The organism is Streptomyces sp. NPDC088915, from assembly GCF_044749825.1.
Taxonomy (GTDB): domain Bacteria; phylum Actinomycetota; class Actinomycetes; order Streptomycetales; family Streptomycetaceae; genus Streptomyces.
The window spans coordinates 166,527-223,548 of sequence record NZ_JBIVIR010000016.1 but is presented as its reverse complement, the minus strand read 5'-3'; the positions used below and the strand labels follow the sequence as shown (position 1 = coordinate 223,548).

49 protein-coding genes and 1 pseudogene (2 of these 50 only partly in view) are annotated in these 57,022 nt (G+C 74.4%); 20 read left to right on the top strand and 30 right to left on the bottom strand.

Annotation, left to right across the window (positions count from 1 at the left end):
- Positions 1-135, bottom strand: the 5' end (the start) of a protein-coding gene (locus tag ACIP5O_RS27650; RefSeq protein ID WP_401297737.1) for an NAD(P)/FAD-dependent oxidoreductase. The gene continues 819 nt to the left of window position 1, outside the view; 135 of the gene's 954 nt are visible here — the first part of the coding sequence; it begins with the start codon at positions 133-135; its stop codon lies beyond the left edge, outside the window.
- 68 nt (positions 136-203) lie between these two features.
- Between ACIP5O_RS27650 and ACIP5O_RS27645 the strand changes: the two genes are divergently transcribed.
- The 10 genes from ACIP5O_RS27645 (at position 204) to ACIP5O_RS27600 (ending at position 9,723) form a co-directional block, all read left to right on the top strand.
- Positions 204-791, top strand: coding sequence for a helix-turn-helix domain-containing protein (locus ACIP5O_RS27645; RefSeq protein ID WP_401297734.1), 588 nt, complete (start codon positions 204-206; stop codon positions 789-791).
- Positions 792-858: 67 nt separating this feature from the next.
- Positions 859-1,827, top strand: a complete 969-nt coding sequence (locus ACIP5O_RS27640) for an NADPH:quinone oxidoreductase family protein (protein ID WP_401297731.1) — start codon at positions 859-861, stop codon at positions 1,825-1,827.
- Positions 1,824-3,026 carry an acyl-CoA dehydrogenase family protein gene (locus tag ACIP5O_RS27635; protein ID WP_401297728.1) on the top strand — a complete coding sequence of 401 codons (1,203 nt, stop codon included), beginning with the start codon at positions 1,824-1,826 and terminating at the stop codon, positions 3,024-3,026. Before ACIP5O_RS27640 ends, ACIP5O_RS27635 begins: the two co-directional genes overlap by 4 nt.
- A complete protein-coding gene (locus tag ACIP5O_RS27630; protein WP_401297725.1) occupies positions 3,023-4,108 on the top strand; it encodes an acyl-CoA dehydrogenase family protein in 1,086 nt (361 codons plus the stop codon). The genes ACIP5O_RS27635 and ACIP5O_RS27630 overlap by 4 nt, the downstream gene beginning before the upstream one ends.
- 134 nt (positions 4,109-4,242) lie before the next feature.
- A complete protein-coding gene (locus ACIP5O_RS27625) occupies positions 4,243-5,859 on the top strand; it encodes an ABC transporter substrate-binding protein (protein ID WP_401297722.1) in 1,617 nt (538 codons plus the stop codon).
- Positions 5,856-6,848, top strand: a complete 993-nt coding sequence (locus tag ACIP5O_RS27620; RefSeq protein WP_401297719.1) for an ABC transporter permease — start codon at positions 5,856-5,858, stop codon at positions 6,846-6,848. The genes ACIP5O_RS27625 and ACIP5O_RS27620 overlap by 4 nt, the downstream gene beginning before the upstream one ends.
- Positions 6,841-7,677 carry an ABC transporter permease gene (locus tag ACIP5O_RS27615; protein WP_388660950.1) on the top strand — a complete coding sequence of 279 codons (837 nt, stop codon included), beginning with the start codon at positions 6,841-6,843 and terminating at the stop codon, positions 7,675-7,677. The genes ACIP5O_RS27620 and ACIP5O_RS27615 overlap by 8 nt, the downstream gene beginning before the upstream one ends.
- Complete coding sequence (locus tag ACIP5O_RS27610) at positions 7,674-8,738, top strand: ABC transporter ATP-binding protein (RefSeq protein WP_401297717.1); 1,065 nt, start codon at positions 7,674-7,676, stop codon at positions 8,736-8,738. Before ACIP5O_RS27615 ends, ACIP5O_RS27610 begins: the two co-directional genes overlap by 4 nt.
- Complete coding sequence (locus ACIP5O_RS27605) at positions 8,731-9,396, top strand: ABC transporter ATP-binding protein (RefSeq protein ID WP_401297714.1); 666 nt, start codon at positions 8,731-8,733, stop codon at positions 9,394-9,396. The genes ACIP5O_RS27610 and ACIP5O_RS27605 overlap by 8 nt, the downstream gene beginning before the upstream one ends.
- Positions 9,397-9,528: 132 nt before the next feature.
- A complete protein-coding gene (locus tag ACIP5O_RS27600; protein WP_356545558.1) occupies positions 9,529-9,723 on the top strand; it encodes a hypothetical protein in 195 nt (64 codons plus the stop codon).
- 19 nt (positions 9,724-9,742) lie between these two features.
- On the opposite strand, the gene ACIP5O_RS27595 is transcribed toward ACIP5O_RS27600, so the two are convergent.
- The 4 genes from ACIP5O_RS27595 to ACIP5O_RS27580 form a co-directional block, all read right to left on the bottom strand.
- On the bottom strand, positions 9,743-10,540 hold the full coding sequence (locus ACIP5O_RS27595; protein WP_401297710.1) for a VOC family protein: 798 nt from the start codon (positions 10,538-10,540) through the stop codon (positions 9,743-9,745).
- 110 nt (positions 10,541-10,650) lie between these two features.
- Complete coding sequence (locus ACIP5O_RS27590; RefSeq protein WP_401297707.1) at positions 10,651-11,151, bottom strand: NUDIX hydrolase; 501 nt, start codon at positions 11,149-11,151, stop codon at positions 10,651-10,653.
- A 24-nt stretch (positions 11,152-11,175) separates the two neighbouring features.
- Positions 11,176-12,135, bottom strand: coding sequence for a universal stress protein (locus ACIP5O_RS27585; RefSeq protein WP_401297704.1), 960 nt, complete (start codon positions 12,133-12,135; stop codon positions 11,176-11,178).
- A gap of 104 nt (positions 12,136-12,239) precedes the next feature.
- Positions 12,240-12,638, bottom strand: a complete 399-nt coding sequence (locus ACIP5O_RS27580) for a DUF5997 family protein (protein ID WP_401297701.1) — start codon at positions 12,636-12,638, stop codon at positions 12,240-12,242.
- Between the two features lie 62 nt (positions 12,639-12,700).
- On the opposite strand from ACIP5O_RS27580, the gene ACIP5O_RS27575 reads away from it, so the two are divergent.
- Together ACIP5O_RS27575 and ACIP5O_RS27570 are read left to right on the top strand one after the other, a co-directional pair.
- Positions 12,701-13,552 carry a LysR family substrate-binding domain-containing protein gene (locus ACIP5O_RS27575; RefSeq protein WP_401297698.1) on the top strand — a complete coding sequence of 284 codons (852 nt, stop codon included), beginning with the start codon at positions 12,701-12,703 and terminating at the stop codon, positions 13,550-13,552.
- A gap of 124 nt (positions 13,553-13,676) precedes the next feature.
- Positions 13,677-14,255 carry a Type-2Aa cytolytic delta-endotoxin gene (locus tag ACIP5O_RS27570; RefSeq protein ID WP_401297695.1) on the top strand — a complete coding sequence of 193 codons (579 nt, stop codon included), beginning with the start codon at positions 13,677-13,679 and terminating at the stop codon, positions 14,253-14,255.
- Positions 14,256-14,344: 89 nt separating this feature from the next.
- Here ACIP5O_RS27570 and ACIP5O_RS27565 read toward each other — a convergent pair whose 3' ends face one another.
- The 5 genes and pseudogenes from ACIP5O_RS27565 to ACIP5O_RS27545 form a co-directional block, all read right to left on the bottom strand.
- Positions 14,345-16,003: an FAD-dependent oxidoreductase gene (locus tag ACIP5O_RS27565; protein WP_401297693.1), complete on the bottom strand. Its 1,659-nt coding sequence runs from the start codon at positions 16,001-16,003 to the stop codon at positions 14,345-14,347.
- A 58-nt stretch (positions 16,004-16,061) separates the two neighbouring features.
- Positions 16,062-16,991, bottom strand: a complete 930-nt coding sequence (locus ACIP5O_RS27560; protein WP_401297691.1) for a diiron oxygenase — start codon at positions 16,989-16,991, stop codon at positions 16,062-16,064.
- Between the two features lie 222 nt (positions 16,992-17,213).
- The gene (locus ACIP5O_RS27555; RefSeq protein ID WP_401297688.1) at positions 17,214-19,055 is read right to left on the bottom strand and encodes a S8 family peptidase; all 1,842 of its coding nucleotides are present in this window, start codon (positions 19,053-19,055) and stop codon (positions 17,214-17,216) included.
- A gap of 294 nt (positions 19,056-19,349) precedes the next feature.
- Positions 19,350-19,830, bottom strand: a pseudogene (locus tag ACIP5O_RS27550) (Type 1 glutamine amidotransferase-like domain-containing protein); the annotation flags it as partial.
- 79 nt (positions 19,831-19,909) lie between these two features.
- Positions 19,910-20,401 carry a MarR family transcriptional regulator gene (locus ACIP5O_RS27545; protein ID WP_356545540.1) on the bottom strand — a complete coding sequence of 164 codons (492 nt, stop codon included), beginning with the start codon at positions 20,399-20,401 and terminating at the stop codon, positions 19,910-19,912.
- A gap of 109 nt (positions 20,402-20,510) precedes the next feature.
- On the opposite strand from ACIP5O_RS27545, the gene ACIP5O_RS27540 reads away from it, so the two are divergent.
- Positions 20,511-21,995: an MFS transporter gene (locus ACIP5O_RS27540; RefSeq protein ID WP_401297684.1), complete on the top strand. Its 1,485-nt coding sequence runs from the start codon at positions 20,511-20,513 to the stop codon at positions 21,993-21,995.
- A 185-nt stretch (positions 21,996-22,180) separates the two neighbouring features.
- On the opposite strand, the gene ACIP5O_RS27535 is transcribed toward ACIP5O_RS27540, so the two are convergent.
- The 8 genes from ACIP5O_RS27535 to ACIP5O_RS27500 all read right to left on the bottom strand — a co-directional run bounded on the left by ACIP5O_RS27535 (position 22,181) and on the right by ACIP5O_RS27500 (position 31,129).
- Positions 22,181-22,993: a VOC family protein gene (locus tag ACIP5O_RS27535; RefSeq protein ID WP_401297802.1), complete on the bottom strand. Its 813-nt coding sequence runs from the start codon at positions 22,991-22,993 to the stop codon at positions 22,181-22,183.
- Positions 22,994-23,144: 151 nt separating this feature from the next.
- On the bottom strand, positions 23,145-25,883 hold the full coding sequence (locus tag ACIP5O_RS27530; RefSeq protein WP_401297681.1) for a fumarate reductase/succinate dehydrogenase flavoprotein subunit: 2,739 nt from the start codon (positions 25,881-25,883) through the stop codon (positions 23,145-23,147).
- Positions 25,884-25,953: 70 nt separating this feature from the next.
- On the bottom strand, positions 25,954-26,709 hold the full coding sequence (locus ACIP5O_RS27525) for an ABC transporter ATP-binding protein (RefSeq protein WP_401297678.1): 756 nt from the start codon (positions 26,707-26,709) through the stop codon (positions 25,954-25,956).
- Entirely contained in the window at positions 26,706-27,563 is an 858-nt protein-coding gene (locus ACIP5O_RS27520; protein WP_401297799.1) for an ABC transporter permease, read from the bottom strand. The genes ACIP5O_RS27525 and ACIP5O_RS27520 overlap by 4 nt, the downstream gene beginning before the upstream one ends.
- Before the next feature lie 56 nt (positions 27,564-27,619).
- Positions 27,620-28,966 carry an ABC transporter substrate-binding protein gene (locus ACIP5O_RS27515; RefSeq protein WP_401297675.1) on the bottom strand — a complete coding sequence of 449 codons (1,347 nt, stop codon included), beginning with the start codon at positions 28,964-28,966 and terminating at the stop codon, positions 27,620-27,622.
- A gap of 14 nt (positions 28,967-28,980) precedes the next feature.
- Positions 28,981-29,208 (bottom strand): ferredoxin family protein, encoded by a 228-nt coding sequence (locus ACIP5O_RS27510; RefSeq protein WP_030313017.1) that lies wholly within the window; start codon positions 29,206-29,208, stop codon positions 28,981-28,983.
- 37 nt (positions 29,209-29,245) lie between these two features.
- Positions 29,246-30,013, bottom strand: a complete 768-nt coding sequence (locus tag ACIP5O_RS27505) for a GntR family transcriptional regulator (RefSeq protein WP_401297672.1) — start codon at positions 30,011-30,013, stop codon at positions 29,246-29,248.
- Positions 30,014-30,217: 204 nt separating this feature from the next.
- Complete coding sequence (locus ACIP5O_RS27500) at positions 30,218-31,129, bottom strand: MerR family transcriptional regulator (protein WP_401297669.1); 912 nt, start codon at positions 31,127-31,129, stop codon at positions 30,218-30,220.
- 218 nt (positions 31,130-31,347) lie between these two features.
- Here ACIP5O_RS27500 and ACIP5O_RS27495 point away from each other — a divergent pair, with 218 nt between their 5' ends.
- Entirely contained in the window at positions 31,348-32,832 is a 1,485-nt protein-coding gene (locus ACIP5O_RS27495) for an alpha/beta hydrolase (protein WP_401297666.1), read from the top strand.
- A gap of 55 nt (positions 32,833-32,887) precedes the next feature.
- On the opposite strand, the gene ACIP5O_RS27490 is transcribed toward ACIP5O_RS27495, so the two are convergent.
- Positions 32,888-33,325, bottom strand: a complete 438-nt coding sequence (locus tag ACIP5O_RS27490; RefSeq protein ID WP_401297663.1) for a hypothetical protein — start codon at positions 33,323-33,325, stop codon at positions 32,888-32,890.
- A gap of 124 nt (positions 33,326-33,449) precedes the next feature.
- On the opposite strand from ACIP5O_RS27490, the gene ACIP5O_RS27485 reads away from it, so the two are divergent.
- Positions 33,450-33,995, top strand: coding sequence for a hypothetical protein (locus ACIP5O_RS27485; RefSeq protein WP_401297661.1), 546 nt, complete (start codon positions 33,450-33,452; stop codon positions 33,993-33,995).
- Positions 33,996-34,049: 54 nt separating this feature from the next.
- Here ACIP5O_RS27485 and ACIP5O_RS27480 read toward each other — a convergent pair whose 3' ends face one another.
- The 3 genes from ACIP5O_RS27480 to ACIP5O_RS27470 form a co-directional block, all read right to left on the bottom strand.
- The gene (locus ACIP5O_RS27480; protein ID WP_401297659.1) at positions 34,050-35,144 is read right to left on the bottom strand and encodes a glutamate--cysteine ligase; all 1,095 of its coding nucleotides are present in this window, start codon (positions 35,142-35,144) and stop codon (positions 34,050-34,052) included.
- 113 nt (positions 35,145-35,257) lie between these two features.
- Positions 35,258-37,516: a S9 family peptidase gene (locus ACIP5O_RS27475; RefSeq protein WP_401297656.1), complete on the bottom strand. Its 2,259-nt coding sequence runs from the start codon at positions 37,514-37,516 to the stop codon at positions 35,258-35,260.
- Complete coding sequence (locus ACIP5O_RS27470; protein WP_401297653.1) at positions 37,489-39,273, bottom strand: N-acetylglutaminylglutamine amidotransferase; 1,785 nt, start codon at positions 39,271-39,273, stop codon at positions 37,489-37,491. Before ACIP5O_RS27470 ends, ACIP5O_RS27475 begins: the two co-directional genes overlap by 28 nt.
- A 271-nt stretch (positions 39,274-39,544) precedes the next feature.
- Between ACIP5O_RS27470 and ACIP5O_RS27465 the strand changes: the two genes are divergently transcribed.
- Positions 39,545-41,011 carry an aminotransferase class I/II-fold pyridoxal phosphate-dependent enzyme gene (locus tag ACIP5O_RS27465; protein ID WP_401297651.1) on the top strand — a complete coding sequence of 489 codons (1,467 nt, stop codon included), beginning with the start codon at positions 39,545-39,547 and terminating at the stop codon, positions 41,009-41,011.
- A 40-nt stretch (positions 41,012-41,051) separates the two neighbouring features.
- Here the strand turns inward: ACIP5O_RS27465 and ACIP5O_RS27460 are convergent, their stop codons facing one another.
- Positions 41,052-42,371 carry a peptidase dimerization domain-containing protein gene (locus ACIP5O_RS27460; RefSeq protein ID WP_401297648.1) on the bottom strand — a complete coding sequence of 440 codons (1,320 nt, stop codon included), beginning with the start codon at positions 42,369-42,371 and terminating at the stop codon, positions 41,052-41,054.
- Positions 42,372-42,542: 171 nt separating this feature from the next.
- Here ACIP5O_RS27460 and ACIP5O_RS27455 point away from each other — a divergent pair, with 171 nt between their 5' ends.
- Positions 42,543-43,733, top strand: a complete 1,191-nt coding sequence (locus tag ACIP5O_RS27455; RefSeq protein WP_401297645.1) for an aromatic acid exporter family protein — start codon at positions 42,543-42,545, stop codon at positions 43,731-43,733.
- Between the two features lie 449 nt (positions 43,734-44,182).
- Here ACIP5O_RS27455 and ACIP5O_RS27450 read toward each other — a convergent pair whose 3' ends face one another.
- A complete protein-coding gene (locus ACIP5O_RS27450; RefSeq protein ID WP_401297642.1) occupies positions 44,183-44,848 on the bottom strand; it encodes a GPP34 family phosphoprotein in 666 nt (221 codons plus the stop codon).
- Between the two features lie 153 nt (positions 44,849-45,001).
- Here ACIP5O_RS27450 and ACIP5O_RS27445 point away from each other — a divergent pair, with 153 nt between their 5' ends.
- The gene (locus tag ACIP5O_RS27445; protein ID WP_401297639.1) at positions 45,002-45,949 is read left to right on the top strand and encodes a LysR family transcriptional regulator; all 948 of its coding nucleotides are present in this window, start codon (positions 45,002-45,004) and stop codon (positions 45,947-45,949) included.
- Positions 45,950-46,107: 158 nt separating this feature from the next.
- Positions 46,108-47,484, top strand: a complete 1,377-nt coding sequence (locus ACIP5O_RS27440) for a carbohydrate-binding protein (protein ID WP_401297636.1) — start codon at positions 46,108-46,110, stop codon at positions 47,482-47,484.
- 84 nt (positions 47,485-47,568) lie between these two features.
- On the opposite strand, the gene ACIP5O_RS27435 is transcribed toward ACIP5O_RS27440, so the two are convergent.
- From ACIP5O_RS27435 to ACIP5O_RS27420, 4 genes are all read right to left on the bottom strand, one after another.
- Positions 47,569-48,972, bottom strand: coding sequence for a GH1 family beta-glucosidase (locus tag ACIP5O_RS27435; RefSeq protein WP_125667931.1), 1,404 nt, complete (start codon positions 48,970-48,972; stop codon positions 47,569-47,571).
- A gap of 68 nt (positions 48,973-49,040) precedes the next feature.
- Positions 49,041-49,961 (bottom strand): carbohydrate ABC transporter permease, encoded by a 921-nt coding sequence (locus ACIP5O_RS27430; RefSeq protein ID WP_401297633.1) that lies wholly within the window; start codon positions 49,959-49,961, stop codon positions 49,041-49,043.
- Entirely contained in the window at positions 49,958-50,938 is a 981-nt protein-coding gene (locus tag ACIP5O_RS27425) for a carbohydrate ABC transporter permease (protein ID WP_401297630.1), read from the bottom strand. The genes ACIP5O_RS27430 and ACIP5O_RS27425 overlap by 4 nt, the downstream gene beginning before the upstream one ends.
- A gap of 91 nt (positions 50,939-51,029) precedes the next feature.
- A complete protein-coding gene (locus tag ACIP5O_RS27420; protein WP_365543328.1) occupies positions 51,030-52,334 on the bottom strand; it encodes an extracellular solute-binding protein in 1,305 nt (434 codons plus the stop codon).
- A 440-nt stretch (positions 52,335-52,774) separates the two neighbouring features.
- Here ACIP5O_RS27420 and ACIP5O_RS27415 point away from each other — a divergent pair, with 440 nt between their 5' ends.
- Positions 52,775-55,552 (top strand): glycosyl hydrolase, encoded by a 2,778-nt coding sequence (locus ACIP5O_RS27415; protein ID WP_401297627.1) that lies wholly within the window; start codon positions 52,775-52,777, stop codon positions 55,550-55,552.
- An 82-nt stretch (positions 55,553-55,634) separates the two neighbouring features.
- Here the strand turns inward: ACIP5O_RS27415 and ACIP5O_RS27410 are convergent, their stop codons facing one another.
- Together ACIP5O_RS27410 and ACIP5O_RS27405 are read right to left on the bottom strand one after the other, a co-directional pair.
- A complete protein-coding gene (locus ACIP5O_RS27410) occupies positions 55,635-56,660 on the bottom strand; it encodes a LacI family DNA-binding transcriptional regulator (RefSeq protein ID WP_401297624.1) in 1,026 nt (341 codons plus the stop codon).
- Positions 56,661-56,987: 327 nt separating this feature from the next.
- Positions 56,988-57,022, bottom strand: partial view of a CbtA family protein gene (locus ACIP5O_RS27405; RefSeq protein ID WP_401297622.1) — the final stretch only. It continues 781 nt past the right edge of the window; 35 of the gene's 816 nt are visible here — the last part of the coding sequence; its start codon lies beyond the right edge, outside the window; the stop codon is at positions 56,988-56,990.

Sequence of the window (57,022 nt, the reverse complement as noted above, 5' to 3'; positions counted from 1 at the left end):
GGGGGCGTTGCGGGGCTCGCCCGCGTCGACGACCAGGGTCCGCCGCCGGGACCTGCCCAGGACCAGGGCCGCGCTGAGCCCGGCCGCGCCGCCGCCGACGACCACCACCTCGTACTGCTCCGTGTGTGCGTTCATGGGGACGAGACTCGCTCCGGATCTGCCGAAGCCGCAAACGGACTTGCCGTTTCGGCAATACTGAACCTATGACCGAAGACGACCGCATCGACGCCGTCCTGAACGAGGTCGGCCCCCGCCTCCGCCGCGTCCGCCGGGACCGCGGGGTGACCCTGGCCGACCTCTCCGCCGCCACCGGCATCTCCGTGAGCACCCTCTCCCGGCTCGAATCCGGGCAGCGCAGACCCAGCCTCGAACTGCTCCTGCCGCTCGCCCGCGCCCATCGGGTCCCGCTCGACGAACTGGTCGGCGCGCCGCCCGTGGGCGACCCCCGGGTCAAGGCCAGGCCGATCGTGCGGCACGGGCGCACGATGTACCCGCTGACCCGGCAGCCCGGCGGCCTCCAGGCGTACAAGGTGATTCAGGAGAAGCCGTACGAGGCGCCGGAGCCCCGGGTGCACGAGGGGTACGAGTGGCTGTACGTGCTCGCGGGCCGCCTCCGGCTCCACCTCGGCGGGCGCGAGGTCGTCCTGACGGCGGGGGAGGCGGCCGAGTTCGACACGCGCGTCCCGCACTGGTTCGGGCCGACCGCCGACGGCCCGGTGGAGTTCCTGAGCCTGTTCGGACCGCAGGGGGAGCGCATGCACGTCAGGGCCCGGCCCGGGAAGTCCGGCTGACCGGTTCCCTCGCTGCAAGCGACCGCTTAGTATGCAACCGACCGCTCGGTACGGAGGAGGCTTCCGGATGCAGGCATGGCGTGTGTACGAGAACGGCGAACCGGACGCGGTGATGCGCCGCGAAGAGGTGGAGCCGCCCGTCCCCGGCGACGGCCAGGTCCTCCTGAGGGTCCGCGCCGCGAACGTCAACTTCCCCGACGCGCTGCTCTGCCGCGGCCACTACCAGGTGCGCCCCCCGCTGCCCTTCACCCCCGGCGTGGAGGTCTGCGCCGAGACCGAGGACGGCCGCAGGGTCATCACCACCACCGCCCTCCCGCACGGCGGCTTCGCCGACCACGCCCTCGCCGACGCCGCCGGGCTGCTCCCGGCCCCCGAGGCCCTCGACGACGCCGAGGCCGCCGCGCTCCACATCGGCTACCAGACCGGCTGGTTCGGCCTGCACCGCCGCGCCGCCCTGAAGGAGGGCGAGACCCTCCTCGTCCACGCGGCGGCCGGCGGCGTCGGCAGCGCGGCCGTCCAGCTCGGCAAGGCGGCCGGCGCCACCGTCATCGGCGTCGTCGGCGGCCCCGAGAAGGCCGCCGTCGCCCGCGCCCTCGGCTGCGACCTGGTGATCGACCGGCTCTCCGAGGACGTCGTCGCCGCCGTCAAGGCCGCGACCGGCGGCCGGGGCGCCGACGTGATCTACGACCCGGTCGGCGGCGAGGCCTACCGGCAGTCCGCGAAGTGCGTCGCCTTCGAGGGCCGGATCGTGGTCGTCGGCTTCGCGAGCGGCACCGTCCCCGCCCCTGCCCTCAACCACGCCCTGGTGAAGAACTACTCGGTCCTCGGCCTCCACTGGGGCCTGTACGCGGCGAAGGACCCCGCTTCCGTCGTCCGCTGCCACGAGACCCTCACCGCCTACGCCGCCAAGGGCCTGATCAAGCCGCTCGTCGCGGAACGCGTCCCCTTCGCGGGCGCGGCCGACGCCGTCCGGCGCGTCGCCGACGGCGCCACCACCGGCCGCCTGGTCGTCCTCCCGGAAGGAGCCGAGGCGTGACCCGCACGGCCCCGCACGCGATCGACGCCGAGGACCTCCGGGCCCGCACCCGCGCCCTCCTCGACGCGCACCCGCCCGCCACCACGGAGCGCACCGACTTCCTGCGCGCCCGCTTCGACGCCGGACTCGCCTGGGTGCACTACCCCGTCGGCCTCGGCGGCCTCGACGCGCCCCCCTCCCTCCAGACGGTCGTCGACGCCGAACTCGCCGCCGCCGGCGCCCCCGACAACGACCCGCGCCGGATCGGCATCGGCCTCGGCATGGCCGCCCCCACCCTCCTCGCGTACGGCTCCGACGAGGTCAAGCGCCGCTTCCTGAAGCCGCTGTGGGTCGGCGAGGAGGTGTGGTGCCAGCTCTTCAGCGAGCCCGGCGCCGGCTCCGACCTCGCCGCCCTCGGCACCCGGGCCGTCCGGGACGGCGAGGAGTGGGTGGTCGACGGACAGAAGGTGTGGACCTCCAGCGCCCACCTCGCCCGCTGGGCCATCCTCATCGCCCGCACCGACCCGGACGCCCCCAAGCACCGGGGCATCACCTACTTCGTCTGCGACATGACCGACCCCGGCGTGGAGGTCAGGCCGCTGCGCCAGCTCACCGGCGAGGCCGAGTTCAACGAGGTCTTCCTCACCGGCGTCCGCATCCCCGACGCCCACCGACTCGGCGAGGCCGGCGACGGCTGGCGGGTCGCCCAGACCACCCTGATGAACGAGCGGGTCTCCATCGGCGGGGCCCGCATCCCCCGCGAGGGCGGCATGATCGGGAAGGCCGCCGCCACCTGGCGCGAGCGCCCCGAGCTGCGCACCCACGAGCTGCACCGGCGCCTCCTCGACCTCTGGGTCGACGCCGAGGTGGCCCGGCTCACCGGCGAACGCCTCCGCCAGCAGCTCGTCGCCGGCCGGCCCGGCCCCGAGGGCAGCGCCATGAAGCTCGGCTTCGCCCGGCTCAACCAGGCCATCAGCGGCCTGGAGGTCGAACTCCTCGGCGACGAGGGCCTGCTGTACGGGGAGTGGGCCATGACCCGCCCCGAACTGGTCGACTTCACCGGCCGCGACGCCGGCTACCGCTACCTGCGCTCCAAGGGCAACTCGATCGAGGGCGGCACCAGCGAGGTGCTCCTCAACATCGTCGCCGAGCGGGTCCTCGGCCTGCCCTCCGAGCCCCGCAACGACAAGGACGTCCCCTGGAAGGACCTCGCGCGATGACGGACCAGCCCGATCTGCTCTACTCCGAGACCGAGGACGACCTGCGGGCGGCGGTCCGCGCCCTGCTCGCCGACCGGGCCGGCCACGCGGTCCTCCTCGACCGGATCGAGACGGACACCCCGTACGTCCCCGGCCTCTGGAAGTCCCTCGCGGCCGACATCGGCGCCGCCGGACTCCTCGTCCCCGAGAAGCTCGGCGGCCAGGGCGCGAGCCACCGCGAGGCCGCCGTCGTCCTGGAGGAGCTGGGCCGCGCGGTCACCCCGCTGCCCTACCTCACCAGCGCGGTGGTGGCCACCGAAGTCCTGCTCGCCCTCGCGGCGGAGAGCGCCCCGGCGGCCGAACTCCTCGCCGCCGTCGCGGGCGGCGGCACGGTCGCGGTCCTCGCCGTCCCCCTGTCGACGGCGCCGTCCGAGGACTCGCCGTCCGCGCCCTCCGCGGCGGCCGTCGCCGACGCCCCCGCCGCCGACGTCCTCCTCGTCCCGCGCGCCGACGGCCTCCACGCCGTACCGGCCGGTGAGGCGACGGTCGAGCCGCAGACCCCGCTCGACCTCACCCGCCCGCTGGCCCGGGTCACCACGGAACCCGGCACCGGCGCCCGGCTCGCCGGACCCGGCGCGGCCCGCGCGGCCGTCCGGCGCGGCCTGCTCACGGGCGCCGGACTGCTCGCCTCCGAGCAGCTCGGCCTCGCCGAACGGTGCCTGGAGGACACCGTCCGGTACACCCGCGAACGCCACCAGTTCAACCGGCCCGTCGGCTCCTTCCAGGCCCTGAAGCACCGCATGGCCCGGCTCTGGCTGGAGGTCGTCGGGGCCAGGGCGGCCGCCCGCGCCGCCGCCGACGCCCTCGCCAAGGGCGCCCCGGACGCCCCGCTCACCGTGTCCGTCGCCCAGGCGTACTGCTCCGGGGTCGCGGTCCGCGCCGCCGAGGAGTGCGTGCAACTGCACGCCGGGATCGGCATGACCTGGGAGCACCCCGCGCACCTGGCCCTCAAGCGGGCGAAGGCCGACCAGATCGCGTTCGGTTCGGCGGGCCGCCACCAGGACGTGATCGCCGCCCTGGTGGACCTCCCGGCGCCCCGGTGAGCGGACCTTCCGGTCCCCGGTGAGCGGATCCCCCGGCCCCCTGTAAGGGGCCCTGTGTCCGTGCCCCTTATACATACTGTTTAATTGCGAGCCGTTGGCAAAAACAGTTGATCTTCAAAAGGGGTACGGACACGATGACCGCCCGATCCATCCGCAACGCGGCGGCCACGGTGCTGGCGGGCTCCCTCGCCCTGACCGCCGCGGCCTGCACGAACCCCGGCTCCACCGCCGACGGCACCGGCGGGCCCAAGGATTCCGCGGTCGTCGGCATCGCCTACGAGCCCGAGAGCCTCAGCCCCCTCCTCGGCTACGGCAAGGACGGCAACTCGAAGATATTCGACGGCCTCCTCGCCTTCGACGCCGACATGAAGCTGAAGCCGGCCCTCGCCCGCGCACTGCCCCACGTCAGCGACGGCGGCCTCACCTACACCTACGACCTGCGCGACGGCGTGACCTTCAGCGACGGCGTCCCCTTCACCGCGAAGGACGTCGTCTTCACGTACCGCACGATCCTCGACCCGAAGACGAACAACCCCTCCCGCACCGAACTCGACGCCCTCAAGAGCGTCGAGGCGGTCGGCGACGACACCGTCGTCTTCCGGCTCAAGTACCCCTACGCGCCCTTCGCCGAGCGCACCGTCCACGCCATCGCCCCCGAGCACGTCGCCGCGAAGCAGGACGTCAACACCGGCGCCTTCACCACCAGGCCCATCGGCACCGGACCGTACGTCCTCACCGGCTGGTCCAAGGGCGAGAAGCTCAGCTTCAAGGCCAACCCCACCTACTGGAACGGCGCGCCGCAGGTGAAGAAGTTCACCATGGCGATCATCAAGGACGACGACGTCCGCGCCACCCGGCTGCGCGCCGGCGACCTCGACGGCGCCATCCTGCCGCCCAACCTCGCCGCCGGCTTCAAGGCCGACAAGACCAGGAAGACCTGGGCGGCGAAGACCTACGACTACCGCACGGTCACCCTCCCCACCCACAACGGGGTGACCGGCGACACCGCCGTCCGCCGCGCCCTCGACCTCGCCGTCGACCGCGAGGCCATGGTCGACAAGATCCTCGAAGGGGCCGGAAAGCCCGCCTACGGGCCTGTCCCCACCGACAGCCCCTGGTTCACCGAGGGCACCGAGCGCCGCCACGACCTCGCCGGGGCGCGGAAGATCCTCGACGAGGCGGGCTGGAAGCCCGGCCCCGACGGCGTCCGCGTCAAGAACGGCGTCCGCGCCGCCTTCCCGCTCTGGTACCTCTCCGGCGACAAGCTCCGCCAGGACCACGCCCTCGCCTACGCCTCCGACGCCAAGAAGGCCGGCATCGACATCACCACCCAGGCCGGCACCTGGGAGGTCATCGAGCCCCGGATGAAGACCGACGCCGTCCTCGCCGGCGGCGGCTCGCCCGGCGACCCCGACTTCGACCAGTACCTCCTCTTGAAGTCCTCCCTCGGCGGCGACGGCTTCAACAACATGGCCCGGTACGACAACAAGACCGTCGACCAGGCCCTGGAGGACGGCCGCCGCACGAACGACCCCGCCAAGCGGCACGCCGCGTACGACACCGTCCAGCGCGAACTGGTGAAGAACCCCGGCTACACCTTCCTCACCCACATCGACCACCTCTACGTCGTGAACGACTCCTGGGACGGCCCGTCCACCCAGACCGAGCCGCACGACCACGGCCTCGCCGCCGGCCCCTGGTGGAACGTCGAGACCTGGAAGCCCAAGGGCGCCGGAGCGGCGCGGAAGTGAAGCGCCGCCTCCCCTGGGGGGCCATGGCGCGGATGACGGGACGGCGCGCCCTGGCCGCCGTCCCCGTCCTCCTCGGCGTCACCCTCGCGGTCTTCGCCGTCGCCGAAGCCTCCCCCTTCGACCCCGTCAAGGCCTACGCCGGCACCGCCGGACTCACCGCCTCGCAGGAGAACCTCGACCAGCTCCGCGCCAACCTCGGCGTCGACCGCCCCCTCCTCACCCGCTGGTGGGACTGGCTCACCGCCGCCCTCACCGGCGACCTCGGCGACTCCGCCGTCATGCGCCGGCCCGTCGCCGAGGTCATCACCGAGCGCGTCGGCTGGTCCGTCCTGCTCGCCGCCACCGCCTTCGCCGTGGCCATCGCGCTCGGCACCCTCCTCGGCGTCCTCGCCGGGCGCCGCCGCGGCGGCCTCCTCGACCGGGCCGTCAGCTCCGTCGCGTACACCCTGGAAGCCGCCCCCGCCTTCTGGCTCGGCCTCCTCGCCATCTGGTTCTTCGCCCTGCGCCTGGGCGCCCTGCCCGCCGGCGGACTCACCGACACCGCGAGCGACACCGTCACCTTCGACCAGGTCGCCCGCCACCTCGTGCTGCCCGCCCTCGTCCTCGGGATCTCCCAGCTCCCGTGGTTCTTCCTGTACGTCCGCCAGGGCGTCGGCGACGCCCTCGACGAGGACCCCGTGCGCGGCGCCCGCGCCCGCGGCCTGAGCGAGCGGACCGTCCTCACCGGCCACGCCCTCCGCTCCGGAATGCTCCCCATGCTCACCCTCGTCGGCTCCCGCGTCCCCGAGCTGATCACCGGCGCCCTCCTCGTGGAGACCGTCTTCAGCTGGCCCGGCATCGCCGCCGCCACCGTCACGGCCGCCACCTCCGTGGACTTCCCGCTGCTCGCCGCGCTCACCGTCCTGGCCACCGCCGCCGTCCTCCTCGGCAACCTCCTCTCCGACCTGCTGTACGGACTGGCCGACCCGAGGGTGGGCTTCGATGGCTGACCCGCGCACCCACCGCCTGCGCCTGTGGACCTCCGCCGCCACCGTCGCGGTCGTCCTCCTCGCCGTGCTGCTCGTGCCGCCGCTCGTCCAGCTCGACGAACAGGCCGTCGACCTCTCCCGCAAGCTCCTGCCGCCGTCCTGGGACCACCCCTTCGGCACCGACGACCTCGGCCGCGACCTCCTCCTGCGCTGCGTCTACGGCCTGCGGGTCTCCCTCCTCGTCGGACTCGTCGCCGCGCTCGTCGCCACCGTCATCGGCACCGCCGTCGGAGCCGCCGCCGGCGCGCTCGGCGGCTGGGCCGACCGCACCCTCATGCGGCTCGTCGACGCCTTCTCCTCCGTGCCGCACCTGCTCCTCGGCATCTTCGTCGTCGCCCTCTTCCGGCCCGGCGTCTGGCCCGTCATCGTCTCCGTCGCCGTCACCCACTGGCTCTCCACGGCCCGGATCGTGCGCTCCGAGGTCCTCTCCCTGCGCACCCGCCCCTTCGTGGACGCCGCCGTCTCCGGCGGCGCGGGCCGGTGGCGCGTCGCCGTCCGGCACCTGCTGCCCGCCGTCCTGCCGCAGGCCGGGCTCGCCGCCGTCCTGATGGTCCCGCACGCCATGTGGCACGAGTCCGCGCTCTCCTTCCTCGGCCTCGGCCTCCCCAGCCACCGGGCCAGCCTGGGCAACCTGGTGCAGAACGCGCGCTCCTCGCTCCTCGCGGGGTACTGGTGGCCCACCCTCTTCCCCGGCCTCCTCCTCATCGTGCCGACCCTCGCCATCGCCGGACTCGCGGGCGTGTGGCGCGACCGGCTCAACCCGCGCCGCCGATCGGAGCTGATGCTGTGAACGCCCCGAAAGCACCGGACGCCCCGAACGCCTCGAACGCCTCGAACGCCTCGGAGAGCAAGCTCCTGCGCGCGCTGGACGCCGTCACCGCCGAACGGGCCGAGGACGCCGTCCTCGGCGTCCGCGGCCTCACCGTCCGCTTCCGGCTGCGCGGCGGCCGTACCGTCGACGCCGTCAGCGACGCCGACTTCGACCTCGCGGCGGGGGAGTGCCTCGCCCTCGTCGGCGAGAGCGGCTGCGGCAAGTCCGTCCTCGCCTCAGCCCTCCTCGGCCTGCTCCCGGGCAACGCCGAGACCTCCGGCACGGCCCTGCTCGCGGGCCCCGACGGCCAGGACGGCACCGACCTGCTCGCCGCCGACGAGAAGACCCTCGCCCGCACCGTACGGGGCCGCCGCGCCGGCCTCGTACCGCAGAGCCCCGCCGCCCACCTCACCCCCGTCCGCACCGTGCGGTCCCAGCTCGAAGAGACCGTACGGGCCCTCACCGGCGCCTCCCGCCGCGCCCGGCGCGGGACCGCCGAGGCCGCCGCCGAGCGGACCGCCTTCCCCGCCGACCACCTCGACCGGTACCCGCACGAGCTCTCCGGCGGCCTCGCCCAGCGCGCCGCCACCGCCCTCGCCCTCATCGGCGACGCCCGGCTCCTGCTCGCCGACGAGCCCACCACCGGCCTCGACCGCGACCTCGTCGACCGCACCGTCGACGAACTGCGCCGCCACGCCGACGACGGCCGCGCCCTGCTCCTCATCACCCACGACCTGGCCGCCGCCGAGCGCATCGCGGACCGCGTCGCCGTCATGTACGCGGGCCGGATCGTCGAGATCGCCCCCGCCCACCGCTTCTTCGGACCCACCGGCCCCCGCCACCCCTACGCCCGGGGCCTGCTCGACGCCCTTCCCGACCGGGCCTTCACCCCGATCCCCGGCATGCCCCCGGAACTCACCGACCTGCCCGGCGGCTGCGCCTTCGCGCCGCGCTGCCCCCGCGCCACCGACCTCTGCGCCACCCGCCCCGAGCCCACGGCCGGGGTGGCCTGCCACCACCCGGAGCACCCCCGTGCTTGAACTCGACGCCGTCACCGCCGGCTACGACCGCCGCGCCCCCGTCTTCCGGGGCGCCTCCCTCACCGTGGCCCCCGGCGAGTCCGTCGGCCTCCTCGGCCCCAGCGGCTGCGGCAAGTCCACCCTCGCCCGGGTCGCCGCCCTCCTCCACCGCCCCGACGCGGGCCGGCTCGTCCTGGACGGCACCGAGGTGCGGGCCTGGCGCCACCGCGCCCCGCGCGAACTGCGCACCGCCGTCGGCGTCGTCTTCCAGCAGCCCCGCACCGCCGCCGACCCCCGGCTCACCCTCGCCGACCTGGTCGTGGAACCGCTGCGCGCCACCGGCCGCCGCGCCGAGGCCCCCGAACGCCTCGCCGAACTGGCCCCGGCCGTCGGCCTCACCCCCGACCTGCTCGTCCGCCGCCCCCACGAGGTCAGCGACGGACAGCTCCAGCGCGCCTGCCTCGCCCGCGCCCTGACCCTGCGCCCCCGCTGGCTGATCTGCGACGAGATGACCGCCATGCTCGACGCCTCCACCACGGCCGCCCTGGTCGCCGCCGTCGAGGCCTACCGCGCGGAGACCGGCGCGGGCCTCCTCGCCGTCGGCCACGACCGCCTCCTCCTGGACCGCTGGTGCGACCGCACGGCGGAGTGGAGCGACTGCCTGCCCGCCGGGAAGTGACGGTCCGGGGCGCCCCCGACCGGATCTCACCCGTATGGCCGCCCTGCCGTACGCCCGGACGGAGCGCTCATTCCGTCACACTGTCCGCCGAAAGCCGCAATTCCGGTGCGGCGTCGGAGGGACGTGAAGGCGATGGCCGTTTCCATTTCTGTGGTGCTGCTCCTGCTGATCCTGGCCGTGATCTTCCTGCGGAACGGCGGTCTGAAGCTCTCGCACGCGATCGTCTGCGCCCTGCTCGGCTTCTTCCTCGCCGGCACCAGCATGGCGCCCACCATCCACGAGGGCGTCGCCGCCACGGCCGACGTGGTCTCCGGCCTCAGGCCGTGACCGGCCGGCGCGGGGCGGGTCACTCCATCTCGGGCATCTCGCCCACCGTGGTCCTCATGTCGATCACGGCGAAGGCGGCCCCCTGCGGGTCCAGGATCGCCGCGAACCGGCCGAACGGGCTGTCCATCGGCCCGAAGACCTTCCGCCCGGAGAGCCGCTCCGCCGCCTCCACGGCCTTGTCGCAGTTGTCGACGGCGAAGTAGATCTGGATGTACGAGGGGACCTCCGGCGGGAAGTCCTCGGACGACATCACCATCCGCCCCAGGACCGGATCGCTCCCCAGGTCGAAGACCCGGTAGTCGACGTTCTCGCCCTTCATCCTCTTCGAGCCGTAGCCGAAGACGGAGGTGAAGAAGGCGTCGGACTTCTCCGGCTCCCGGGTGAACACCTCCGCCCAGGCGTACGAGCCGGTCTCGCCCTCCAGCTCGAAGCCCCGGTGCTCCCCCGGCTGCCAGACGCCGAACACGACGCCCGCCGGGTCCCGCGCGAGGCACATCGTCCCGGAGTCCCCGATCCGCATCGGCTCCATCAGGACGGTGCCGCCCGCGGTCCGGATCCGCTCGGCCGTGGCGGCGGCGTCCGGCGAGGAGAAGTAGAGACACCAGGCCGACTGCGGCGGGGTGTCCTGCCCCGGCATCGGCGGGACGACGGCCGCGACCGCCTTCCCGTTCCGGTAGGCCTGGGTGTAGTCGCCGAACTCCGTGGAGGCCTCGGCGAAGGTCCAGCCGAGCACGTCCTCGTAGAACGTCTTGGCGCCCTCGGCGTCGGTGAACATCGCGTCGGTCCAGACCGGCGTGCCTTCGGGTCGTGCGGCCATGGCGGGGACTCTCCTCCGGTCGGTGGGATGCTTCCTCCCAGCCACGCTAGCCAGGGCCGCCGCACCCCGCGCGGCGACGCGGGAACGGCACCGGGCCGCCGGTCCGGACGTCAGCCGGGCAGCCGTCCCATCGCGTACCGGTGGAACGGGCCGTCGGGGATCGGCAGGTCCGGCCGCCACGTCCGCAGCACCTGGGCCGAGGGCAGGAACAGCGCCTCCGGCAGCCGGTCCGGGGCCGTCCACTCCCAGCGCTCGATCTTGTCGGGCTCGGTCACGGCCGGCGTCCCCCGGAAGGCGCCCACCGCCGTGGCCACGGTCATCCGGGTCATGCGGTCGGAGGTGACCGAGTCCAGGAGCAGCCCGAGGACCTCCACGTCGGCCGCGTCCGCGACCAGCGCCGTCTCCTCGGCCAGCTCGCGCACCGCCGCCGCCTCCACGGACTCGCCCGGCTCGACCCTGCCGCCCGGCAGCTCCCACACCCCGGAGCGGTGGAGCCCGAGGAGGACCCGGCCGGAGCCGTCGGTCACGACGACGCCCGCCCCGAGGGAGGCGTGGGCGGTCGGCGGCTGGACGTTGCGCAGGGCTGCGGCGGCGTGCTCGGAGGCGGTCATGGCCCCTCTTCTACCAGCCCCGCCTCATCCGGCGGGTGCCGGGGGGACCACCGCCACCGGGCAGTGGGCCCCGTGCAGCACCGCGTGGGCGACGGAGCCGATGAGCAGCGAGCCCAGGTGGTGCCGGTGGTGGCGCCCCACGACCACCAGGCCCGCGTCCCGCGAACCCTCCACGAGCCGTCCCGCCGCGTCCCCGGGCACCACCACCGGACGCAGCTCCACGTCCGGCCACCGCGCGGCGAAGGGCCGCAGGCGCTCCTCCTGCTCCCGCTCCGCTCCCCGTACGAGCTCCTCGGCGTCGTCCGCCAGGGGCAGTGGCGGCGGCACCTGGAGCGCCGGGGACGGCGCGGCGAGCAGGGCCCCCTGCGGCGGGGGCAGCCGGAACGCGGTCACGGCCTCCAGGGGCACGCCCCGGTGGTGCGCCTCCTCGAAGGCGAAGGCCGGCACCTCGTCCGGGGACTCCTCCGGGTGCAGGCCCATGAGCACCCGGCCCGCCCCCGACCCGTCCCCGGGGGCGGCCGCGCGGGCCTCGTGGGGGACGACGACGAGCGGACAGGGCGCGCTCGCGGCCAGGGCGCGGCTCGTCGAGCCGAGCAGCAGGCTCGCGAGGCCGCCGCGGCCCCGGGAGCCGGTCACCAGGAGACGGGCGCCCCGGGCGGCCGCCGCCAGGGCGTCGGTCACGGACCCGTCGAGGGACTCGTACCGCACGGGGACGCGGGGCCCGCGCCGCTCCATCCCGGCCGCCACGCCGTTCAGCACCGTGTCGGGAAGCTCCGGCGTCCCGCCCAGGGACTCGATACGGGCGGCGCCGAGCTGGAGGCCCTCGGGGCGGACGTGGGCCACGACCAGCGGGGAACCGGAGCCCTCCGCGGTGCTCAGGGCCCATTCCAGGACCCGGAGGCCGTGCTCGGACCCGTCCACGCCGACGACGACCGGCGGCCGGTGCGCGGCGCCGGCGTCCCTCGTGAGGGGGTGATCACTCATGAGGGGATGACTCCCTCACCGGCCCCCGCGCCACACCGCTCCGGCCCGGTCGTGACCGGGCCGGAGGAAGGAAGTGGGGGAGACGGCCAAGCCTCCCGTACCGGTCAGGCCTCCTGCGCGCGGCGCGCCCGCTCCTCGTCGCGCTCCTTGATGCGGGCGGTCTCCTTGCGGACCTCCGCCTGGGTGGCCCGCTCCTTCTGGAGCCACTCGGGGGACTCCTGCTTGAGCGCGTCGATCTGCTCCGTGGTGAGGGGCTCGGTGATGCCGCCGCGCGCGAGACCGGCGATGGACACGCCCAGCTTCGACGCGACCACCGGGCGGGGGTGCGGGCCGTTCTTCCGGAGCTCCTGGAGCCAGGCGGGCGGGTCGGCCTGGAGCTCGTTCAGCTCGGTGCGCGAGACGACACCCTCCTGGAACTCCGCGGGGGTGGCCTCGAGGTACACACCCAGCTTCTTCGCCGCGGTCGCGGGCTTCATCGTCTGGGTGTTCTGGTGCGACGTCATGCGACCAGGGTATCGAGCATGTGGACGGACTCCGACCACGGAGGCTGCCGTAACCTGGCGGGGTGACAGGCTCGGACGCTTCCCCCTCGGCCCCCTCCACGGATCCCTCCGCGGACTCCCCCTCCTTCCGGCTCGCCTACGTGCCGGGCGTGACCCCCTCGAAGTGGGTGCGGATCTGGAACGAGCGCCTGCCCGACGTACCGCTGACCCTCCGTGCCGTGACCCCGGCCGAGGCGTTCGGCGCGCTCCGGGAGGGCGCGGCCGACGCGGGCCTCGTCCGGCTCCCCGTCGACGGGGACGACCTCAGCGCGATCCCGCTCTACACGGAGACGACGGTCGTCGTCGTCCCCAAGGACCACCTGTTCGCGGCGGTCGAGGAGGTGGCGGCGGAGGACCTCGCCGACGAGCTCGTCCTGCACCCCCTCGACGACACCCTCGGCTGGGAGCGCCCGCCGGGCCGCCCGGCGTTCGAGCGCCCCGGGACCACCGCCGACGCGGTCGAACTCGTCGCGGCCGGGGTCGGCCTGCTCGTCGTCCCCCAGTCCCTCGCCCGGCTGCACCACCGCAAGGACCTCACCTACCGGACGCTCACCGGCGTCCCGCAGTCCCGCGTCGCCCTGTCGTGGCCGGCCGCCGACGAGGCCCCCGACCTGGTGGAGGAGTTCATCGGCATCGTGCGCGGCCGGACGGTGAACAGCACCCGGGGCCGCCGCGCCGAGGAGCAGAAGGGCCGGAAGGAGCAGAAGCCCGCCACGACCGGGAAGCCGGCCAAGTCCGGCAGGCCGGGGGCCGGTTCCCGCACCTCCGGGCGGCCCGCGGCCCGCAAGGGCGGCGGCACCTCCGGCCGGGGCGCCGGAGGCTCGGGCTCCGCGCGCGGCGGCCGGAGCGGGGGGAAGCCCCGCCGCAAGTCCTGAACCCCGGCCGGGGCGGGGTGTCCGCACGCCGGACACGTCCCGCCCGCCCCCGGGCCCCTCGGCATACTGACCCCTCCTGATCACCGAGATCGCAGAGATCGCAGAGATCACCCCAGGAGGAGCTTTGGCCGCCAGTTTCAGGACCGTCGTCGAGGTGGGCCCGGACCACCTCGACCAGGCCCGGTCCATCGACCGGGTGTTCCAGGAGGCGATCGCCCCGGCGACCGTCAACTTCGACTTCGAGGCGATACGGGCGGCGGCCGCCGCCGTCCCGGACAGCACCGTGGTGCGGATGGTCAGGGGCTGGGGGCTCCAGGAGCACGCCCCCGTCCTCGTCATGGTCCTCTCCCTCAAGGAGGCCGTCCGGCAGGCGCTCCCGCCCGAGTGCGCGGAGGCCGGCTTCTGGGCCACCGTCGAGCGGGAGCTCGTCGCGGCCTTCACGGGGCTCGCGGCCCAGGAGGGGCAGCCCGGACTCTCCTTCTACGAGGAGTCCGGGGAGCGCACCCGCTTCTACCGGGACCTGTTCTTCGCCCTCCAGGACGAGGAGACCGGGCAGCACATGTACGCCCTGGCCTTCTGCGTGGACGTGACCGTCGAGCTGCCGAAGGCGGAGGCCGTCGCGCTCGACCTGACGGACGTCGTGCCCTTCGCGGTGCGGCTGAACGCGATCGTGATCCGCCAGACCCTGGACCTCGTGGCCTGACGGCCCGTCCGGTCACGCACCGCAGCACACCGCACCGCACCGCCGGCCCGCCGTCCCGGGCCGGACCCCCTGGAGAGGCGCCCCGCCGCTCAGACCGGCCGGCGCCAGCGGCCGCCCCGTGCCGCCGCGACCAGCTCCGGCACCGTCGCCAGCTTGACCCGGGGACGGCCCGCGTCCCGGCCCCGCGCCCGCTCGGTCCGGTCGATGGCCGCGAGGCCGCGCGCGTCCACGAGCCCCTTGCTGCGGCTCCTGGCCAGCCTGCGGAACTCCGCCGACGTGCCCGTCGGCTTCGGCAGCGCCCCCGCGACCGCGTCCGCGAGCAGCGTCCCGACCGTCTCCTCCGCGCACGCCCGGTTGGCCCCGATCCCGCCGGACGGCCCGCGCTTGATCCAGCCGACGACGTAGCCGCCCGCCACGCCCCTGATCCGGCCCGCCTCGTGCGGCACGGTGCCGGTGGCCTCGTCGAACGGAAGGCCCGGCAGCGGCACGCCCCGGTAGCCGATCGCCCGGACGAGCAGCCCCGCCCCGATCTCCGTACCGGACTCCGCCCCGTCCTCGGTCACCCGGACCGCCCGCACCGCGTCGGTCCCGAGCGCCTCGACCGGCGCGGAGTGGAAGCGCAGGACGATCCGGCGCCGGTCCGGCGCGGGCGGCCGGGTCCAGTCCACCGCCTCCCGGGCCGTGTCCCTCAGGAGCGCCGCCTTCTCCCCGGCCGCCGCCGCGTCGATCGCGGCGCCGGTGCGCGGGTCCCGGTCGTCGACGACCAGGTCCACGCCCGGGAGGTGCTTGAGGGCGAGCAGTTCGGAGGCCGTGTACGCGGCGTGCTCGGGGCCCCGGCGGCCGAGCAGCACCACCTCGCGGACCCGGGTGCCGCCCAGGGCGGCGAGGGCGTGGTCGGCGATGTCGGTGCCGGCGAGGGCGGCCGGGTCCATGACGAGGACGCGGGCCACGTCGAGCGCCACGTTGCCGTTGCCCACCACGACGACCCGCTCGGCGGAGAGCGGGACGGCGTCCGCGCCGGTCTCCGGGTGCGCGTTGTACCAGGAGACGACGGAGGTCGCCGAGACGCTGCCCGGCAGGTCCTCGCCGGGGATGCCGAGCCGCCGGTCGGAGGGCGCGCCCACCGCGTAGACGACCGCGTCGTGGTGGGCGGCCAGCTCCTCGGCGGTGACGTCCCCGCCGATCTCCACGCCGAGCCGCATCCGGACGCGGGGGTGGGAGTGGAAGCGGGCGAAGGTCTCCCCGGCGCCCTTGGTCGCCGGGTGGTCGGGCGCCACGCCGTACCGGACGAGTCCGCCGGCCACCGGCAGCCGGTCGATCAGCGTCACCTCGGCGTTGGTGTGCAGGAGCAGGTCCTCGGCGGCGTACATGCCGGCCGGCCCCGTGCCGACGACCGCGACCCGCAGCGGGGCGAAGTCGGACGGGAGCGAGCGCGGGAAGGCGGGCTCGCCCCAGGTGTGGAAGTTGGGCGAGGCCACGGCCGGCCGCTCCTCGCGACCCGCGTAGTACTCCGCGTTGATCGCCTCGTACTCCCGCAGCCGTCCGGTGAGGCGGTCGGCCGGGAAGATCGCGTCGACCGGGCAGGCGTCGGCGCAGGCGCCGCAGTCGATGCAGGCCCTGGGGTCGATGTACAGCATCTCCGTGGTGCCGAAGTCCGGTTCCTCGGGCGTCGGGTGGATGCAGTTGACCGGGCAGACGGCGACGCAGGTCGCGTCGTTGCAGCAGGTCTGGGTGATCGCGTAGGTCATCTCGTCGACTCGGTTCGGGTGCGGGGTACGGGCGGCGGGCGCGGGTGCGGACGCGTGCTCAGATCAGGCTGGCGCGCTTGTAGATGAGCAGCGCGGGCCGGGTGAGCAGGCGGGCCGAGGCGAGGAACTCCATGAGTCCGGCGCAGCTGGAGCGCAGCTGGGACTTGTAGTGCTCGTTGGCCGCGGCCTCACGGCGCGCCCGCTCCGGGTCGAGTCCGGCCTGCTTGTACACGTCGGGGCTGACCATGCTGGTGACGATGTAGTACGAGGCGATGGCGACGACCAGGGCGTGGAAGTGGCGGCGGGCCGTGCTCGCCCGCGCGAGGCGGCGGCGCGTCTCGTCCCGGGCGAACTTCATGTGCCGGGACTCCTCGACGACGTGGATGTTGCTGATGGTGCGGACGAAGGGGGCGACCCGCTCGTCGCGCATCCAGTCGCGCTGCATGACGTCGAGGACCTCCTCGGCGACGAGGATCGCGGCGTACGCGGCCTCGCCGAAGCCCACCGTCTTGAAGGCGCGGCCCAGTTCGAGCACCGCGCGGCGCGGCCGGTAGGCGGGGGCGCCGAGCTTGGCGGAGCCGCGGCCGAACATGATCGAGTGGCGGCACTCGTCCGCGATCTCGGTCAGGGCCCACTGGAACCGGGGGTCGGTGGGGTCCTTCGCGTACATGTCCCGCAGCACCATCTGCTGGAGGATCATCTCGAACCAGATGCCGGTGCTGGCGACCGAGGCGGCCTCCTGCCGGGTCAGCTCCTTGCGCTGCTCCTCGGTCATCTCGTTCCAGTAGGCCGTGCCGTAGAGGCTGTTCCACTCGGGGCTCTGGCCGTGGAAGTCCTTGTCGAGCGGGGTGTCCCAGTCGACCTCGGCGGCGGGGTCGTACGAGAGCTTGGCCGCGGACCGGAGCAGCCGTTCGGCGACGTCCGCGTCCGAGACGTTCCCGTCCTCGGCTCCGTCGTGGCTGTCCGGGCGAACGGTGCTGCTTGCCATGGTGCGGCTCCTTGGGTCGCGATCGACTCGGAGGCTTGTTAGACGCCCCGTCTAGCAAGCTTGTTAGACGGAACGTATAGCAAGGTGCCCGGGTAGGCCTACCCCTCGGTAAGGACTTGTTTCCGAAACCTCTCCGGCGCACGCGCGCGAGTCCCTCTCCGGGCGCATGCGAACGGGGCCGGAGCCGAGGCGGCTCCGGCCCCGTCGAGGGGTCGCGCGGTGTCAGAAGGTCAGGTTCCAGGCGTCGATCTTGCCCGAGTCCTGGCTCGCGTTGTCGTTCACGCGCAGCTTCCAGACCCCGTTCGCCACCTCGGACGAGGCGTTGACGGTGTAGGTCTGGACGATGTCGTCCGCGCTGCCGCCGGTCCGGTTGTGCAGCGTGTAGACGCTGCCGTCCGGGGCCACCAGGTCGACCTTCAGGTCACCGATGTACGTGTGCTTGACGTCCACGCCCACCTTGAGGGTGGCCGGCGCGTTGCCGGTCACGCCGCTGACCGTGATCGGGCTCTCCACCGTGGTGTTGTCGGGGACCGTGACGTCCGTCAGGTTCTCGAAGTACTTCCCGGGCGGCGGGGTCGAGCCGCCGACGGCCTTCAGGGCGTCGACCGAGCCCTCGCCGAAGAAGCCGTTCTTGGTCGCGGTGCCCTTGCAGCGGGTGTCCGACGGGCAGGCCCTGTCGGTCGCCTGGACGCCGAGCTGGTCCCGGATCTGCGCCGGGGTGAAGGACGGGTTCGCGCTCGCGATCAGCGCTGCGACGCCCGTCACGTGCGGGGAGGCCATCGACGTGCCGTTCATGTTGCCGTACTTGCCGCCCGGGAGCGTCGAGTAGACGCCGGAGGAGCCGTCGCCGCCGGGGGCCGCGACGTCGATGACGCCGTTGCCGAAGTTCGAGTACGAGGCCTTGGCGCCGCCGTTGCCCTGCGCGGCGACGGTCACGACGCCCGGCAGTTCGGTCGGGATGTCGATGCAGGCGTTGGTGATGGTGCGGGTGACCGGCGTCGAGTCGTTGGGGCTCTCGGAGTCGGTCGTCTTGTTCGCCAGGTCGTAGTTGGAGTTTCCGGCGGCGGCGACCTGGAGCGAGCCCTTGCCCTCGGCGTACTCCTGCGCCCGGCGGACGCCCTCGATGATGGCGGCCTGGTCCAGGTTGTCCGGGCAGTTGAACTGCCACGGGTCCGTGTAGTAGCTGTTGTTGGTGACCTTGAAGCCGTGGTCACCGGCCCAGACGAAGCCGCAGATCGTGTTCTCCGCGAAGAACAGCGTGCTGTTCGGCTCCGCGATGCGGACCGAGGAGATCTTCACGCCCGGCGCGACGCCGATGACGCCCTTGCCGTTCTTGGCGGCCGCGATCGTGCCCGCGACGTGCGTGCCGTGGGTGTCGACGTCCCGCCAGGCTCCCGCCCGGGTGTCCGCCTTGCCGTAGGCGCAGGAGGCCGAGTCGGCGGCGTTGAAGTTGGGCGCGATGTCCTGGTGCTGGTCGTCGACGCCGGTGTCCAGGACGCCGACCTTCACCGACGCCGAACCGGTGGTGACCGCCCAGGCCTGGTCGGCCTTGATCTGCGTCATGTCCCAGCGGTTGGACTCCGCGAGCGTGGTCGTCGACTGCGACGGGTTGGCCGGGAGCGCCGGGTTGTAGGCGTCGGCCGGGACGTCGGACGTCCGGGTCGCGCCGACCTGCTGGACGCCACCGACCGTGCGCATCGAGGAGGCGAACGTCGTGGACGTCGAGTGCGCCACGATCACGCCGATCGCGTCGTAGGTCGCGAAGACCGAACCGCCCTTGGTCGCCACGGCGCCGGTCACGGCGGCGGTGCCGCCGGGGGCCGTGATCACCAGGTACGCGCGGGTGCCCGCGGCCCAGGCGGCCGGAGCGGCGGCGGGGGCCGCCTTCGCGGTGGTGGCCGTGCTCGCCCCCGCCGAACGGGCCGCGACGGGTGCGGTGTCCGACGTTGCTGCGTGGGCGAGTCCGGCGGGGGTGGCGAGCGCCATGATCGTGCCGAGGGCCGCGACGGATATGGCCGAGGTTCTCGACCGGCCGGCCGTCCGGCCGGATATGAGGGAAAACATTGCGTCCTCCGATGGCCCGGTGGCGCCTGTGGCGCCGGCCGGGCCCTGTGATGTGTGGGGTGGACGCAAGATCCCAGAATCGCTCCCCGGAAGGAAGTGTTCTGTCCGAGAAGCGTGTTCGCGTTACGTACTGTTGACCTATGGCGCCGGAAAGGCCGGATTTCCTGGACGGATGTCCGGTGGGGGAGGGGAACGGAAGACGGCGCGGGCCCTCCGCTCCCGGGGCGCCTCCCGCTCCTTCCAGGTCCGGACCGGCGGCCGCTCGGGCCGCGTGCCCGGGCCTTCCCGGGTTCCCGCGACGAGCGGGCGGCAGGGCACGGCCCGTTCCACGGTGCCGCCGTTCCCGTCCGGTTCCACCCGGTACGGCCGGGCCCCCGGCGTGCGGGTCACCGCGTCCGTCAGCAGCCCGTCCGCGAAGAGGACGCCGACACCGTCCTCCAGCGCCCAGCCCGCCGCGAGCGCACCGGCGGCCACGGCGGCCCGGTAGGAAGGGCGACGGCCGGGTTCACCGTCGTAGTGGGGGCAGACCGATCCGGGCAGCAGCCCGAGCCCGCCGGAACAGGGGCAGGACGGTCGGCTCGCAGGCGCGCGACCGGTACGCGGCGAGGAACTGTTCGACGTACCCGGGCGCGTCGCCGCTGGCCGTCGGGACGAAGCACACCCTGGGACGGGGTGCGCGCGCGTGGCCGAGGACCCAGTTGTCCAGGAGGCCGTCGTCCTCGGTGGAGAAGCCGCCGCCCAGGAGGGCCAGTCGACGTACGGGGGCGGCGGGCACGGGGCCTCCTCGGTTCGGGTGCCGACGGTGTGCCGCACCCTGCCGGGCCACGGGCGACCCCGCAAGCGAATAACCCCGTTCAGGGGCGCGGCCAGGGGCGGCCCTCCAGGCGTTCGATGTCGCGGTTGAAGCGTTCCAGGAAGGCGGCGAAGCGCGAGACGTCCTCGGGGGACCAGTGCTCCATCACGCGTTCCAGGCCCGCGACGTTCGCGGCGCGGTCGGCCTCCAGGCGGCGTTCGCCCTCCTCCGTGATGCGGAACTTGCGGGCGATGCCGCCGTCCGGATCGGGGATGCGCTCCACGACGCCGGCGCGCAGCATCGCGGCGGTCTGCCGGTTGAGGGTGGAGGCGTCGAGGCCGAAGGCCTCGCTGAGCTGCCCGATGGACATCGGTCCGTGCATCCGGATGCGGCTGAGCAGGACGTACGCGCTGCGGTCGAGCTGTCCGCCACCCGCCCGGGAGCGGGGCGCGTACAGGTGCGCGTGCCTGCCGAGCAGCATGGTCTCGAACTCGACCAGACGGGTGGGCTTGTCCACGAGCTTGTCCACGGGTTCGTCCACGGGCTTGTCCATGGGGGCATTCTCTCCTGCGGCGATGCGATGTGCATCGTGCATAGTTTGTGTGTTCAGCAATCCATGTGCATGATGCATATGCATCATCGTGAAGACCTAGGGAGAACACGTGGACGGCTCCAAGCCCGACGCCCGACCCGGAGGCGTCGTCGGCGTCCTCGCGCTCGCGGGCATCGTGGCCGCACTCATGCAGACCCTGGTGGTGCCGCTCATCGGCGACCTCCCCCGGCTGCTCGACACCACCGCGTCCAACGCCTCCTGGGTGATCACCGCCACCCTCCTCGCGGGCGCCGTCGCCACCCCCGTCGCCGGCCGCCTCGGCGACACCCTCGGCAAGCGGCGGGTCCTGCTCGTCTCCGTGGTCCCGCTCGTCGCCGGCTCGGTCGTCTGCGCGCTCGCCCCCTCCGTCGTCCCGATGATCGTCGGACGCGGTCTCCAGGGCCTCGGCATGGGCGTCGTCCCCCTCGGCATCAGCCTGCTCCGCGACATCCTGCCGCCGGAGAGGCTGGGCGGCTCCATCGCCCTCATGAGCGCCTCCATGGGCGTCGGCGGCGCCCTCGGCCTGCCCTTCTCCGCCGCCGTCGCCGAGAACGCCAGCTGGCGCGTCCTCTTCTGGGTCGCCGCCGGCCTCAGCCTCCTCGTCGGCGCCCTGATCTGGCGCCTCGTCCCCGCCGGCCGCCGCGCCGCCGCCCCCGGCCGCTTCGACCTGCCCGGCGCGCTCGGCCTCGGCACCGGCCTCGTCGCCCTGCTGCTCGCCGTCTCCAAGGGCGCGAGCTGGGGCTGGGGCAGCGCCACCACCCTCGGCCTCTTCGCCGTCGCGGTCGTCGTCCTGCTCGCCTGGGGCGCGTGGGAGCTCCGCACCCCCGACCCCCTCGTCGACCTGAGGGTCACCGCCCGCCCCGTCGTCCTCATGACCAACGCCGCCTCGGTCCTGGTCGGCTTCGCCATGTACGCCCAGTCCCTGGTCGTCCCCCAGCTCTTCCAGCTCCCCGAGGCCACCGGCTACGGCCTCGGCCAGTCGATGATGGCCATGGGCCTGTGGATGGCCCCGGCCGGTCTGATGATGATGGTCCTGGCCCCGCTCGGCGCCAAGCTCTCCGCCGCCCGCGGCCCCAAGGTCACGCTCTCCGTCGGCGCCCTCGTCATCTCCGCCGGCTACGGCTCCTCCCTCGCCCTGATGGACTCCACCTGGGGCCTGCTCGCCGTCACCCTCATCTGCAACACGGGCGTCGGACTCGCCTACGGCGCCATGCCGGCGCTCATCATGGGCGCGGTGCCGCAGGAGGAGACCGCCTCGGCCAACAGCTTCAACACCCTCATGCGCTCCATCGGCACCTCCGTCTCCGCCGCCGTCATCGGCGTCGTCCTCGCCCAGATGACCACCACCCTCGGCGGCCACGCGCTGCCCTCCGAGGACGGCTTCCGCGTCGCCATGCTCATCGGCTGCGGCGTCGGTCTCGTGGCCGCGGTCGTCGCCGCCCTCATCCCGGCCCGGTTCGCCGCCGACGCCGTGGAGGCGGAGGGGACCGGGACCGCCGCCGTACGCGCCTCCTCCGAAGCCGAAGCCGAGGCCGAGGCCGAGGCCCCCGCCTGACCCGCCCGGACCGGGCGGCGGCCGTCGCGGGACACGTGGGGACGGACCCCGGGACGACCGCCGCCCACCCGTCCGGCGGCCGCTCGCAGAGGCGCCCGCCGGACGCCGAAGGGCCCCGGCGACCGTGGAACACACGATCGCCGGGGCCCTCACGGACGCTCCGGGGACACCCTCCCCGGGCCTCCTCAGTCCTCCGCCTCCAGCGTGAACAGCGCCCCGTCCGGGTCCCGCACCACCGCGCGCCGCCCGCCGCCGTCCGGCTGCCGCACCCCGCCCCACTCGCCGCCCGGGACCAGCGACCCGCCGTGCTCCAGGGCTGCCGCCTCCGCCGCCTCCAGGTCGGGCACCCGGAAGCGGACGAGCCAGCGCGGCCGCAGCTGCGGCCGGGGGGAGGCGGACTCGACGGGGCCGCTGTTCAGGCGGGCGACGGCCTCCCCCTCGTACCGCAGGACCACCTGGTCGTCCTCGTACGACACCTCGCAGCAGTGCGGGCTGCCGTCCGCCCACTTCAGCACCCCGCCGTAGAACACGGCCGCGTCGAACGCGTTGCGGGTGTGCAGTTCCACCCAGGCCGGCGCCTTCCGCTCGCCGACCTGCCAGCGCGACACCCGCCGCCCCTCCCAGACCGCGAACGCCGCGCCCTCCGGGTCGGTGGCGAGCGCCGCGCGGCCCCGGGGCGGGAACGCCATCGGGCCCACGCCGACCGTGCCGCCGCGCTCCCGGATCCGCCCGACCGCCGCGTCCGCGTCGTCGACGGCGAAGAACACCGACCAGGCCACCGGCACCTGCATCTCGGCCGCCACGGCCGCCATCCCGGCCACCGGCACCCCGTCCCGCTCGCCCACCACGTACCCGTCCCCGAGGGCGCCCCGCCGGAACGTCCAGCCCAGCACGGCCCCGTAGAACCGCTCCGCCGTACCGAGATCCCGTGCGGACAGGTTCAGCCAGCACGGGGCTCCCACGGCCTCCCCGATCGTCGGTCCGGCCACCGGCGCCACCTCCTCGTCGTCCTGCGTCCAGAGCGCGTCCGTCCCACCAGAATGCCCCCTGCGTCCAGAGTGCGCCGTGCGCCCCTTCCCCGTCCGGCCGGTCCGCATGCGCGGATTCACCCAGGTGCCGCCGACCGCCACCCGGTCGAGGGGGCGCGGGTCAGCGGACCGCGTGCGCCGCCCGGGCCGCGTAGGCGCGGACGTCCGCGTCCGGGTCGTCGGCCGCCCCGGCCAGGGCGGCCCCGGCCGCCGGGTCGTCCCGGTGGGCGAGGAGCGAGAGGACGGCCGCCTTGCGCACGTCCGCGTTCCCGTCCGCGAGCACCGGCGCCAGGGCCGGTACGGCGAGGGCGGACGGGGCCGCCCGGAGCGCGGTCGCCGCCCCGGCCCGCACCTGCCAGGCGGGGGCGCCGAGCGCGGCGGCGGCCCGCGCCGCGTACTCCGGCGGGCAGCCGGTGCCGGCCAGGGCGGCGAGGGCCGCGCCCCCGACCAGGGGATCGGCGTCGTCGAGCAGCGGCGCCAGCGGCCCGGGCCGGGGATCGCGCACGGCCGCGAGGCCCCGGGCCACCGCGACCCGCACCTCGCGCGCCGGGTCGGCGGCGGCCCGCGCCAGCTCCGCGACCGCGTCCACCGAGACGAGGGCCCGGACGGCCCCGACCCGCACCTCCACCTCCGCGTCGCCGAGCGCCGCCGCGTACAGCGGGGCGTCCCCGAGCCGCAGTGCCCGCAGGACGTCGAGCGCGGCGGCCCGCACGGCCGCATCGGGCACGCCGAGGGCCTCCCGCAGCCCGTCCCCGAGCACCGGCTCCGCCGGCAGCACCTCGACCAGCTCGCGCAGGGCCGCCGCCGCGGCGGCCCGCACCCGGGGCGAGGCGTCCCGCAGCCGCGCGGCGAGCGCGGGTCCCGTCCCGGCCGGAGCGGTCTCCCCGAGGGCGGTGACGGCGGCGGCCCGCACCGCCGGATCGGCGTCCTCCAGATACGGGCCGAGCACGTCCAGACCGGGGGAGTCCTCGACGAGACCGAGCAGTTCGAGCAGCCGGGGGGAGGCCGCCGTCGCCGTCGGGTCCTCCGCCTCCGGCTTCCCCGACGGAGCGGCCGGCCGCTCCGCCGGGGCCGCGTCCCGGGGCCCCGCCGTGGCCACCGGCACGAGCTCCACCTCGCCCAGGTGCCGCTCGGGACCGCCCGGCGGCGCGAACTCCGGCACCGGCACCAGATACGGCTCCACCGGCCGCGCCGTGAACTCCATCGCCCCGGAAGGGGACTTGCGCAGGTCCAGATGGTGCAGCCAGCCCGCGTCGTCCCGCTCCGGGTGGTCGAGCCGCTCGTGGTAGAGGCCCCACCGCGACTCCGTGCGGGCCAGCGAGGCCCGCGCCGCCATCTCCGCGCAGTCCCGGATGAACGACACCTCCGCGCACCGCATCAGCTCGTGGGCCGTGCGCGCCCCCATCCCGGCGATCTCCCCGGACATCCGGTCGAACGCCTCCACCGCCAGGGAGAGCTTCGCGCCCGTCTTCGGCGGCGCCACGTAGTCGTTGACGAACCGCCGCAGCTTGTACTCGACCTGCGGCTGCGGCGGCCCGGCCGGGTTCCGCAGCGGCCGGTAGACCAACTCGTGCGCGTCCAGGACCTGCTGCCGGTCGAGCTCCCCCTCGTACGCGGTGTGCTTCGCCGCGTCCTCGCCCGCCAGGTCGCCGAAGACGAACGCGCCGATCATGTAGTTGTGCGGTACGGAGGCGAGGTCGCCGGCCGCGTACAGCCGGGGCACGGTCGTGCGGGCGTGCGCGTCCACCCGTACCCCCGAGGCCGAATGGCCCCCGCACAGGCCGATCTCGGAGATGTGCATCTCGATGTCGTGCGTCCGGTAGTCGTGGCCGCGCCCCGCGTGGAACGTGCCCCGGGTGGGGCGCTCCGTGGTGTGCAGGATCGACTCGACCGCGCCGACCGTCTCCTCGGGCAGATGGCTCAGCTTCAGGTACACGGGCCCCCGGTCCGAGGCGAGTTCGGCCGCGAACTCGGCCATCATCTGCCCCGACCAGTAGTCCGACTCCACGAACCGCTCGCCGTGCCGGTTCACCTGGTACCCGCCGAACGGATTGGCGACGTAGGCGCACGCCGGACCGTTGTAGTCCTTGATCAGCGGGTTGACCTGGAAGCACTCGATCCCGGTGAGCGCCGCTCCCGCGTGGTACGCCATGGCGTAGCCGTCGCCCGCGTTCGTCGGGTTCTCGTACGTGCCGTACAGATAGCCCGACGCGGGCAGCCCGAGCCGCCCGCAGGCGCCCGTCGCCAGGATCACGGCTCCGGCCCGTACGAGGACGAACTCGCCCGTGCGGGTGTGGAAACCGGCGACGCCGACGGCCCGCCCGTCGTCCGGGTGGGTGAGCACCCGGACCGGCATCACCCGGTTCTCGATCCGGATCCGCTCCCGCATCTCGCGCCGCCGCAGCTGCCGGTAGAGGACCTTCTTGACGTCCTTGCCCTCCGGCATCGGCAGCACGTACGAGCCGGACCGGTGCACCTGCCGGACCGCGTACTCGCCGTGCTCGTCCTTCTCGAACTTCACCCCGTACGACTCCAGGCGCCGCACCATCGCGAAGCCCCGGGTCGCCGTCTGCCGGACGGTGGACTGGTCGACGAGGCCGTCGTTGGCGCGGGTGATCTCGGCGACGTAGTCGTCCGGTTCGGCCCGGCCCGGCACGACCGCGTTGTTGACGCCGTCCATCCCCATGGCGAGGGCGCCGGAGTGCCGGACGTGCGCCTTCTCCAGGAGCAGCACGCTCGCCCCGCGCCCGGCGGCGGTCAGCGCGGCCATCGTGCCGGCGGTCCCGCCGCCGACGACGAGCACGTCGCAGGAGAGCTCGGTCGCGTCGGCGGGGTCGGGGACGGTCAGGGGGGTGTCCACGGGGATGCCTTTCGGGGTGCTCGGGGTGCTCGGGGTGCTCGGGGGCCGGCGGGGCCGGCCGGAGGGGGCGTCAGAGGGAGTCGAGGACGCGGCGGCGCAGCGCGGCCGTCGCGGGCGCGTGCAGGGCGTCCCGCACGCGCGGGTGCGGGACGCCCAGGACCTCGCCGGACGCGAACAGGGCGACCCGGTCGCCGAGGTGGAGCGCCTCGTCCACGTCGTGCGTGACGAAGACGACGGTCGCGCCCGTCCCGCGCAGGATCTCCACCAGGAGGTCCTGCATCCCGGCCCGGGTGTGCGCGTCGAGCGCGCCGAACGGCTCGTCCATCAGGACCGCGCGGGGCCGCCCGGCCAGGGCGCGGGCCAGCTGGACCCGCTGCCGCTGCCCGCCGGACAGCTGGTGCGGCAGCCGGGCGGCGTGCCCGGCGAGCCCGACCCGCTCCAGCCACTCCCGCGCCGCACGCCGCCGCTCGGCCCGGGGGACCCGGCGGATCGCGAGCGGCAGCTCCACGTTGGCGCGGACCGTCCGCCACGGCAGCAGGGCGTCGTGCTGGAAGACGAGCGCCCGGTCGGCGCCGGGCCCGCGCACCGCCTCCCCGTCCTGCGTGACCCGTCCCTCCAGGGGCGGCAGCAGCCCGGCGAGCGTGCGCAGCAGGGTGGTCTTGCCGCAGCCGGAGGGACCGACGACCGCGAGGAGCTCGCCGGGCGCGATCCGCAGCTCCACGGGACCGGACACGGCGGACCCGTCCGGATGACCCAATCTGACGTCGTGCAGGGCGAGTTCCGCGCCCGTGGCGCTCGTAGTGCTCGTGGTGCTCGTGGTGCTCATGGCACCGGCTCCTTCTCGGGCAGGGGGACGGAACGGGAGGGCGTACGGGCGGGGGCCGGGGAGACCGTCGTGCGGCCGGGCCCGGCGCCGCCCCGTTCGGCCGGGCGCGGCAGCCAGGAGGTGACCCGGCGGCCGAGCGTCTCCACGGCGGTGGAGGTGAGCCAACCGAGCGCGCCGATGGTGGCCATGCCGACGAAGACCCCGGGGTAGTCGACGACCGTGTAGTCCTGCCAGGTGCGGTAGCCCACCCCGTATTCGCCGGAGATCATCTCCGCCGAGATCACACAGATCCACGAGACGCCGATCCCCACGGACAGACCGCCGAAGATCCCCGGCAGGGCGCCCGGCAGGACCACCGAGAACAGCACCCGGGCCCGACCCCCGCCCAGGGTCAGCACGGCCTCCTCCCACACCGGGCTCAGGGCCCGCACCGCGTGCCGGGTCGACACGAGCACGGGGAAGAGGGCGGCGGCGCAGGTGATGAAGACGATGCCCTGCTCGTTGGTGGGCAGCAGCAGGATCGCGACCGGGACCAGGGCGATGGCCGGGACCGGCCGCACCGCCTCCACCAGCGGACCCAGGACGTCGGCGGCCCACCGGGACCGGGCCACGGCCGTCCCGGCCGCCACCCCGAGGACGGCCGCCAGGAGGAAGCCGACCGTGATCCGGCGCAGGCTGTGCCCGAGGTCCTGCCAGTACGCCTCGGTGCCGACCCGGTCGGCGAACGCCGAGGCGACCTCCACGACCGTCGGGAACTGCTCGAAGCGCAGCCACAGGTTCACGTCCAGGGAGGTCAGCACCTGCCACAGACCGAGGGCCGCGAGCGGCGAGGCGATCCGGACGAGCCGGCGCACCGCGGGCGAGGGGGCCGCGCGGCGGCCCGCGCGGACGGACGGGGGCCGTCCCGCGCTCACGACGCCGCCCCCACGGCCTGCGCGTACCCGACGATCCGGGAACCGGGGTGCCCTGCCGCGTAGCGCTCCGCGCCCGCCCGGGTCACGAAGGCGCACCACTCGCCGCCGTCCCGCACCCACACCGCCCGGTCCGCGAACCAGGGCGTCCCGGTGACCGCGTCCGGCACGTACGCGGCCCGCACCCGGTCCGCCCCGGCCTCGCCGACCGCCTTGAGGAGGGCGCCGGGGCTGTCGAACGTACGGGTCGCGCCCTGCCCCTTCAGCCACAGCTCCGGCTTCGGCGCGGCCGCCTCCGGGTACGCGCCGCCCGGCACGGCCCGCTCCAGCGGGGCCGGGTCGACGAAGGCGTCCACGTCGACGTCCTTCACCAGACCGGCCGCCGCCAGGACCGGCACGTCCTCCTTGAGCGCGGCGACCAGCTCGGGCCGGAGCGCCGGGTCGAAGGTGGCGATGCCCCGGGCGCCGTTGTAGAGGTAGACCACCTCGGCGGGCAGCCCGGTCTCCTCCGCCACCGACTCGGCGGAGGCGACCGGCCGGGCGCGCAGCTCGTCCGTGGCCCGCCGCTGCGCGCGCAGGAACGCGTCGAGCACCGCCGGCCGCTCCTTCGCGAACTTCTCCCGTACGGTCACGCCGTGGAAGGTCGGCAGGTCCAGCTCGGCCCCGTCGTACAGCGCCGTCGCCCGGCCCTGGAAGGCGAGCAGGCCCGGCCAGGCGACGAACTGGGACAGCGCGTCGACGCTGCCCGCAGCCAGGGCCGAAGCGCCCACGTTCGGCTGCTGGTTGAGCTTCCGGACGTCCTTCGCCGGGTCGAGCCCGGCCCGCTGGAGCGCCCGGACCAGGGTGCCGTCGGCGGCCGAGCCGACACTGGTGGACACCTTGCGTCCCTTCAGGTCCGCCAGTGACCGCAGCGGTGAACCGGGCGCGGTCACCACGGTGTTGAGGCCGCCCCGCAGGTTGTAGCCCGTCACCGACACCAGTCGCGTCGGCTGCTCGAGCTGCCTGCCGCGCGCGGCGTTGAGGAGCAGCGGGAAGTCGCCCATCGAACCGATGTCGATCTTCCCGGCCGTCATCTGCGCGGTGATCGGCGCCCCGGTCGCGTAGTCCTGCCAGTTCACCCGGTAGGCGACGCCGTCCTCGCGGCCCTGCGCCGCGAGTTCCTCCTCGAAGTAGCCGAGGGAGCGCAGCAGGGTGCCGGCGGTGACGGTGTTGATGGTCTTCGACTGGTAGCCGACGGTCACCGTGACCGCCTTCGCCCCGGCCCCGCCGTCGCTGCCGGACCCGCAGGCGGTGGCGAGCGGCAGCAGGAGCAGGGCGAGCGGCAGGGCAAGTCTTCTTGTCGACATGGGAGGTCGGCCTTTCACCGGAGCAGGTAGGGCATGTTGACGGTGACCGCGCCGGTGGGGCAGCGCGCCGCGCACGGGCCGCAGTACCAGCACTCGTCGACGTGCATGTACGCCTTGCCGTCCTCCTCGCGGATCGCGAGCGAGTCGAGCGGACACATGTCGACGCAGAGCGTGCAGCCGTCGATGCACTTCGACTCGTCGATGGTCACGGGCACGTCGGCGCGCTGGGGGACCAGGGGCATGGCTGTCTCCGGGGAACAGGTGGTGGGTCGTCACGGATCAGAGGGCGCGGCGCAGGACGCCGCTCATGGTGATGCGGTCGCCGCGGAAGCGGATGAACTCCAGGTCCACCGGCCGGCCGTCGGGCAGGCGGGTCAACCGCTCCAGCATCAGGACGGCCGCCCCGCGCGGGGCCTGGAGCACGGCGGCGGAGTGCGCGTCGGCGTTGACGGCCTCCAGGGTGATCTCCGCGTGCCCGAGCGGGGAGCCGGTCAGCTGCTCCAGGAGCCGGAAGACGTCCGTGTTCTCCAGGTCGCAGTCCAGGAGCGCGGCCCCGATGTCCATCGGCAGGTAGGACAGGTCCAGGGAGAGCGGCAGCCCGTCGAGGCGCCGCAGCCGCTCGATGCACAGCACGTCGGAGTGGTCGGGAAGGCCGAGCCGGTGGGCCACCGGGCCGGGTGCCCCGACCGGCCCCATGGTCCGCACCTCGTTGGTGACCCGCCCGTGCTCGTGCAGGGTCTCGGCGAGCCCCTGGAGCCGGTCCAGGCCGTGCGGGTACTTCTCGCCGACCACCACCGTGCCGACCCCCGGCTGCCGGTCGACCAGCTGCTCGCCGCGCAGCAGGTCCAGGGCCTGCCGCACGGTGTTGCGGCTGGCCCGGTAGTCGGCCGCGAGGACGTCCTCCAGGGGGAGGACCCCGCCGGGGAAGCCGCCCGCCAGGATCTGGTGGCGCAGCAGGTCGGCGAGCTGCCGCGCCCGGTCCGCCCGGAGGCGCCGGCGGCGGGCGGCGGCGACGGGGCGGGCGGCGGGAGCGGGTTCGGCGGGCATGACACGGAACGTAGCGGCGGACCGGCCCCGGTGGTGTTGCCGCAACATTGCGCCACCCGACGAACGTCTCGTACCGCCTCTGACCAGCGGATATGTCGAAGCGGCGGCGAGTTCCGCCACCCGGCCGCCCACCACGTGGACGGCCGGCCGCCCAGGATGCGGATCGGGACCCGCATCCGGGTCCTGGGCCGGGCCCCGGGCCCGTCAGACCGCGTGTCCCTCGACCTCGTGGCGGAGGGCGAGGGAGAGCCGGTGGTGGAGGAGGCCGAGGACCGGCTCGCCCGGCGCGAACAGGCCGGCGGCGAGCTTCCAGTACCGCCGGATCAGGACGCTGTCGCCCCGGTCGAGCACGGCGACGAGACCGCGCCGGAAGGCCGGGGTGTCCCGTACGCCCTGCGCGGCGGCGTACGCGGAGACGAAGCAGTCCAGCCCCCCGCCGGTCCGCCCGGTCCGGGTCTCCGCCGCGGCCAGCGCGTACGCCTCGGCCAGGCCCTCGTACAGCACGTCCGGCCGGTACGCGCCCTCCGGCAGCGGCTGCGCGCTCCGGCACGCGGCGCCCGGGAACGGGCCGGAGGCGAGGGCGTGCAGCCGGGCGAAGTCCAGTACGCGCGCGGGGCTCGGCTCCGCCGGGGGCGGCGGCACCACCGAGTCCAGGACCAGGGACACCGTCCGGCCCGAGAGGCCCACGGGCAGGATCCGGCGCCAGAACCGGACCAGGGCGTCCGTGCCGGGCGGCGCGGACACGGCGCCGAGCAGCCGCGCCCGGTCCGCGCGCTCCCCGGCGGGGCACTCCTGGAGCGACCGCAGGGCGGCCTCCTGCCAGCGCAGCGCGGCCAGCCGGGAGCCGACGTCCCGCAGCCGGTCCGCGAGGACCTCCGCCGGCACCCCGTCCCGGTCGAGGACCCGTTCGACCTCGGGCACCGGCAGGTCGAGCGCGCGCAGGGAACGGATCAGCCGGAGCCGGTCGAGCGCTTCGGGCCCGTACCGGCGGTGCCCGCCCGAGCTGCGGGCCGCCTCGGGCAGCAGACCGCGGTCGGAGTAGTAGCGCACGGTCTTCACGGTGACGCCCGCCCCGGCGGCCAACTCCCCGATGCTCCACAGGCCGTCGGACACCACGACACGCACCTCCCCTGAGGAGACCGACCATCCACGAGCACCTCCATTCTGACGTCTGATGTCTGACGCCGGGCCGGGGCCGCCGCTCCGACGGGGCCGGACGCGCCGCCCGGAGAGGGCACCGACGGCGGCTCTTGAATCTCCCGCAGGGGGAGCTCCTAGCGTCGGGGAGCGGCGGACACGGCCGCCGGGGAACCGGATGAGGCGAGGAGACGATCATGACGGCGTTCGTACTGGTGGCGGGCAGCTTCACCGGCGGCTGGGTGTGGGAGGAGACGGCGGCCCGGCTCCGGAGGACGGGTGCCGAGGCGCACCCGGTGACCCTGACGGGCATGGACGACCGGCACGAAGGGGCCGGGATCGGGCTGGAGACGCACGTCGAGGACCTGGTACGACTGATCGACGGCCTCACGGCGGCCGAGGTGGTCCTCGTGGGCCACGGGTACGGGCTCCACCCGGTGCTCGGCGCGGCCGACCGGCGGCCCGGGCGGATCACCCGGATCGTCGCCCTGGACACGCTCCTCCCGCAGGACGGGGAGCCGGCCGCGCGCTCCGTCCCCGACCCCGGGGGCCGGGCCGGCGAGGACGGACGGGTCCCGCCGCCGACCCGGGAGACCCGGTCCCGCTGGGGCGGCCTCGAAGGCGTCCCCGACGGCGCCCTCGCCCGCCTGGAGCGCCTCGCCGTGCCCCAGCCGGCCGCCACGCTCACCGAACCGCTCCGCCTGACCGGAGCCGCCTCCGCCCTGCCGGTCACCGGCGTCCTCTGCACGGCCGGCGGCCCTGACCTCTCCACGGTCGGGATGCTGGTGGAATCCGGCCCGCACCGGTTCCGCGCGCTGGCCGACGCCCGGATCCGCTTCCTCGAACTCGCCACCGGTCACTGGCCGATGCTCTCCGCGCCCGCCGACCTCGCGGAGACGCTGCTCCGCGCGGCGGCGGGCGAGGGCCACCGGGTGACCGCGCCCGCGGACGAGCGGCCGACGCACCTCCGGCCCTTCCTCGAAGGGGTACGGGACGTCCCCGAGGTCCCGCGCGAACGCCACGGCCGGGTCGACCTCCACCTCCCGGACGCCGGAGGACCCCGGCCGGCGATCGTCTTCGTCCACGGCGGCCCGGTCGACCCCGACCAGCGGCCCACCCCGCGCGACACGCCGTTCCTCCTGGGGTACGGACGCCTCGCGGCGGGCGCGGGCGCCGTCGGCGCCACCCTGGACCACCGGCTCCACGGCCTCGCCGACTACGCCCTCGCCGCCGAGGACCTCGCCGCGGCCGTCGCGCTCGTCCGCGCCGACCCGCGCGTCGACGGGGAGCGGATCGCGCTCTGGTTCTTCTCGGGCGGCGGGCTCCTCGCGGCGGACTGGCTCGCCGCGCCCCCGCCGTGGCTGCAGTGCGTGGCCGCCACCTACCCGATGCTCGCGCCGCTGCCCGGCTGGGAGGCGGTGGAACCCCGCTTCCGCCCGGTCGACGCGGTGGGCACGGCGGACGGGCCGCCGGTGGTCCTGACCCGGGCCGGCCGGGAGCACCCGGCGATCGCGGCGACGGTCGAGGAGTTCCTGACCGCCGCCGGGAGGCGCGGGGCCCGCGTCGAGACCGTCGACGTGCCCCACGGCCGCCACGGCTTCGAACTGCTCGACCCCACCGAGGAGTCGGGCGAGGCGGTGGAGCGGGCGATGAGGGCGGTGCTCTCGCGGCTGGGGGAGTGACGGCCGTACGTACTCACGACCGGGGCGGCCGCACACGCCCGCGATCCCGGTCGGCTCACACCGACGACGGGATCTCCGCGAGACCGACGACCGGGCAGCCGAAGAGACCGCTCAGGGAACGTCTCTGATGCTCCGTCAGCGCCTGGAGGAAGACCACCGCGTCCGCGTCCGTCCGCTCGCGGGCCTCCGCCACCTCGCGGACCTTCCCGCCGCTCAGGAGCGTCCGCGAGGAGAACGGAAGGCACATCTTCCGCGCCCCTCCGTGCGAGACGCCACGCCGCTGCACGGCCCGTGCCACGACCCGGGCGCCGCGGGCCGCCAGTTCGGCGGCGGCCGTGTCCATCAGGGCGGCGAAGTCCCGCTGCCGGGCGGAGAAGTACCCGACGAGTACGACATCGGCACCCGCGACGTGGAAGGGCGGGACGTCCGCCGGGCCGCCCGTCCCCCGGACCCGCCGGGCGGGGCGCCGGCCGCGCCCGTGGTGTCGGTGCATGGACTCACCGTAGGACGCTCGCCACCCGCGCCGACAGGCGTTTTCCCCGGGGCGCCGCGAGCCGGACCCGTTGTCGGACCCTTGCCGTACCGTCACGACGGTACGCACCGAACGGGGGGATCCGGTGGGGAGCCACTATCAGACGATCGTCGACCTCGACGCCACGCCCGAGGAGGCGGAGGCGCTCGGGGCCCGGGTGGCGGCGTGGCTGGTAGAGGAGGGGATCGCGGTCGCGGAGGAGGGGTTCTCCCACCACGACCGGCCGGTGCTGACGCCGGGACCGCGCTGGTCGTACGTGACGGACGAACGGCGTTGGCTGTCGACCGACGGCCTGGCGATCGTCACCGGACGCACGGTGTTCTTCGGATCGATGGGCATCGGCGGCTCGGCCGTCTGCCCCCACTGCGCGGAGGTCGCGTCCGGCGAGGACGAACGGCTCCCCTTCTCCGAGGCCATGGACACCTGGTACGCCACGGGCGAGGCCGCGGTGCGGTGCCCGGCGTGCCGCCGGTCGGTCCCCTTGCCCGCGTGGGAGTGGGAGAACGACTTCTTCGCCTTCGCGCACCTGGGCATCGAGCACTGGAACGGTCCGCCGCTGCGGCCGGAGTTCATCGCCGAGGTGACGCGTGTCCTCGGGCACCGGACCCGTCTGGTCGCCGGGAAGATCTGAGCGGCGCGCCGCCGGTCTTCCGGCGACGCGCGGGACGGAGGAGGGGGCGGAGGGTCAGGGAGCGACCGTCTCCGTGGTGATCAGTTCGACGAGGGCCGGCAGGCCGCCCTCCGCCAGGGCGCGGCGCTGGCGGTCGGCCGAGGTGCCCTCCTGGAGCAGCCGGTGCAGCAGGGAGGAGACCTCACGGGTGTCGCCGGCCTCGTCGAGGGCGGGCGTGATGTGTTCGAGCAGCGAGCACAGCACGTCGCCCGCCCGGCGCGACCGCCCTTCGGGATCGACGAGCAGCCCGCTCAGACCGTGCCGGGCCGCGTGCCAGTTGGACGCCTGGAGGAGCTCGGGCGAGCAGTCGGGGAGCGGCATTCCTGCCTTCTCCTCGTCGATCGCGGTGGCGACCAGCGCCCGGACGATCCCGGCGAACATGACCGCCTCGTCGGCGCGCAGCTGGACGTCGGCGCAGCGCACCTCGACCGTGGGGTACCGGTCGGACAGGCGGGCCTGCCAGTACAGCTGACCGGTGTCGGTGATGATGCCGGTGTCGAGGAGCGTCCGGACGCGCTCCTCGTGGTCCGCGAGCGAGGTGAAGCGGGGCGGGGGACCGCTGACCGGCCACCGCCCGAAGATCACCGTGCGCCAGCTCGCGAACCCGGTGTCGCCGCCGTCCCACAGGGGCGAGTTCGCGGACATGGCCACCAGGACCGGCAGCCAGACCCGGATGCGGCTCAGGACGGCGACGCCCATCTCGCGGTCCGGCACGGCCGCGTGCACGTGCATCCCGTTGACCAACTGCTCGGCCACGAGCTGCGGGGCCTGGGTGGACATCGCCAGGTAGCGGGCCTTCCGGGTGACCGGCACGGGTGCCGTCTCCCGGTAGGGGGCCGTCGCGCAGGCGGCGAGCAGACAGCCGTTCTTCTCCGCCGCCATGCCGAGCGCGTGCCGCAGGCGCAGCAGGTGGCCGCCGACCTCCTCCAGGTCCGTGCACACGGGGGTTGCGACCTCCACCTGCGCCTGGAGCAGCTCCGACTGGACCTCGGTGCCCTCGACGAGCGGCTGCAGTCCGGCGGACGCGCGCACCTGGTCACTGAGCGGCACCGGAAGGCATGTGTCCGGATCGAGCAGCAAGTACTCTTCCTCGACCCCAATAGTGATCATGTCTCCCGAATACCCCCGATCGGGCGGCGGGAATCGGTCCGGAAGGCACCGCTTTTCCGCAGGTCACGCGGGTGATACCGCCCGGCTGCGGACGGTGAGGAAAGCGCCGCCGCTCAGGGGCCCAGGTGCCGCTGCATCCAGTCGGCGGCGGTCCGGCGGAACAGCCGCCGGTTGTCCGCCCGCCGGAACTCGTGCCCCTCGTCACGCAGCGTGAGCATCTCGGCCGGCAGGCCCCGCTCCCGCGCGGCGCGCACCATCTGCTCGGACTCGCCCGGCGGCACGTTCGTGTCGTGCTCGCCGTGCACCGCGAGCAGCGGCACCCGCAGCTCGTCGACCCGGCTCATGGGGGACAGGGAACGCAGCAGCTCCCGGTCGCGCACCGGATGGCCGTACTTGTGCGCCGCCGACTCGGCGATCCACGGCTCCGTCCCCGCGAAGAACGTCGCGAGGTCCGACATCCCGCACACCGCGACCCCCGTACGGAACAGCTCGGGGTGCCACACCAGGGACGCCATCGTCAGATAGCCGCCGTACGAGCGCCCCATCACCGCGAGGCGCGTCGGATCGGCCAGGCCGTCCAGGATCACGTGCGCCGCGCAGTCGGCCACGTCGTCGATCGCCGCGAACCGCCCCGTACCGAGGTCGGCGTCCACGAACGACCTGCCCCAGCCGGACGAGCCGCGCACGTCGGGCGCGAAGACGTCCAGGCCCCGGCCGAGGAGCTCGTGGTACAGCGGGTCGAACACCGGCCGCTCCTGCTCCTCCGGCCCGCCGTGCAGATGGATCACGCACGGGGCCGGACGCCCGGCGTCACGCCCCGGCGCCCGGTAGTACCAGCCGCCCAGGTGCAGCCCGTCGCGGGCCACCGGCCGCAGCGGTACGGGCCGTACGGGCGGCCGGCCCGGGGGCACGGCGTCCTCGTCCCGGGACGACCACGGCGTGCGCGCCGACAGCGTCCCGGCCCCGGGAGGGACCCACCACACGCCCGGACGGCGCTGCGAACCCGATACGGCGAGGACCATGCCCGCCGGTCCGGCCCGGGTGATCCGGGTGACCACCTCGTGCGGCAGCGGCACCCGCCGGGGCCGGGCCGCCGTGGACAGGCCCAGGGTCTCCAGCTCGCTCGCGCCCCGCACGTTCCACGCGAGCGCGGCCGTGCGCCCGTCCTCGGCGAACGCGAGGAGCTCCAGGTCGCTGCCCTCGCGCTCGGCCACCACGGACAGGCCGAGGCGCCCGCCGTCCTCGTCGAGGGACGCCGCGAGGAGCGCCGCGAACCGGCGCTCGTGGTCGCTGCGCAACCACAGGGTGTGCCCGTCCTGCGAGAACCGGCCGATCCACGGGTCCCCGTCGCCGACCCGCAGGACGGAACCGGTCGTGAGGTCGGCCGTGCGCACCACCACCGCCTCCCGCCGGCCGCGCGGCCCCCGGCGCACCAGGGCGAACCGGCCGTCCTGGCTGACGTCGCACACCCGCAGCGTCGCGGCGCCCGACTCGGCGGCGACGAGCACGGGCGACCCGAGGCCGGAGGGATCGACCAGATAGGCGGTGAGCCGGTCCGGCGCCCCGCCGTCGAGACCACCGCCCTCGCCGTCCGGACCGCTGCTCCCGCCGTCCGGACCACTCGCACCCGAACCGGAACCGGAACCGGAGCCGGGGTCGAAGGCACGGCTGAAGTCGGGACCGGAGGCAGGGCCGAAGCCGGACTCGAAGGCAGGGCTGAAGCCAGGACCGGAACCGGAACCGGAACCGGAGCCGTGTCCGGGCCCCGTGCCGTCCGGGCCCACCTCCCCGCGTCCGGCGCCGCCCAGCAGCGTGGCCGGGCCGTCGCGCTCCGCCCAGCCCGGGGGCAGGTCGGCAAGGGTCGTCCCGTGGTCCGGAGCGGGCGGCTCCCGGAGGACCGTGCGGCCCGCCGGGGGCGGCGGCTCGGCCACCGTGACCGCCACGGCCGAGCCGTCGCGCGTCCAGCAGCCCAGGTAGGCGGAGCTGCCCGCGTCCGCGCCCGCCACGATCCGGCGGCCGGTGCCGTCCGGCCGTACGCACAGGACACGGGTGTGCTCGCCGCCGCCCGGGGCGACCGTGTAGGCGATCCACCGCCCGTCGGGGGACCAGGCCACCTCCGTGACCGGGTCGGGGTCCGCGTCCAGGAGATGGATCTCCGTGCCGTTCACCGCCCCGGTCCACAGCTGGGGGACGCCCGTCCGGTCGCAGATGAACGCCACCCATTCGCCCGCGGGGTCCACGGACGGGTACCAGCAGCCGTGCGAGACGAGCGGCCGGGGCGTGTCGCGGGTCCCGGCCGCGTCGGCCAGCGGCACCGGCACGGGTGCCGCCGACGTCGCTCCGCTCACTCGATCCCGTGCGTCTGCAGCCATATCTCCAGCAACGCTACGTGCCACAGGGCGTTCGCTCCTCGCTTCGTCCGGTGGTGGTCGGGGGCGGAGAGCAGCTCGGCGACGTACTCGTCCCGGAAGACGCCCCGCGCGCGTGCCTCCGGCGCGGACAGCGCCTGGCGCACCCGTTCGAGGACGGGGCCCGCCATGTGGCGGATGGCCGGCACCGGGAAGTACCCCTTGGGCCGGTCCACGACCTCGCGCGGCAGCAGCTTGCGGCCCGCGTCCTTCAGGACGCCCTTGCCGCCCCGGGCCAGCTTCAGTTCCGGCGGGCAGGCCGCCGCCAGCTCGACCAGCTCGTGGTCCAGGAACGGCACCCGGGCCTCCAGGCCCCAGTCCATGGTCATGTTGTCCACGCGCTTGACCGGGTCGTCGACGAGCATGACGTGGGTGTCGAGTCTCAGCGCCGCGTCGAGCGCGGTCTCGGCCCCCGGCACGGCCATGTGCTCGCGGACGAACAGGCCGGACTCGTCCCGGCCGGTCAGCAGGTGCGGCTGGAGGATCCGGGCGAAGTCGGCGTGCGGACGGTCGAAGTACACCTCCGCGTACTGCTCCGGCTCCCGCTCGCGCGGCACGGAGGCCAGGTCCGGGTACCAGCGGTAGCCGGCGAACACCTCGTCGGCGCCCTGGCCGCTCTGGACGACGCTCACCTCCTTGGAGACCAGCTCCGAAAGCAGGTGGAACGCGACCACGTCATGGCTGATCATGGGCTCGCTCATGGCCAGGACCGCGCTGTCCAGGGCGGTCGACACCCGGTCCGAGGGGACCATCAGCTGGTGGTGCTCGGTGTCGTAGTGGCGGGCGACCAGGTCCGAGTAGTAGAACTCGTCGCCCTCCTCGCCGCCCTCCGCCTCGAACCCCACGCTGAACGTGGCCAGGTCCTTCTGGCCCTCCTCGGCGAGGAGCCCGACGATCAGGGACGAGTCGAGCCCGCCGGAGAGCAGCACGCCGACCGGCACGTCGGCGACCATCCGGCGGCGCACCGCCGTCCGCAGCGAGTCCAGGACCGCGTCGCGCCAGTCGGCCGCGTCCATGCCCGCGTACTCGGCACGGCGGGTGTACGACGGCTGCCAGTAGACCCGGTCGCGGTACGAACCGTCCGGCTCCACCACGCGCACCGTGGCCGGCGGCAGCTTGCGCACCCCGTTGAGGACGGTCCGCGGGGCCGCCACCGTGGCGTGCCAGCTCAGGTACTGGTGCAGGGCGACGGGGTCCAGGGACGTGTCGACGCCGCCGCCCGCGAGCAGCGCGGGCAGGCTGGAGGCGAACCGCAGCCGGCCGGGGGCGTGGGACAGGTACAGCGGCTTGATGCCGAGCCGGTCGCGGCCGAGCACGACCCGGCCCGTGTCGTTCTCCACGATCACGAAGGCGAACATGCCCTTGAAGCGGTCGACGCAGTCGACGCCCCACTGGCGGTACGCCTTGAGGACCACCTCGGTGTCCGAGGTGGAGAAGAACCGGTGCCCCAGCGTCTCCAGCTCCCGCCGGAGCTCCTGGTAGTTGTACACGCACCCGTTGAACACGCCCGTGAGCCGGGCGTCGGCGTCCGCCATCGGCTGGGCGCCGCGCTCGGACAGGTCGATGATCTTCAGCCGGCGGTGTCCCAGGGCCACCGGGCCCTGCGACCAGATGCCCCGGCCGTCGGGGCCCCGGGCCGCCAGACGGTCGGTCATGCGCTCCACCGCGGCCACGTCGGGCCGACGGTCGTCGAAACGTATCTCACCGCTCAGACCGCACATGTCGCACCCGTTCGTCGTGCCTCCGCCGCCCCCGGCGCGTCCGGGGCCTCGCAGCCCTCCTCGACCTCATGTGCATCACTCACTGCAGACTCCTCGAAGACAGGGAGCGGGTGCCCGTGCGCCCCTCGGTACGGGGCGCGCGGCGACCCGCTCCGTATCGCGAGTGCCCGGCCGACCGGGGATCATGCCTTCCGAAGAGTCACGGTGCCCCCACCCTCCGTCCACGGCCACCTGGGGTTTTTGTCCTTTTCCCGGGGGCAGTCGAATCACCATGGACCACTCACAAGCACCCGTGCTCGACGCCCTGGCCGCGTACCACGCGGAGAACCAGACCCCCTTCACCCCGCCCGGCCACAAGCAGGGCCGCGGTGCGGACGCCCGCGTGCGCGCGGTCCTCGGGGACGCCGTCTTCCGGTCGGACGTACTGGCCACCAGCGGTCTCGACGACCGCAAGTCGTCCAAGGGCGTCCTGGCCAAGGCGCAGGAGCTGATGGCCGACGCCGTCGGAGCGGAGCACACCTTCTTCTCGACCTGCGGCAGCTCGCTCTCCGTGAAGGCCGCCATGCTGTCCGTCGCCGGGCCCCACGAGAAGCTGCTCGTGGGACGGGACGCGCACAAGTCGGTGGTGTCCGGCCTCGTGCTCGCCGGGATCGTGCCGGTCTGGGTGGACCCCCAGTGGGACGCCGAACTCCACCTCGCGCACCCGCCGTCCGCCGACTCCTTCCGCGCCGCCCTCGCCGAGCACCCGGACGCCCGGGGCGCCCTGGTCACGACGCCGACGCCGTACGGCACCTGCTCCGACCTGGCGGCCATCGCCGACGTCTGCCACGAACACGGCGTGCCGCTCATCGTCGACGAGGCGTGGGGCGCCCACCTGCCGTTCCACCCGGACCTGCCGACCTGGGCCATGGACGCCGGCGCGGACGTGTGCGTCACCTCCGTGCACAAGATGGGCTCCGGCCTCGAACAGAGTTCGGTCTTCCACCTCCAGGGCGACCTGATCGACCCCGAGGTCCTCAAGAACCGCGAGGACCTCCTGGGCACCACCAGCCCCTCCGTCCTCGTGTACGCGGCCCTCGACGGCTGGCGCCGCCAGATGGCCCAGCACGGCCACGCCCTCTACGACGACGCGCTCTCCCTGGCCAAGACGGTACGGGCGCGGATCGACGGCATCGAGGGCATGCGCGTCCACGGGCACGACGACTTCTGCGGGCCCGGCCGCGCCGCCGACCTCGACCCCCTCCAGGTCATCGTCGACATCACCGGCCTCGGCACCACCGGCTACCGGATCGCCGACTGGATCCGCGAGCGCCACCACGTCAACCTGCACCTGTCCGACCACCGCCGCACCAGCGCCCAGCTCACCCACGCCGACGACATCCACAGCGCCCAGCTCCTGCTCGACGCCCTGCGGGACGCCGCCGCGCACGCCGATGAACTGCGCCCCGCGCCCCGGGTGGAGGTCGCCGACCCGGCCGACCTGCGCCTGGAACAGGTCATGCTCCCGCGCGACGCCTTCTTCGGGAGGGTCGAGCAGGTGCCCTGGGAGAAGGCCGTCGGCCGGGTCACCGCCGAGATGCTCACGCCCTACCCGCCTGGCATCCCCGCCGCGCTGCCCGGCGAGAGGCTCAACGCCGAGGTCCTGCGGTACCTGCGCAGCGGCGTCGAGGCCGGGATGGTCGTGCCGGACGCGGCCGACCCCGAGGTCAAGACCGTCCGCGTGACCGTCGAGGACTGACGGTCCCGTCTCCCCCGAGGATCGGGGGAGACGGGACCCGTCACAGCCCCGCGGCGGCCTTCTCCCGGAAGCGGTCCCAGGCCCGCTCCGGCACGTCCGGCCGCAGCAGGACGTCCACCGCCGTGCAGGCGAGCGCCTCGGCCGCCGCGAGCATCGCCCGCCGCGCCCGGGGCCCGGCCGCCGCCTCCGCGAACTCCGGCGTGTGGTCCGAACAATCCTCGTCCATGATCGCGACGAACGGATGGATCGCGGGCACGCGCGTGCTGACGTTCCCGATGTCCGACGACCCCAGATACACGCCCGGCACGGGCTCTGAAAGCCGGATCCCCGTCCGCTCCAGGTGCCCGGCGAAGAGACCGGACAGCACGTCGTTGTCCCGGAAGTGCTCGTACCGGCCGCCCACGTCCGTCACCTCCACCGTCGTGCCGGTGGCGAGCGCCACGCCCCGGGCGCACGTGCGCAGCTCCTCCACCAGCTCCTCCAGGGCGGTCGTGGTCCCGCCGCGCAGCCCGAAGAGGCCCTCCGCGTACTCGGGGACGATGTTCGTGGCCCGGCCCCCGTCCGTCACGATCCCCTGGACGTGCGACCCGGACGGCAGGCGCTTGTGCAGCACGCCCAGCGCGTTGAAGAGCTGGATCAGGGCCCCCAGGGCGTCGATCCCCTCCGTCGGGCTGCCCGTCGGATGCGCGGCCCGCCCGTGGAACCCCACCCGGATCTGCGCGCTGGCGGTCAGCGGGGCCCGCGCCCAGTCGTACACGCCCGGATGGAACATCAGCGCCGCGTCCACCCCCTCGAACAGGCCCGCCTCCACCTCCGCGACCTTCCCGCCGCCGCGCTCCTCCGCCGGGGCCCCGACGGCGAGCAGCGTCCCTCCGGTCCCGGTCCCGGTCCCGGTTCCGGCCCCGTCCTCGCCTCCGCCGAGCACCGCCCGCGCGGCGAGCGCCGCGCCGAGGCCGGCCGCCGCGATCAGGTTGTGCCCGCAGGCGTGACCGAGCAGCGGCAGCGCGTCGTACTCCATCAGCAGGGCGACACGCGGTCCTCCGCCCGCCGCGCCCTCCCCGTCCTCCCCGTCCCTCTCGTCCCTCTCGTCCCTCCCGTCCTTCTTCCCGTCCGACCGGGCGACGAAGGCGGTCGGCAGCCCCGCCACGCCGCGCTCCACCCGGAAACCCTCCCGTTCGAGCTCGTCCGCGAGCAGCCGGGACGCCCCGTGCTCCTCGTAGGCCGTCTCGGGCTCGCGGTGCAGCGCGAGGCTCACGTCCCAGAGCCGGTCCGCCCGGGCGGCCACCTCCTCCCCGACGCGGGCGTACACGGACTCCGGGACACGCGCTTCCTCCGTACGGGCTTCCGGGGTGCGGGACACGAGGGCCTCCTCCGATGCGAACGGTCGCCTACACCCCCGCGTCTTCCACGTCCGGCGCGCGCGATGCCCGGAACGGCCGCTTCTTCTCGGGCCGCCGGAAGACGCACACGTACATCCCCCGGGGTCGGGTAGGCGGGGCGGACACGAGCGGTGACGGAGGACGGGAGAGGCGTGTCCGAAACGAAGTCCAGGGCGGTCGACTGGTGCCGCAGCAGATGGTGCACCGCCCGCACGTCCCTGGAAGAGGCGGTACGGGGGCCCGGTGAGGCGCGCGACGGGATGCTGCTCCAGGCCAAGGGCGCGGCCGCCGCGACCGTCGCCTGGTGCCTCTCCTCATGGCTGCTGCCCGCGAACGTCGCGGCGTTCGCCCCGTTCACCGTGCTCCTCGCCCTCCAGTCCACGGTCTACCGCTCACTGTGGGAATCGGTCCAGTACCTGGGGGCCATGGCGATCGGTACGGCGGTGGCGGCGGCTTTCGGCAGCACCGTCGGCGTCCACGCCTGGGCCCTCTGCGTCCTGGTCTTCGTCGCTCTGATGGTGTCCCGCCTCCACCTCCTCGGAGGACAGGACGCCCAAGTGCCGGTGGTGGCCCTCTTCGCGTTCGCCGGCGGCGGCGGGCGGATCGACTACATCGGCCACCTCGTCGCGTCCGCCGCCATCGGGGTCTGCTGCGGTCTCGTCGCCCACTTCGCCGTCGCCCCCTCGCCGCACACGGCCACGGCGCGGCACCGGGTCGAGGAGCTGACCGCCCGCGCGCAGACCCTCCTGCGCGACCTGGCCCGGACCGCCGCGGGGAAGGAGGGGGACGAGGACGTACGGGAGGAGGACTGGCCGCGCCGCTGCGAGGAACTGGCCGCACAGGCGGCGGACGCGCGCGCGGCACTCGAAAGGGAGCAGGAGAACACCAGGCTGAACCCCCGCCACTCCTGGAACGGCGCCCAGGCCTCGTTGCAGCGCTGCCACGAGACCATCGGCATGATCGAACGCGTCGGCACGCACACCCGCTCCATCGCCCGCGCCCTGACGTACGAGCCCCGGACCTCCGAACCGTCCGGGCCGCGCCGCGCCTTGGGGGTGTCCGTCTCGGCGGACTTCTCCGCCTCCTGCGCCGAACTGCTGCACGCCATGGCCGAGGCGCTCGAACACCTCGCCCCGCCCGGGGGCCCGGACGACCCCGACCGGCTCCGCGTCCGCGTCGAGGACGCCGAGCGCCGCTACGAGCGGGTGGCGACCGCGACCGGCTCCGACCGGTCCGACCGGGAGGGGGAGTGGCCCGTGCACGGCACGGTCCTGGTGGAGGCGGCGCGGATCCTGGAGGAGATCAAGCACACGGCGGACCTCGCCGCCGACACGCGCGGCTGAGCGGCGACGCCCTCGCGGACGTTGGCGGAACGACAGCGAGACGTGAGCGGCGGGCGGCAGGGTGGTGCGGGCCGACCGCCCCGGCGCGTAGCGGAGGATGACGGGCCGTCGTCGTGACGAGGACGGGACCCGACCGGGCCGGACCCGGGGCGAGCCGTGGGGGCTCGCCCCGGGCCCCGTCCGGTCGGAGCCACGACGAGGACCCGAGCCGTGAACGCCCGGACGCCCGGCCCGCGAGCCGCCGGGGCCGTGCCGGGGATGCAGCTCGCGACCGTGCCGCCGGGACCGCCCGGCACACAGCTCACGACCGCGACCATCGTGGCCGCGCCCGGCACTCAGCTCGTGACCCCGACCACCGCGGCCGCGCCCGACACTCAGCTCGCGACCGTGCCGCCGGGACCGCCCGGCACTCAGCTCACGGCCGTGACCACCGCGGCCGCGCCCGGCACTCAGCTCACGACCGTGACCATCGTGGCCGCCATGACCGCGACCATCGCCGCCTGCATGTCGCGGATCGCGCGGCGCACGTCCTCGGCCGCCCACTGGCCGGCCGCGATCTCCTCCAGGCGCGGGGCGACCTCCTTGCGCGGCACGTCGGGGAAGGCGACGCGGTGCAGCTTCGCGCCGTGGACGAGGGCGACGAGGCCCGCCGTGCGCGGGTCGGGCGCGGCGCCGCCGAGGGCCACGGCCCGCAGCCTGTCGCGCAGCTCGCGCTCCACGGAGCCGTCCGCCTCCGGGTAGCGGGTGACGGGGAAGATTCCCAGGATCCTGCGCTGCTCGGCGCGGACGAGCCCCCGCCCGCGCAGGCTGTCGGTCGTGGCCTTGACGGCCTTGTGGCAGTCCTTCGTCAGCCACTCGGTGACCTTCGGGACCCTGCTCTTCCGCCCCGTCCACTCGGTGATCTGCCGCAGCCGCTCGTCGAGGAGCGGGACGCCGGTGGGCGTCTTGTCCGCCACCCGGAGGCGTCCCCCGTCGACCGTCACGCGCCCGGCCAGGACGAGGTCGAGCAGGATGCCGCCGGCGACGGCCCACGCGGCGGACTGCTTCTCCTTCGCCGCCCCGGACTCGTCGTCCAACGACAGCAGCATGATCTCCTCCGCGAGCGTGACCGTCACCCAGTACCTCCTGCTGTCGTGCGTTCCCGGCGACCGTTCTTCCGGTCGTCCGTCCTCTCGCACAAGGAGACGGCGGAACGTTTCCCCTGGTTCCCGCCGCGTAGGGCCGTCGTTGGTCTGGACCTCCCGGACGCGGGACGCCAAGCTCTCCCCATGGACTTGGAGCTGAGGCACCTCAAGACGATCCGGGCCATCGCGGACGCGGGGAGTCTCACCCGCGCCGCCACCGCGCTCGGCCTCGCGCAGCCCGCCCTCAGCGCCCAGCTCAAGCGGATCGAACGCGCCCTGGGCGGCGAGCTGTTCGAGCGGGGCAGGGAGGGCGTGCGGACCACGGCACTCGGCGACCTCGTCCTGGAACGTGCCCGTGTGGTGCTGCCCGCCGTGTGCGAACTCCAGGAGGAGGCCGTGCGGTTCGCCCGGGACGGGGCGGAGGGCTACCGGCTCGGCGGCACGCACGGCCCGCTGCTCGGCGGCCTCGTCGACCGGATCGCCCGCACCGACCCGGGCGCGCCCGTGACCACGTACACCTCCTGGTCGGAGCGGGAGATCGCCGGCGGGGTGGTCGCCGGCCGGCTCGACTTCGCCCTCGTCGGCGTCTGCGGCGAGAGCGGACCGCCCGAGGCGGGCCGGCTCGCCTGGACGGAGGTCGCCCGCGACCCGGTGTACGTGATGCTGGCCGCCGACCACCCGCTGGCGCCCCGCACCGAGATCGACCTGGCCGAACTGGCGGCGGAGGCCTGGACCGACGTGCCGGGCGACGGCTGCTTCGGCGACTGTTTCGCCGCCGCCTGCGTACGCGCCGGCTTCACCCCGGCCTGTGTGTACGAGACGGACACCGCCTCCTGCGTGCACCTGGTCCAGGTCGGCCGGGCCGTCGGCCTGTGCCGGGCCACCTTCCCCGTCACCCCCGGCCTCGTGACCAGACCCCTCGCCGGCGCGCCGCTGCTCTGGCGGCACCTGCTCGGCTGGCACCCCGAGGGCCGCGCCGCCGGCCGGGCCGCCGCCGTCCTGAACCACACCAGGGCCGCCCACGAGGAGGCGCTCGCCCGCAGCGCCGGCCGCACGACGGTCCCGGCGCCCCGCGAGGGCACCCCGCGCTGACGCGCGCCACCCTCCCCGTACTCCGACGCCCCCGTCCGCGCAGGCCCTTCGGCCACCGGCCATAACGCCGTGGCAGGGGCCGACCGACAACTGCCGTCCCCTCGGCGGGATCCCTACGGTTTCAGCAGATCCCCCACCGCCAACCGAGGAGACTCCCCATGCTCCGACGACACGCCCGCACGGCGTGTACCGTGCTGGCCGCCGCCGGCCTGGCACTGGCCGGCCTCCAGGCCGGTTCCGCCGCCGCGGCCCCGCACGACCAGGACCGCGCCCCCACCGCCAGAACGGCGGCCGACGCCCTCGGCGCCGCCTCCGCACAGCCCGAACTCCTCCGTGCCATGCAGCGCGACCTCGGCCTCACCCGCGCCCAGGCCGAGAACCGCCTCGCCAACGAGGCCGAGGCCGGGGCCACCGCCGCCGGACTCCGCCTGGACCTGGGCGGCGCCTTCGCCGGCGCCTGGGTGGACGGCGCCGAGTCCGGCACCCTGACCGTGGCCACCACCCGCGCCGCCGACGCGTCCGCGATCCGCGCCGCGGGCGCGCGCGCCCGGGTCGTGACGCACGGCCTGACCGCCCTGGAGCGGGCCAAGGAGGCCCTGGACCGGGCCGCCACCGCCGAGGCGCCCGTCCGGTACGTCGACGTCCGCGCCAACGTCCTCGTCGTCGAGGAGGCGCGCGCCGGGGCCGGCGCGCGCCTCCTCGCGGCCACCGGCGTCCCCCGCGACCTGGTGAGGGTGGTCCGCACCGCCGAGGCACCCCGCCCGCTGTACGACCTCCGGGGCGGCGACGCGTACTACATGAACGGCAGCGGGCGCTGCTCCGTCGGCTTCCCGATCACCAAGGGCACCACGCAGGGCTTCGCCACGGCCGGCCACTGCGGGCGCGCCGGGACCTCCACCAGCGGCTTCAACCAGGTCGCCCAGGGCAGCTTCCAGGCCTCGGTCTTCCCCGGCAACGACATGGCCTGGGTCGCCGCCAACTCCAACTGGACCGCCACCCCGTACGTGAAGGGCGCGGGCGGCGCCAACGTCCAGGTGACCGGCTCGGTCCTCCAGCCCGTCGGCTCCTCCGTCTGCCGCTCCGGCTCGACCACCGGCTGGCACTGCGGCACCGTGCAGCAGCACAACACCAGCGTGACCTACCCGGAGGGCACCATCTCCGGCGTCACCCGCACGACGGTCTGCGCCGAGCCCGGCGACTCCGGCGGCTCGTACATCTCCGGCAGCCAGGCCCAGGGCGTGACCTCGGGCGGCTCCGGCAACTGCTCCAGCGGCGGCACGACCTTCTTCCAGCCGCTGAACCCGATCCTCCAGAACTACGGCCTGACCCTGAAGACCACCACCGACCCGGGGCCGGGCCCGGGCCCCGGTCCCGGCCCCGAGCCGGAGCCAGGCGGCACGTGGGCGGCGGGCAAGGTCTACGCGGCCGGCGACACCGTCACCTACGGCGGCGCCACCTACCGCTGCCTCCAGGGCCACCAGGCCCAGACCGGCTGGGAGCCGTCCAACGTCCCGGCCCTGTGGCAGCGCGTCTGACGCGCGGTCCGTCCTCGCGGTGACCGGGGGTGCCGCGGCTCCGAGGGGGTGCCGCGGCACCCCCTCCCCGCGCGTCCGGGCCCGTCACTCCTCCGCGAGGCCGCCCCGGGCGATCACCTCCGCGTACCAGCGGGCGCTGTCCTTCAGCGTCCGCCGCTGCGTCGCGAAGTCCACGTGGACGATGCCGAACCGCTTGCTGTAGCCGTACGCCCACTCGAAGTTGTCCAGGAGCGACCACAGGAAGTAGCCCCGCACGTCCGCCCCGTCCGCGAGGGCCCGGTGCACCGCAGCCAGGTGCGCGTGCAGATAGGCCACCCGCTCCGGGTCCTTCACGTTCCCCGACGGGTCGGCGTAGTCGTCGTACGCCGCCCCGTTCTCCGTGATCACCAGCGGGACGCCCGGCAGTTCGTCCCGCAGCCGGGTCAGCAGCTCGTGCAGCCCGTCCGCGTCCACCGGCCAGTCCATGGCCGTGCGCGGCCCCGGCGCCGGCACGAACCGCACGTGCCGCTCCGCGCCCGCCCACGGCGACGGCGACTCCGAGGAGCCCGCCGCGACCACGGACGGGGAGTAGTAGTTGATGCCGAGGGAGTCGATCGGCGCGGCCGCCGCCTCCAGGTCGCCGTCCTGGACGAACGACCAGTCCGTGACCGACGCGGTGTCGCGGACCAGGTCCTCCGGGAGCCGCCCGTGGAAGACCGGGTCCAGGAAGATCCGGTTGCCGACGGCGTCGATCCGGCGGGCCGCGTCCAGGTCCCCGGGGGACTGCGTGAGGGCCCGTACGGCGTGCAGGTTGAGGGTCAGGGACACCTCGGCGGACCCGGGCAGCGCGCCGCGCAGCGCCCGCGCGCCCAGGCCGTGCGCCAGGTTGAGGTGGTGCGCGGCGCGCAGCGCGGCCAGGTCGTCGGTGCGGCCCGGCGCGTGCACGCCGTTGCCGTAGCCGAGGAAGGCGGCGCACCACGGCTCGTTGAGCGTGGTCCAGGTCGCCACCCGGTCGCCGAGCGCGTCCGCCATGATCCCGGCGTACTCGGCGAAGCGGTACGCGGTCTCCCGGTGCGGCCAGCCGCCCGCGTCCTCCAGCTCCTGCGGCAGGTCCCAGTGGTAGAGCGTCGCCACGGGCCGGATCCCGGCCTCCAGGAGGGAGTCGGCCAGGCGCCGGTAGAAGTCCAGGCCCTTGCGCACGGCCGGGCCGCGCCCGGTGGGCTGGACCCGGGGCCAGGCGATCGAGAAGCGGTAGTCCGTCACGCCGAGCCGGCGCATCAGGGCGACGTCCTCGTCGAGCCGGTGGTAGTGGTCGGCGGCGATGTCGCCGGTGTCGCCGTTGCGGACCTTGCCCGGCGTACGGCTGAAGGTGTCCCAGATGGACGGCGTGCGGCCGTCCTCGGCCGCCGCCCCCTCGATCTGGTAGGCGGCCGTGGCGGTGCCCCAGCGGAAGCCCTCGGGGAAGCGGAGCGTGGTCGTCGGGTCGGTGCGGGCGTCGAGAGCGGTCATGGGGTGGGAACTCCCTGGGGTGAGACTGGGGTGAGTCGTTCTGTGGGGAGGGGCGGGACGGGGACGGGTCAGCCCTTGACCGCGCCCTGCATGATGCCGCCGACGATCTGCCGGCCGAGGAGGCCGAAGACGAGCAGCACCGGCAGGGTGCCGAGCAGCGTGCCCGCCATGATCACGGACTGGTCGTGGACGTACCCGCCGCCGAGCTGGCGCAGGGCGACCTGGACGGTGGGCTCGGAGGAGGTCAGGGCGACGACGGGCCAGAAGAAGTCGTTCCACGAGGCCATGAAGGTCAGCAGGCCGAGCACGGCCATGCCGGGCCGGGCGATCGGCACGACGATCGACCAGAAGATCCTGGCGGTGGACGCGCCGTCGACGCGGGCCGCCTCGATCAGCTCGTCGGGCAGGGACTGCACCAGGTACTGGCGCATGAAGAACACCCCGAACGCGGAGACCAGGCCCGGCAGGATCACCGACTGGAGCTGGTTCACCCAGCCGAGTTCGGCGATCAGCATGAACAGCGGGATCACGCCGAGCTGCGGCGGGATCATCATGGTGCCGACGGTGACCGCGAGCAGCGCGCCCCGCCCCTTGAAGCGCAGCTTGGCGAAGGCGAAGCCGGCCAGGGTGCAGCACAGGACGGTGCCGAGGGTGATCGACCCGGAGACGATGAACGAGTTGAGCAGCGCCTTGCCGATGTCGGCCTCTTCGAGGACCGCCTCGAAGTTCTTGATCAGGTTCGGCCCCGGGAGCAGGGTCGGCGGGACCTTCGCCAGGTCGGCGTTGGAGCGGCTGGCGGCGACGACCGTCCAGTAGAACGGGAACGCCGAGAACAGCACGGCGACGACCAGGATCCCGTACGCGAGGGGGCCCGCGTGCAGGGTGCGGCCCGCGCGGGAGGCCCCCCGGCGCGGCGTCCGGCCGGGCTCCGGGGCGGGCGGGGCGACCGGGGGAGCGGCGGGCGCCACCGGGGCGATCGGCGCGGTCATCGGCCGGCCTCCTTGCGGGAACGGCGGCGCGCGACCAGGGCGTTGAGCCCGACCAGCACCACGATGAGCAGGAACATCACCCAGGCGATGGCCGCGGCCCGGCCCAGGTGGAAGAAGCCCCAGCCCTGCTCGTACATGTAGAGCCCGAGCGTCTGGTACTGGTGCGAGATGCCGCCCGAGATCGACCCTTCGAGCAGCAGCGGCTCGCCGAACAACTGGGTCGCGCCGATCGTGGAGACGATGACGGTGAAGAGGATGGTGGGTCGCAGTCCGGGCAGCGTGACGTGGAAGAACTGGCGCCACCGCGAGGCCCCGTCCATCGCGGCCGCCTCGTACAGCTCGTCCGGGATCGACTGCATGCCGGCCAGGTAGATCAGCGCGTTGTAGCCGGTCCAGCGCCAGACGACGACCGTCGAGACGGCGATCTGCGAGGCCGCCGTGCCGTTCTGCCAGTCGACGGGATCGACGCCGACGAGTCCGAGCGCGTAGTTGATCAGGCCGAAGTCCCGCCCGAAGAGCTGGGCGAAGACGAGGGTGGCGGCGGCGACCGAGGTCGCGTACGGCAGCAGGACCGCCGTGCGCAGGAAGGTGCGGCCGCGCATCCGGTAGTTCAGCAGGTGCGCCAGGCCGAGGGCCATGACCAACTGCGGCACGGTGGAGAGCACGCCGATGGTGAAGGTGTTGCGCAGCGAGGTCCAGAAGTACGCGTCACCGAAGAGCGCGGTGTAGTTGCCGAGCCCGCGCCACTCCATGTCGCCGGGGGTCTGGAGCTCCACCCGGTACAGCGAGACGAAGGCCGTGTAGATCAGCGGGAAGAGGCCGAAGGCGGCGAACAGGGTGAAGAACGGGGCGACGTAGGCGTACGGGGAGACCTTCTGCCAGGTCCGCCGGACGGGTCCGGGCCGCCGGGGCGGCGCGGCCGGCTCCGGCCGGGCCTGCCGGGGACCGGCCGGTGTCTCGGGTGCGGTGAGGGTCACGGTGCGGCCCTTCGGTGTGGGGTCGGAGCGGGGGAGGCGGGGCGGACGGACCCCCTCGGTCACGCCGGGGGCGTCCGTCCGGCGGCACGGGTCAGCCGATGGTGTTCTCGACGCCCTTCTTGGCGTTCGACCAGGCCTTCTCGGGGGCGGTGCCCTTGCGCTCGACCTCGCTCAGCGCGTTGGTGATCTGCTGGGCGATGTTCTGGTCGTGGACGCCGAGGACCTGGACCGGGGCCTCCTTCGCCGCGTCACCGAAGATCTTGCCGATGGGGGCGTTCGAGAAGAAGGGGTCCTTCGCGTCGGCGACCTTCTCGATGGCGCCGGTGGCGGAGGGGAAGTTGCCCTGCTTCTGGAAGAGCTTGGTCTGCTGCTCGGGGGCGGTGAGCCACTTGATCAGCTCGTACGCCTCCTTCTTGTGCTTCGCGGCCTTCGGCACGGCCAGGTACGAGCCGCCCCAGTTGCCGGCGCCGCCGGGCAGCTCGGCCACGTCCCACTTGCCCTTGCCGGCCTCGCCGGCCTGGCCCTTGATGTAGCCGAGCATCCAGGCGGGGCACGGCATGGTGGCGAAGGAGCCGGCGGAGAAGGCCTGGTTCCACTGCGGGGACCACTGGTCGAGCTTGGCGCTCAGACCGGCGTCCGCGGCCTGGACGGCGTGGTCCCAGGCGGAGCGCAGGGCGGGGTTCTGCTCCCAGATCAGCTTCCCGGAGGCGTCGTAGTAGCGCTCCTTCTCCTGGCCGATCATGATCGAGTAGAGGCTTCCGACGCTGTCGAGCCAGGCGCTCTTGGCGGGGGCCTTCGCCTTGTACTGCTTGCCGAGGTCCAGGTAGCCGTCCCAGGTGGCCCACTTCTTCGCGAGCTCCTCGCGGTCGGTGGGCAGCCCGGCCTGCTCGAAGAGGTCCGTGCGGTAGCACATGGCCTCCGGGCCGACGTCCGTGCCGAGGCCGAGGATCTCGCCGCCCTTGCCGGTGGCGGCGGCCCACTTGGCGGGGGCGAACTGGTCCTTCAGGGAGTCCGCGCCGTACTTCTTCAGGTCCTCGAACCGGTCGGCCTGCTGCTGGGCGACGGAGGCGATGCGGCCCACCTCGATGCCCTGCACGTCGGCGAGGCCGGCGCCGCCGGCGAGCCGGGTCTGGAGGGACTTCCAGTAGTCGGCCTCGTCCTCGGTGTCGGTCTGCTTGACGGTGACGCCCGGGTGGAGCTTCTCGTACTCCGCGTAGAGCCCGGCCTCCTTGTATCCGAAGGAGCCGAAGAGGTCGACGGTGATCGTGACCTTCCCTCCCGCGCTGTCCGAGGACGAGTCGTCCGTCGATCCGCCGCAGGCGGCGAGCAGGGCCCCGGCGAGCGTGACCGCACCCAGGCGGACGACGGCTCTCTTGGCGGCTCGGGCGATGGGCATGGGAAGCCTCCCTTGGCTCCGGAACGAGCGAGAGCGGTTGAGAGCGCTCTCAAGCGTGCGTGGGGAGCGTGCCCGTGCGGTGGTGCATCCGTCAAGGCTCGAAGGCGTAACGGACGAGAAGAGACCTCAACTCCCGCCCGTGTTCAACCTCTTGACACGCTCGTTTCCAGGGTTTTACGTTTCCGTCACTCTGAGAGCGCTCTCAGCCATTCTGGAGGCGGGACTTCCGGACTCCCGAACACGAGCCTCCCCGGCCCCGCACCCCACCCGAGTCCCCGCCCCCGCACCTCCACCCGAGCCCCGCTCCCGCATCCCCACCCGAGCCTCCGCCCCGGGCCCCGCGCCCCCGACCGCCACTCCCCGGGCAGACCCCGTCCGCCCGCTCCGAGCTCCATCCGTCCCGAGCTCCATCCCTCGCAGACGACATGAGGTGCCCCTTCATGCCATCCCCCCGCACCCGGCCCGCCGCGGCGCTGGTCCTGGTCTCCGCCCTCGCCGCCGTGGGCCTCGGCCCCGCCGCCGTCCCCGCGGCCGCGGCCACCGTCCCGGCGGGCGCCGGAAGCTACTCCGACACCCGCCCCGCCGGTACCTCGGGCCCCACCACCAACACCGGCGCCCCCGTCACCCCCAAGGTCACCGCCGCCGCCCAGGGCAAGCCCGTCCCCACCAACGACTGGTGGTCCTCCCTCGCCTTCCAGCGCTACGGCGACAACCCGTACTCCACCCCCATGTACGGCCACCCGCTCACCTACCAGGCCGTCTCCGGCGGCCTGGAGCTCGGCTACCCCACCAGCCCCGCGATCGTGGGCGACGGGCGCCAGTACGAGTTCGCCCACAAGCGCGACCTCACCCTCGGCCTCACCGGCCTCAACTCGCCCGACACCAAGGCCGACGCCTGGTCCGACTGGACCGTCACCCCCTACTGGTCCGACGGCGCCCGCACCCTGCGCACCACCATCGGCCACGGCCTGCCCTTCGTGTACGCCAGGGGCACCGGCGGCGACGCCCGGATCACCACCGCCCAGGCGCCCACGGTCTTCTCCGACCAGGGCAACGTCCTCGGCATCACCGTCGCCGGACACCACTACGCCCTCTTCTCGCCCACCGGCACCGACTGGAACGTCTCCGGCTCCACCATCACCGCGGGCCTCGGCGGCAAGGACTACTTCTCCGTCGCCGTCCTGCCCTCCACCGACGCGCTGGCCACCTACCGCAAGTACGCCTACAGCTTCGTCACCGGCTCCACGGTGAACTGGAGCTACGACGCCGGCACCGTCCGCGCCACCTACGGCCTCACCACCGAGGCCAGGGAGGGCACCGAGCGCGGCACCCTCCAGGCGCTCTACCGCCACCAGTGGCTGCACACCACGGACCCGCTGACCCCGTACACCTACGTCTCGCCCCGGGGCACCATGAAGGTCCGGGAGGCGGCCTCCTTCACCACCACCCAGAAGGCCGCCGCCACCCTCCCCGGCCTGCCCGGCAGCGGCGTCGACGCGGCCCGCCTGCGCGGCTACCTCAACGAGGTCGCGAACTCCTCCGACCCGTTCTCCGGAGCCGTCGACACGTACTGGACCGGCAAGGCCCTCGGCAGGCTCGCCCAACTGGTGCCGCTCGCCGACCAGATCGGCGAGGGCGCGGTCCGCGACAAGCTCCTCGGCCTGATCAAGGGCCGCCTCCAGGAGTGGTTCACGGCCGGCGGCGCCAACGAGTTCTCGTACGACCAGGCCTGGAAGACCCTCACCGGCTACCCGGCCTCCTACGGCAGCGACACCGAACTCAACGACCACCACTTCCACTACGGCTACTACGTGTACGCCGCCGCGATCGTCGCCCAGTACGACCCGAACTGGGCCGCCGACTCCGCCTGGGGCACCATGGTCAAGACCCTGGTCCGCGACACCGCCAACCCCAGCCGCACCGACGGCGCCTTCCCCTTCCTGCGCGGCTTCGACGTCTACGCCGGACACAGTTGGGCCAGCGGCCACCAGGGCTTCGCCGCCGGCAACAACCAGGAGTCGTCCTCCGAGTCGACCAACCTCAGCGCCGCCCTCGTCCTGTGGGGCTCGGCCACCGGCGACACCTCCCTGCGCGACCTCGGCACCTACCTCCTGACCACCGAGGCCGAGGCCGTCGCCCAGTACTGGTTCGACGCCGACCAGCAGGTCTTCCCCGGCTCCTTCCAGCACGACACCGTCGGCATGGTCTGGGGCAGCGGCGGCGCCTACTCCACCTGGTGGACCGCCAACCCGGAGGAGATCCACGGCATCAACGTCCTGCCCGTGACCAGCGGGAGCTCGCTCCAGCTCGGCGCGCGCAAGGACGCGATCCGGCGCAACATCGCCGAGCTGGAGCGCGAGAACGGCGGCCCCGCCGTCGAGTGGCGCGACATCCTCTGGGAGTTCCAGTCCCTCGCCGACCCCGGCGCCGCCAAGGCCAAGTGGGACGCGGGGAACGCCGGATACACCCCGGAGGCCGGCGAGTCCAGGGCCCACACCTACCACTGGATCACCGCGCTCGACGCGCTCGGCGCCCCGGACGCCACCGTCACCGGATCGATCCCCACCTCCGCCGTCTTCACCAAGGGCACCACGCGCACCTACGCGGCCCACAACTACGGCTCGACCGCCCGCACGGTCACCTTCTCCGACGGCAAGTCCCTCTCCGTACCGGCGCGTTCCACCGCCGTCGGCAACGGCACGGCGGGACCCGGCCCCGACCCCGACCCGGAGCCGGGCACCGGCAACACCTTCCAGCTCCGCACCGGTGGCGCGCTCACCACGGCCACCGGCGCCACGGCGGGCGGCGACACCCTCGTCTCGGCACAGGGCGGCAACTACGACGGCACCCCGAACAAGCCGCTCGTCTACGTCGCCAAGAACGTCAACGGCACGCTCCGGGCGGGCGGTTCGACCGCCTTCCGGCTCCAGGTCGACGCCGGAACGTCGGTCGGCCTCGGCCAGCAGGCCCGGATCAGCTACGACCTGACCGGCGACGGCACCTTCGACCGCACGGAGACGTACCAGTACTTCGCGACGGACCCGGTGACGGGCTGGGAGGAGTACGCCCAGTCCCGGGGCCTGAAGTCCGCCACCGGCACGCTCGGCGACCTGCGGGGCGGGACGGTGCGCCTGGAGGTCTGGAGCGCCATCGGCAACGGCGACGCGCGGCTCCAGACGGGCACGGACCGGTCCGTGGTCGTCATCCCGTACGACTGATCCCGTAGGGGAACGGGGCGGCGGGCCCGGGTGACGCACCCGGGCCCGCCGCCCTTTCCCTACGGGAAAACCCCCGCGCGAGTCAGGCGGAGGCGCGGCGGACCAGCGAGGTCGGGGTGACCACGGAGCCGGGGATCTCCGGCCCGGTCCCGTCGAGCAGCCGCATCAGCAGCTTCACCATCAGCCGCCCCATCCCCTCGATGTCCTGGTGCACGGTGGTCAGGGCGGGGGAGGTCCGGCCGACCACCGAGGCCATGTCGTCGAAGCCGACGACCGCCACGTCCTCCGGCACCCGCACCCCGCGCTCCCGCAGGGTGCGCAGCGCGCCCGACGCCATCAGGTCGTTGGCGACGAACACCCCGTCCACGTCCGGCCGCCGGTCGAGCAGCTCCGCCATGGCCCGCGCGCCGCTCTCCTCGGTGAAGTCGCCCGCGCACAGCAGCTCCGGGTCGGCGTCGAGCAGGACGTCCCGGTAGCCGTGCAGCCGGTCGATCGCCGACGTCTGGTCGGCGGGCCCGGAGATGTGGGCGATGGTCCGGCGCCCGAGGCCCACCAGGTGCCGCACCGCCTCCCGGGCGCCGCCCCGGTTGTCGCAGTCGACGAAGGGCACGGCGGGGTCGGTGCCGGGGGCGGGCCGCCCGCCGACGACCACCGGGATCCTGGCCCCCCCGATCACGGCCGGCAGGGCGTCGTCGCTGTGCAGCGAGAACGCGAGCGCGCCGTCGACGTGGCCCCCGCCGAGATAGCGGGCGATCCGCTCGTGGTCCCCCGGTCCCTCCACCCACAGCAGCACCAACTGGGAGTCGTGCGCCGTCAGTTCCCGGCTGATGCCGCGCACCTGCTGCTCGAAGAACGGGTCGGAGAAGATCCGGAACTCGGGCTCCGCGATGATCACGGCCACGGCGCCGTTGCGCCGGGTGACCAGGGTGCGGGCCGCGTGGTTGGGGACGTAACCGAGCTCCTCGACGGCCCTGCGCACCTTCTCGACCAGGGGGGCGCGCACGCCCGCGCCCCCGTTGACGACCCGGGAGGCCGTGGCGCGGGACACGCCGGCGCGCGCGGCGACCGCCTCCAGCGTGGGGCGGGGCTCCGTGGTCTGCTCGGGCAAGGCGGGCGCTCCTCGACTGCGTCGGCTGGGCGGCGTACCGGTCGTACGGGGTGCGCACGGGTACGGTGTGCGTTCTCGTCCGGCCCAGGATATCTGTAGCCCCCACCTTCTGAGAGCGCTCCCAAGAGGAACGTGCTCCCGCGGACACGACGTCCCGGAAACCCCGTCGGTTCCTCCCCGGGGCCTTCGTCGGGCACTACGGCATCGACCGCGCGGCCGTCCGCGTCCCGGCCGATCAGGGACCCCGGCACGAGCGGCACCCGCACGCGACACGACACCGCCCCGCGTGCTCCTGGCACGCGGGGCGGTGTCGTACGCGTCGGCGGGTCAGCCCGCGGCCGGGGCCTCGACCCGGGCCGGAG

Coding starts and splice junctions, on each gene's coding strand:
- ACIP5O_RS27645 (WP_401297734.1), top strand. CDS start 204: ATGACCGAAGACGACCGCATCGACGCCGTCCTGAACGAGGTCGGCCCC.
- ACIP5O_RS27640 (WP_401297731.1), top strand. CDS start 859: ATGCAGGCATGGCGTGTGTACGAGAACGGCGAACCGGACGCGGTGATG.
- ACIP5O_RS27630 (WP_401297725.1), top strand. CDS start 3,023: ATGACGGACCAGCCCGATCTGCTCTACTCCGAGACCGAGGACGACCTG.
- ACIP5O_RS27625 (WP_401297722.1), top strand. CDS start 4,243: ATGACCGCCCGATCCATCCGCAACGCGGCGGCCACGGTGCTGGCGGGC.
- ACIP5O_RS27615 (WP_388660950.1), top strand. CDS start 6,841: ATGGCTGACCCGCGCACCCACCGCCTGCGCCTGTGGACCTCCGCCGCC.
- ACIP5O_RS27600 (WP_356545558.1), top strand. CDS start 9,529: ATGGCCGTTTCCATTTCTGTGGTGCTGCTCCTGCTGATCCTGGCCGTG.
- ACIP5O_RS27595 (WP_401297710.1), bottom strand. CDS start 10,540: ATGGCCGCACGACCCGAAGGCACGCCGGTCTGGACCGACGCGATGTTC.
- ACIP5O_RS27590 (WP_401297707.1), bottom strand. CDS start 11,151: ATGACCGCCTCCGAGCACGCCGCCGCAGCCCTGCGCAACGTCCAGCCG.
- ACIP5O_RS27585 (WP_401297704.1), bottom strand. CDS start 12,135: ATGAGTGATCACCCCCTCACGAGGGACGCCGGCGCCGCGCACCGGCCG.
- ACIP5O_RS27580 (WP_401297701.1), bottom strand. CDS start 12,638: ATGACGTCGCACCAGAACACCCAGACGATGAAGCCCGCGACCGCGGCG.
- ACIP5O_RS27565 (WP_401297693.1), bottom strand. CDS start 16,003: ATGACCTACGCGATCACCCAGACCTGCTGCAACGACGCGACCTGCGTC.
- ACIP5O_RS27560 (WP_401297691.1), bottom strand. CDS start 16,991: ATGGCAAGCAGCACCGTTCGCCCGGACAGCCACGACGGAGCCGAGGAC.
- ACIP5O_RS27555 (WP_401297688.1), bottom strand. CDS start 19,055: ATGTTTTCCCTCATATCCGGCCGGACGGCCGGCCGGTCGAGAACCTCG.
- ACIP5O_RS27545 (WP_356545540.1), bottom strand. CDS start 20,401: ATGGACAAGCCCGTGGACGAACCCGTGGACAAGCTCGTGGACAAGCCC.
- ACIP5O_RS27525 (WP_401297678.1), bottom strand. CDS start 26,709: ATGAGCACCACGAGCACCACGAGCACTACGAGCGCCACGGGCGCGGAA.
- ACIP5O_RS27515 (WP_401297675.1), bottom strand. CDS start 28,966: ATGTCGACAAGAAGACTTGCCCTGCCGCTCGCCCTGCTCCTGCTGCCG.
- ACIP5O_RS27510 (WP_030313017.1), bottom strand. CDS start 29,208: ATGCCCCTGGTCCCCCAGCGCGCCGACGTGCCCGTGACCATCGACGAG.
- ACIP5O_RS27505 (WP_401297672.1), bottom strand. CDS start 30,013: ATGCCCGCCGAACCCGCTCCCGCCGCCCGCCCCGTCGCCGCCGCCCGC.
- ACIP5O_RS27495 (WP_401297666.1), top strand. CDS start 31,348: ATGACGGCGTTCGTACTGGTGGCGGGCAGCTTCACCGGCGGCTGGGTG.
- ACIP5O_RS27490 (WP_401297663.1), bottom strand. CDS start 33,325: ATGCACCGACACCACGGGCGCGGCCGGCGCCCCGCCCGGCGGGTCCGG.
- ACIP5O_RS27480 (WP_401297659.1), bottom strand. CDS start 35,144: ATGATCACTATTGGGGTCGAGGAAGAGTACTTGCTGCTCGATCCGGAC.
- ACIP5O_RS27475 (WP_401297656.1), bottom strand. CDS start 37,516: ATGGCTGCAGACGCACGGGATCGAGTGAGCGGAGCGACGTCGGCGGCA.
- ACIP5O_RS27470 (WP_401297653.1), bottom strand. CDS start 39,273: ATGTGCGGTCTGAGCGGTGAGATACGTTTCGACGACCGTCGGCCCGAC.
- ACIP5O_RS27465 (WP_401297651.1), top strand. CDS start 39,545: ATGGACCACTCACAAGCACCCGTGCTCGACGCCCTGGCCGCGTACCAC.
- ACIP5O_RS27445 (WP_401297639.1), top strand. CDS start 45,002: ATGGACTTGGAGCTGAGGCACCTCAAGACGATCCGGGCCATCGCGGAC.
- ACIP5O_RS27440 (WP_401297636.1), top strand. CDS start 46,108: ATGCTCCGACGACACGCCCGCACGGCGTGTACCGTGCTGGCCGCCGCC.
- ACIP5O_RS27435 (WP_125667931.1), bottom strand. CDS start 48,972: ATGACCGCTCTCGACGCCCGCACCGACCCGACGACCACGCTCCGCTTC.
- ACIP5O_RS27430 (WP_401297633.1), bottom strand. CDS start 49,961: ATGACCGCGCCGATCGCCCCGGTGGCGCCCGCCGCTCCCCCGGTCGCC.
- ACIP5O_RS27420 (WP_365543328.1), bottom strand. CDS start 52,334: ATGCCCATCGCCCGAGCCGCCAAGAGAGCCGTCGTCCGCCTGGGTGCG.
- ACIP5O_RS27415 (WP_401297627.1), top strand. CDS start 52,775: ATGCCATCCCCCCGCACCCGGCCCGCCGCGGCGCTGGTCCTGGTCTCC.